Source organism: Asticcacaulis endophyticus, from assembly GCF_014652575.1.
Taxonomy (GTDB): Bacteria; Pseudomonadota; Alphaproteobacteria; order Caulobacterales; family Caulobacteraceae; genus Asticcacaulis; species Asticcacaulis endophyticus.
The window spans coordinates 343,677-401,347 of the sequence record NZ_BMZB01000003.1 but is presented as its reverse complement, the minus strand read 5'-3'; the positions used below and the strand labels follow the sequence as shown (position 1 = coordinate 401,347).

Here is a 57,671-nt window from a genome sequence, read left to right as displayed (position 1 = left end):
TGGCGCCAATCCGGCGTCGACCTTTGAGTTGTTCCCCGGTACAAACATCATCAAATCGCGCACCGTCAATGACGTCTATGGCTTCAACTCATCAGACTACACTAAGCAAAAGACCGATACGCATGTCTATGCTCTGAATGGTAAGTGGAATCTGCCGCACAACCTGACCGTAGTCGGTGACCTATCCTGGCAGAAGAGTGATTTCCAGTCAGACTTTTTTGCAATGCGCACCGATCAGGCCGGCCATGATGTGGTGATCGATTTTAATGCCAAGGATGGTTTACCTGCTTACATCTTTACAGACCCAAATGCCTTGACTGACCCGACGCGTTGGTCGGTGGCTGAGCTTTATGACAATATCAACCGCGATGAGGGCGATGCCTTAACGGTGTCTTTGGACGCCGACTGGAAGCCGGATGACACTGTGCTAAGGAATGTCAGCTTTGGTATTCGCTATGATGACCGTGGTGCCACTCATTCATTCTGGGGGCAGGATGCAGGCCGGTTGAATCGCTCGCTCAGTACGCTGCCAGCGGAATCCTTATTCCAGAACAGCGGTTTCTTTGATGGCGAAGCTGATGTTCCTCAATCTTGGGTCTTGCCGGACGGGCGTTATCTATATGCCAATGCCGATACAATCAGAGCGACTTACCGTGACAGTGGGCAAGTGAGAACAGGCCAAATCGTCACCAGTTCAGGTATCAACCTGACCGAAGATTTCGACGTTCAGGAAGTGACGCAATCGGCCTATATCATGGCCGATATCGAACCCCAAATCTTCGGACGCACGCTTCTTGTCAATGCCGGTCTGCGCTATGTCAAGGTCGATACGGACATGACCTTTGTTGATAGGGGAACGGGCCGGGTGTCATCGGATTCCGCTTCGGTTCGGCGTTTGCTACCCAGCTTTACGCTGCGTTATGACCTGACCGATAGTGTGCGTCTGCGCTATAACTATGGTGAGACCCTGCGTCGTCCGGACTTTGGCGCCCTGAACCCGAACTATACCTTGACCGGTGACCTTTCGAATATCGGTCGCGGGTCGGGTTCACGGGGGAATCCTGAGCTTGCGCCGACCGAGTCGAAGAACCAGGATCTGGCCGTGGAATGGTACTTCGCACCGGACAGCGTTGTGCACCTGACATTTTTCAAGCGCGAAATCGAGGGGCTGGTCATTACCTCACCTCTGCTGGTCACTATTCCAGAAGATGAGACTGGCCTTTCCGAAGATACGACCACCTTCCTTATCAGCCGCCCTGACAATGCGTCCAACGGTGTGCTTGAAGGCATGGAACTGGGCCTGACTTACTTCCCTGATCTTCCGGGTTTGCTGGACGGTTTGGGCGTTCAAGCCAGCGCCACATGGCTGGACTCATCGCAGAATATTCCGCTTTATGACACATCAGGTGCGGCGCCTGTAAAAATTGGTGAAGATCAGTCATCCTTCTTCGGGGTGTCGGAGTTCTCCTATAATGTGACGGCGGCATACGAAAAAGGCCCGATCGGCGGTCGTCTGTCATATGTCTGGCGCGATGACTTCCTGGCCTTCAACGAAGCGCGGCTTTTTGCTAATCCGCTTGGTGTATGGAACCGCCCTGAAAAGAGCCTCGACCTTCAGGTCAATTACGATGTGACCGATAAACTGTCGATCTCGTTCGATGCTATTAACCTGACCAACGAAATCGGTCAGAACTACTATGCGTTTGGTAGCTCAGGCGGCCCTGACACCCATAATCACGTCAGTGGCCTTTGGAGCCGTCAGTTCGCCGTTGGTCTGCGCTGGAGACTTAACTAGCCTTCCCCAGAAAGTATCCTCTGGTCACTGGGCGCTGTTCCCCAAAGGTTCAGCGCCCCTTTTATTTCGGATGGAGGCTTCCAATGTTTGACCGCAGGCAAGCCCTTATGGCCTTATGCGGGGCGGTGGTTCCGGCCAGTGCCATTAGCGCAGCTCCGTCCAGTGAACGTCTGACGGGCAATCTGTCGCCGGTGCATGATCCGTGCATCATCAAGGCCGAGGGCCTCTATCACATATTTTCCACCTCGCGCCTGAACGAAGGGCCGGGGGCGATCCACTGGCGCACCTCTAAGGATCTCATCAACTGGGAGCTTAAAGGGGCCGTGATGACGCAGTTTCCGGCGTGGGTTAAGGATGAATTGCCCGACACCCGCGGCGCGTGGGCGCCGGATATCATCTATACCGAAGGCCGCTACAGGCTTTATTATTCGCTGTCGATGTTCGGCAAGAACACCTCCCGTATTGCGATGTTATCGACACCGACGCTGGATACCACACGACCTGAGTTTGGCTGGCGCGATGACGGTGTTGTGGTGCGTTCTGAGGCCCGCAGTGACCATAATGCCATCGACAGCCACGCCTTTATCGATGACGATGGCCGCCATTGGCTGAGCTGGGGCAGTTTCTGGAGCGGCATAAAGCTGGCCGAACTCGATCCGACTACCGGCAAACTCAAAAAACCCGGTGCCTTGCCGCGCTCACTGGTCAAGCGCGATTCACCGGGGGCGGTCGAAGCGCCGGTGATCTTTAAGCGCGGGGAGTATTATTACCTGTTTGTGTCCTATGACTTCTGCTGCCGGGGTGTCAATTCCACCTACCATACGGTGGTGGGGCGATCGAAATCCGTGACCGGTTCTTATGTAGATGATCGGGGTAAGCCCATGAAAGACGGGGGCGGACGGATTGTGCTCCATGCCGATCTTGATCCGTCGGGACGTTGGAAAGGGCCGGGGCACTGCGATGTCTTCGGCGATGAAGGCCGCGATTATATTGTCTATCACGCCTATGACGGCCAGAATGGCGGGCGTGCGACCTTGCGCATTAATACACTAACCTGGACCGCCGATGGCTGGCCGGTGGCGTCATGATGGATGACCTGAACGACAGCTTTGCCGGAGCGGGCGACATGGGGGCGGACGGCTCACCGGAGCGGCTGCACGGGGCGCTGGCGCACCGGCTGGCGGTCGATATTCTAAAGAATATCCATCCGCCCGGCACGATTTTGCCGTCAGAGATCGAGTCGAGTGGCACGCTTAATATATCGCGTTCGGCCTACCGCGAGGCCATCCGCATTCTGGCCGCTAAGGGCATGGTCGAGAGCCGTCCCAAGGCCGGCACGCGGGTGACGCAGAGGTCGCGCTGGAACATTCTGGACCCTGATGTGCTCGGCTGGATGTTTGAGACGGAACCGTCCGAGGATTTCATCAAAGGCTTGTTTGAACTGCGCCTGATCACCGAACCTGCAGGGGCGGGATTGGCCGCCCTGCGCCGCACTGATGCGCAAATAAAAGACATGGCAGACGGCCTTGAGCGCATGGCCAAATATAGTCTGGCGACCGAGGCGGGGCGCAAGGGTGATATCGATTTTCACCATGCCCTGATTACCGCCACCCATAATGAGGCGCTGGTGTCGCTCAGTACGTCGATAGGGGCGGCGATTACCTGGTCGACGCGCTTTAAGCAACGGCGCAACGCCCTGCCGCGTGACCCTATGCCGGATCATATCAAGGTGTTCGACGCGATTGTGGCGCAGGATGTCGGGCTGGCGCGCTGGTGCATGGAATCGCTGGTTCGTATGGCGCTGGATGATACCCAGCGCAGTATGGATTAGGACGCAGAGTTAAATGAAGAGGAACCCATAATGCTAACCGGACTGAAAACCCTGATGACGGGGGTGGCGCTTGCTACAACCCTGATGGCCGCCCCTGCGCTGACGCAAACGGCGATCAAGGCTGATCTGACGATCGATACCGCCAAATCTGGCAAGGTTATTCCGCCGGAAATCTACGGTCATTTTGCCGAGCATCTGGGGCGCATGGTCTATGAGGGGGTCTGGGTTGGTGAGGATTCCAAAATCCCCAATACGCGCGGTATCCGCAATGACGTGGTGGGGGCGCTTAAGCACCTGAACGTGCCGGTCATTCGTTGGCCGGGTGGCTGTTTTGCCGACCGCTATCACTGGATGGACGGTATCGGCCCGCGTGATAAGCGCCCGGTGACCATCAACACCATCTGGGGTGGGGTCGAAGAATCCAACGCCTTTGGCACCCACGAGTTTATGGACTTTGCCGAACAGATCGGCAGTAAGGTCTATATCGCCGGCAATGTTGGCACGGGCTCCCCTAAGGAAATGTCGCAGTGGCTGGAATATATGACGGCCAGCGATAATTCCCAAATGGCAAAACTGCGTCGCCAGAATGGTCGAGAGGCGCCATGGAAGGTCGAATATTTCGGTGTTGGTAATGAGACCTGGGGCTGTGGCGGGGATATGACGCCGGAACATTCAGCCAATCTGTTCAAGCAGTTTGCCACCTTCTCAGACAATTATCACCCGGATCAGAAAACGCCGGAAACGCGCATGGTCAAGGTCATGTCGGGGGCCAATGTGGCTGACTTCAACTGGACCGAAGTGTCCATGAAGATGAAGAATAACAACACACATGCCTTGTCGCTACACTACTACACCTCGGCGGGTCTGAACTGGCCGCCATCGCGTCCGTCAACCGGCTTTGATGAGGCGGGTTGGGCCGTGGTTTTGAAAGAAGCCTTCTACATGGAGGAGCTGGTTCAGAAACATTCGGCCATTATGGACAAGTACGATCCTGAGAAAAAAGTCGCTCTTTATGTCGATGAATGGGGCACCTGGTATAAGACTGATGATCTGAAAAATCCGGGCTTCCTCTATCAGCAGAACTCACTGCGCGATGGTCTGGTGGCGGCGCTGCATTTCAACATTTTCCACAAATATACCGACCGGGTGAAGATGGCCAATCTGGCCCAGACTGTGAATGTGCTTCAGGCCGTTATCCTGACTGACAAGGACAAGATGATCCTGACGCCGACTTACCACGTCTTTGATCTCTATAAGCCGTTCATGGGCGCGACCCACATTCCGGTGATGCTCAATTCGGCCAAATATACGGTCGGTGATATCTCCCTGCCGGCTGTTGATGTATCTGCGGCCAAAGGTAAGGATGGCAAGATCTGGTTGGCGGTGGTTAATCTCGATCCGAACCGTCCGGCTGAGGTCAATACGTCGACGATGGGCTTTAAGGCTAAATCCGCGGTGGGCCGGGTGTTGACGGGTGACCGGATCGATGCCCACAACACCTTCGACAAGCCCAATACGGTAACCCTGAAATCGTATGAAGCTAAGGCGTCGGGTTCCGGGCTGGTGCTGAAACTGGCGCCGAAATCGGTGACCGTGGTCGAATTTCGTTAAAACGCAAACGCAACAAAAAAGAAGCGGTGCCTCATGCAGGCACCGCTCACACCGGGAGCAATATCATGAAAATCTTTACAGCAGGTCTTGGGTTTCTGGCGGCAGCGTTTATGTCGGTGACGCCCGCTCAGGCCGCTACGCCGCAAATGTCGATCAGTAGTAAATTCGCCGACGGTCAGTGCCTTGAGGCCCGCGCCGACGGATCGCTGATCATCAATAAATGCAACGCGCAAGGGGCACAACTTCTCCGCTATGATGATGCCACAGGCCGTCTGCATCAGGGCGATCAGTGCTTGTCGGCAGCGACGCGCGGCCAGCCGCTGGTGGCCAAGGCGTGCGGCGAAGGCGATGACCAGAAATGGAGCTTTGCGGAAGACGCCACCCTGCGCAGCGATAGTGGCCTGTGCGCGGATATCCTCAATTTCCGTAAGGATGCCGGCACGGCGGTCATCGCCTGGGACTGTACCGCTACCGACAATCAGAAATTCTTTGCAACCAACGTCAAGGTTGCCGCACCAGCCCTTCAGCAGGCGGCGGCGTCCATTCCTCCAATCACCGGCCAGCCGGTTCTGGCGACCTATTACGTACAGGGGCGCTGTTTGAATGTCACCGGGCGCTCCACCGTGACGATCGAGACATGCGAGCGTAAACCGGCTCAGGACTTCCGCTTCCGCAGCGGTGCCAGCGGACAGATCGTGCAGGGCGATAAATGTCTGGCGTCATCGATCAAAGGAGAAGCGCTGGTGGTTAAGGCGTGCGCAAACGTCCCTGAGCAGGACTGGACTCTGACCGCGGAAGGCACCTTGCGCAACCGAGTCGATGTCTGCGGCGATATCTTTGCCTTCCTGACGCGCAACGGCACAGACGTGATCGCCTGGGATTGTACCGCGACCGACAACCAGAAATTCTATCCTGCCATTGCCGCAGAATCAGGATCATTCTCACTGGGTGAGGCGCTGGCTAAACAGCTATCGGGCGGTGACGGTAAGGTCACAACGGTATCGATGGTGGGCGGCTATTCAGCCTACAACCTGACCGGCGCTGGGGGGCGCACGATCTCGGTCGATGCCAAAGGCCATATTACCGGCGGTGAAGGCGGTACCCTGGTTGTCGGGGGTGCGGGTGTATTGACCGTACGCTTTGCAAACGGTCTGGCCGCCCCCGGCATCAAGGCCGAACATGCCGCAGCGACTAATATCCTGCCAAAGGATTGGTCATTCTTTTCCGGGGATACGGCAGGTACGTTGCCGGTAAAATAGTGGAACTATGGGGTATTTGACTTTGGGTGCAGACGTTCACTGGACAGAGTGAAGGCACCGCCTGCGGCTATATCCATTAGTTAGATACGTCGCACGCACCGCAACTTTGTTGACTCGATTATGTAAGACGTAGTCACGTCAGTTACGTTTTATGTTGGAAAGCCTCACACAGCAGCCCAATGTCCGCTAAAGGACACTTGGCGTGCTCGAGCGCGCAATGTCTCCTTTGGGCGCGAGTCGGAACTTTGCGAGACCGTAAGGGGCACTGCGATATACCTCCGTATAAATGGGGTGAATATATATCGCAGTTTATTTCTCGCAAAATGGAATTAATGGAGATGATCTATAGCATGATAAAGATGAGTTGTGCGCCTATTTACCTGTTCGACGCAACCAGCCGAATTCATCGCGCCTTATTGCCTCCAATTGTGCTTTAAGAATTCTGTCTGGGGTTAAGCAAAGTGTTCTAAACTCACGCGCAAATCTCAGCCAATTTTCAGTTTCGGGTACTTTTCCCTGCATTTTTCAATTATTTCAATGATTTAAAAAGTTCGATAATTCGCGCTTTTTTTTGCGGCAGTATATTTCTGGATTTTGTTATCCAGTTGAAATTGTTATGAAATATTTGTTCGACTCCTAATTGCTGTCGCGCCATTTTTCTCGCAGGATTTGAAAATTGGCGCGTTTAAATTTTTCTCATTTACGAAAATTTTGACCGTATGCAGCCTGGATTTGTTAGACGGCCTAGCCTTTGACTCGCAGAATTGGGCGACGCCTGGACGGGAGGGCGGCGCGTATCATCCGCAGCGGGCCAAAAACATTCGTATCGAACAGGTCCAGCCAATGAGACCCCGGCATTGTTGATCAAAACGTCTATTTTGCCCGCCTCGGCCAGAACCCAATCAATGAAGCCGGCCACTGATGCGTCATTGGTGACGTCGAGTACGCCAAACTCAAGGTTTGGGACCAAAGGGGCGAGCGGCGCACGGCGCGCACCCGCAAATACTCGAAACCCCTCTTGGGCCAGGAGGCGCGCGGTGGCTTCACCGATCCCTGACGACGCCCCTGTAATGACGATAACCTTGTCCTTAGACATGTAGATGCTCCTAATTTTAACAATTTTTTGGTGTCACAGGCCCTGTGCGCGGTAAAGCGCCGCCGCTTTCATTGAGCGGTCCGCCTCGGCATCGATGAGGGCGCGGCGGGCGCTCTCAAGTTGGATGGCGGAAGCCTGCCATGCGGTTCTGGGTATCAGGCCTGCCCTGTACTGACGATCCGCCTCGTCGTGACGGTGTGCTGCGGCCTCCAGATCTGCAGATGCCAGTGTAACGCGATGCTCGGCCTGTTCGGTAGCGACCCATTTGGTTCGCACATCTGCAAGCGAGGCGATGGCCGTCAGGCGATAGCCCTCATAGGCCTGAACCTCTCTGGCGGAGGCGGCGTTAATCTGGCCCTTGATGCGGCCAAAATTGAGCAGGGGCCAGTAAACGGTTGCGGCGGTATTCCACACGTCAACTGATGGCCCAACGCTGGTATCCTGACTGCCGAAGAAGGCCCCTATCGACAGATTGGGAAACAGCGCGGCCTGAGCTGAGCGTGTTGATGCGCGGGCCGCTGTAAGGTTGGATTCGGCCATGCGCATATCCGGGCGGTCGCGTAAGATGGCCAATGGCGTGTTGACCGCCTCGGCATGACGCAATGCCGGCACTTTCCCTACGCTCGATAGGGATGCGCGCAGGGCCATCTCATCGTCACCCGTCAGGACGCTGAGCACATTGATATATTGCTCGCAGGCGTCGGTGAGCCGACTGATGCCGGTGTCGGCTGCACGGGCCTCACTATCCGCCGTGTGCCAACTCCCTTCGGTAATTAGCCCTTTTTGCCACTGGTCGCGCAGGCTGGCGGAAATCTCATGTGCCGACGTCGCGGTCACCTGAAGGCTGGCGAGATTTTGCTGGCACTGACGCAAGCCTATATAGGTGGCAATGACTTCGAGACGAACGGCGCCTTTGAAGTCTTCCAGTGAGGCCTCGGCGCTGGCGGCACCCGCTTTGGCGGCCTTGGATCGGGCTTTCAGGCCCCCGAAGAGATCAAGGTCGTAACTGGCGTTCAACTCACCCTGGGCGATATTGATCGTCCGGTTCCCATAGGTCAGGCCGACATCCCCGCGCTGGACCACGCCCGCGGCGGCGATGTCCGGAAATAGCAGTGATCGCACTGTGGTATGGGCCGCACGTGCCTCCTGAAGGCGAGCCGTAGCCATCCTGATGTCATGGCTTTGCTGATCAGCCGTTGCCAGCAAATTCAGGAGGACCTCATCACTGCCTTGCGTCCACCATACCTTATTCACATAGGCGGGGGCCTGAGTTACCGGCCATGTGGCCGGTAACGGAGCCGAAGGTAGATGAGCGGTGGGTGTCGAGCAGGCGCTCAGCAGGCCCAACACAGGCACAAGCATAAGATAATTACGCATTTTTCAGATCACCTTGCGGCTTGCGGACATTAAACCAGAACGAATAGAGGGCGGGTAGGAAGACCAGTGTGAGGACGGTACCCACACCGACTCCGCCGATCAGGACGAAGGCCAGAGCCCCCCAGAACACGGACTGGGTGAGGGGAATGAAGGCCAGCATGGCGGCCGCTGCCGTCAGTATGACCGGTCTGGCCCGTCTGACCGTGGCTTCGACAATCGCGTCATAATCGGTCGCACCGTCCCTTATGTTGTCGCTTATCTGCTGCACAAGGATGAGCGTATTGCGCATCAGTATGCCCGACAGACCGACGAGTGCCAGAATGGCATTGAAGCCAAAGGGCTGGTTGAACAGCAACATGGCAGGCACCGCGCCGACAAGGCCCAGCGGAGCGGTCGCAAACACCATCCACATGGTTGAGAAGGTGCGCACCTGGATCATCAGCACAACCAGCGTCAGAAGGATCATCACCGGGACAACCGCGACAAGGGCGACATTGGCCTTGGCGCTTTCTTCGACGGCACCGCCGGTGTCAATCCGGTAGCCCGCGGGCAGGGCAGCCTTGATGGTGTCAAGCCTTGGCAGCAGTTCGGCGGTGACATCTGGTGGCTGAAGGCCTTCGCGGACATCACCCTGAACACTGACATAGAGGTCGCGGTCATAGCGCTTGATCTGCTGGCTTTCGGTATCAGGCACCTGATGGACGACGGCGCTCAGCGGAATGGCCTGCCCCAGTGTATTGGTGACGGTCATCCCGGCAATATCAGAGGGTGAGCGCCGTTCCCCGGCAGGCGTTTTCAACACAACATCCACCGTGCGTGTACCGTCGCGCATTTGCGTGGCGGGCGCACCGGACACCAGACCCTGTAACTGGGCATCGACAGCCTGACGGGTCAGATTGAGTTGCGCCAGACGGGCATCATCAATGACATAGCGCATGATTGGCGTTTTTTCGCCCCAGTCGAGATGCGGATCTATGATATTGGGGGCCTGCTGAAGGACGTTTCGTACCTCTTCGGCAATCTTCATAATGCCCGCCTGATCAGGGCCGATAACGCGGAACAGCACAGGATAGGGCACGGGCGGGCCGAACAGGAACTGGGTCACCCGCACGCGCGCCTGAGGGTAGCGCCCCTCTTGGGCCCAGTTCTGGATACGGGCCTTAAGTGCGGTACGTGCTTTGACATCCTTTGTCTGAATGACCACCTGTGCGTAGGCCGGGTTAGGCAGTTCGGGATTAAGGGAGAAGAAGAAACGCGGTGCCCCCTGTCCCAGATAGGCGGACACATCGGTCGCTTCGGGTTGTTTCATGACATCGGCTTCGATACGGGCCGTAACGGCCTTGGTGGCCTCAAAGGCGCTACCGACGGGCATCTTGACCTCTACCGTAAGCTCGGTTCGATCGGAATTGGGGAAGAACTGCTTCTTCACCACGATCATGCCGGCACCTGAGAGCAGGAACAGCCCGATCGTAATAGCAATTGTCAGCACCCGATGATCAACGGTCAGCCTGACCAGCTTGCGGAACGCTGTATAGTTTTTGCTGTCGTACATGGAATGATGGCCGGGTTTAGGCTTGATATCCGGCAGCATCACGACCCCCAGATAAGGCGTGAAGGTGACGGCGACGACCCATGAGGCAATCAGGGCAAAGCCCACGACCCAAAAGATATTGCCCGCATATTCCCCGGCCGATGACTGGGCAAAGCCGACCGGAATGAAGCCGAGTATGGTCACCAGCGTCCCCGACAGCATGGGGGCCGCAGTCGTGGTCCAGGCGTAGGTCGCGGCCTTGACGCGGTCGTAGCCTTCTTCCAGCTTTACGACCATCATCTCGATGGCAATGATGGCATCATCGACCAGTAACCCCAGAGAGATGATCAGCGCGCCGAGCGTGATCCGGTCAAAGTCCCGACCGGTGAGCAGCATGATGACGAACACTATAGCGAGCGTCAGCGGCACCGCCGCGGCCACCACGAGGCCGACCCGGAAACCGAGTGCCACCAGAGACACCAGCATCACGACCCCCAGAGCCACCATGAACTTCATCATGAACTCATCGACCGAATGGTGGATCACCTTCGCCTGATCCGATATTTTGGTGAAGCTCAGGCCCAAAGGAAGCTGGGCACGCATGCCTTCTTCTTCCTTTTCGAGCGCCTTGCCCAGAGTCAGGCCATTATAGCGCGGGGCCATAACCAGCCCAAGGACGACCGCGGGCTGACCGGCATGATTGATTTCATAGGTTGCCGGATCTGCGTAGCCTCTGCGAACCTCAGCGAAATCTCCCAGACGCAGGTATTGCCCGCGCACGCTGAGGGTGACGTTTCTGACGTCCTCAAGCGAGGTCAGGCCGGAATCGAGCCGGATCTGTATCCTTGGTCCCGTTATCCCCACCGAACCGGCGGGTGTGACCTCATTGCGTCCCCGCAGCGTCGACATGATGTCCTGCGCATTGACGCCAAGGGTGGCCAGTTTCGCCTGCGGTATTTCAACAAATATGGCCTGAGGGCGTTCCCCCAAAATCCTGACCTTTTGCACGCCCGGAACCTGAAGCAGTTGCTGGCGCAGGGTTTCCGCCTGTTTCACCAGTTCGCGGTTCGTCAGGCCTTTTGCCTGAATGGCATAGAGCGAAAAATAGACGTCGCTGAACTCGTCATCAAAGAACGGGCCGTATACGCCTCCGGGCAGGTTTCGCGCTTCGTCGGACAGTTTTTTGCGTACCTGATAGAATTGTTCAGGCACGGCGGACGGTGGTGTCGAATCCTTAAGGATGACCTTGGCCTGCAAGACACCCGGTTGAGCCGTCGTTTCGACCCGGTCGTAATATTGCAGTTCCTGAAGGCGTTTCTCCAGAATATCGCCGACATTTTCGTCCATCTCTTTGGCCGTGGCGCCGGGCCAGACGGCGGTCACCGTCATGACCTTAACCGTAAAGCGCGGGTCTTCGGCCCGGCCCAGTTTTATGAAGGCGAATGTACCCGCCGCCAGTACCGCAAGAATTAGAAACAGCGTGACGGCGCGTTCACGCACCGCCAGCGCGGAAAGGTTGGGAAAGTTCACAGTTTGCCTCCCCGAATAGCCTGCACGGCCTGACCTTCGTTGAGTAACTGCGCCCCGGCGGCCACCACGACATCCCCCTGATTAAGACCAGAGGCAATTGAGGCGGTTTCCTCATTTAGCCGCGCGACGGTCACGGGTCTGGCGTGAACCTTGCCCTTGGGGTCAATGACCCAGACCTTCGTGCCCTGACCCTTGTCCACCAGCGCCGACAACGGCACATCAAGGGCAGGGGCGGACGTTTTTACGCCTGTTGGGGTGACGCGAACAGTTGACCCCAACGGGGCGTCGGTAAAGGAGGCATCAAGGACATATCGGGCTTCAAACAGGCGTGTAGAGGGATCGGCCGCCATGGATACCTGACGCAGGCGACCGGTATAGACCGCACCAGATGCGCCAAAGACGGTAATCTGTGCAGTTTCGCCTATGTCATGACCGGCTTCCGGCAGGCCCACGACCGCTTCGGGCGCACCGGCTTGGGCAATTTTTATTACCGGTTGTCCGGCGGCGATGACTTGTCCGGCTTCTCCCGGAATTTCCACGACTACGCCGGCGACATCGGCGCGCAATTCTGTGTAGGCTCTTTGGTTTTTAACGGTGGATAACTGGGCTTCGGCTGCCTTTAGGTTGGCATCCGCCGAATCCTTTGCGGCGCGCGCCTGCTCGATCATATCGACAGAGGCCGAGCCACTGGCGGCCAGACTGTTCAGGCGTTCATAGTTCGCATTAGCCCTGACGGCGACGCTTCGGGCCGCAGCGACGGAGGCTGAGGCGGCCGAGACGCCATCGCTGTAATCGGTCGGATCAAGCCGCATCAGGAGTTGTCCAGGGGATACCCGCTCACCCAGATTGACCTTGCGCTCAATGATCTTTCCGCCCACCCGGAACGCCAGATTTTGCTCAACGCGGGCCCTGATCGTACCGGCATAGGCGGTGCCGGTGTCATGCGAAGCGCCAACATGATAGGTCAGGACACGGGCCGCCGTATTGGCTTCAGGGGTCGGCGTCGCATCACAAGCCCCAAGGGCGGCCATCGCGGCCACCATTGAAGCGACCGCCGGGCCTTTGTTTATGATTGATTGAAAGGACATATTGACTTTGATCCAAGGGGTGGCGTATTTAATACTGATGAGTATCGTAAAGCGCCAAAATATAGATACTGTCAAGTATCATTATTATCATGACTGAAATTAGCCCTGCGCGCCGTGGCCGACCGGTCGATCCCGACCTGTACGCAAAAATTGTCAGCGCGGCCTGCACCCTGTTTAGTGAACTGGGTTTTCAGGCGACGACCATGGATAAGGTGGCGCGCGAAGCGAAGATATCAAAGCTTAGCATTTACAAACACTTCGAGAATAAGGACGCCCTGTTCAGCGCGATTATCGCGGGACGGTGCCAGGATTTTGCACCTAAATCGCTGTTCGACGGCGTCGAAGGCACGGCCGAGGATCAGTTGCTGGCGGTTGGCGCCAGCCTTCTGCGTCTTTTGCTCAGCGCGGACGTAAGAAGCGTCGAGGCTATGATAATGTCGGATAACGCCAATCAGGCGCAGTTGAGCCGTCTCTATTTTGAGGCCGGGCCGATGAGGTTCATCACTCAGATAGAGGCACTGCTGCGTCATCTGCACGACCGGCAGGCCTTATCTGTTCCCGATCCAAAACAGTCGGCCCGCCTGTTTGCGGCGCTGTTCCAGGGCTCTGACCTACTTGCCGTGGTTAATTTCGATGTGGAAATTGCCGAGCGCGAAGATGAGATATCGTCATACTGTCAGTCTGCGGTCGCCATTTTTCTCGCGGCGCATCGAATGCGTTAGTAGATTACGTAAGTCGACTAGGTGCGTTGAACTGGTATTGCTTAGAAAAGCAGATCTCCGGAAGTAAATTAGGCAAGAGCTAACTCCTTCTGGAATCGAAATTTTTCAGTTTAGAGACCCCTCCGCTTCTGCACTGCGCGCATGGTGGTATACCTCAGTAGAGATTGCTTGGGTCAGCCGAGTTATCGCGTGGTCAGTCGCTCCACAAGAAAGTCAACAAAAACGCGAACACGCGCGGGCATATGGCTGCCGCCCACAAAGACCGCATGGATCGGCTCGCGGTCTTGGGGGTTGAAATCATCGAGGAGGACAACAAGCTTGCCGGCCGTAATTTCGTTCGCGAGATGGAAGTTTCCGACGCGGGCAATGCCAACGCCTTGCAGAGCTAATTGGACAAGGGTCTCGCCATTGTTGGCTTCGATGGTGCCCGAAACACCTAGAGCGTAATCGTGCCCGTTCTTGCGAAACGGCCAGCCGGGTTCGATACGGGGAAAGTCGAAATTCAGGCAGTTGTGTCCGAGGAGATCCTCGGGCACTAAGGGCGTCCCCCGGCGGGCAAGATAGTCCGGCGAGGCTACGATTGATCGTCCTGTGTCGCCCAGGCGCCGCGCGGTCAAAGGACTATCCGACAGGGGACCAAAGCGGATGGCGACATCGGCGCGGCCACCCAAAACGTCGACCAAGGTATCGCTGAGACTGATATCGAGCCGTATCCCAGGGTATCTGTCTGAAAACTCCCCTAACAACGGCACGATAACCAGACGACCGTGGGCCAAGGCGGCACTAACCCGCAGGCGGCCTCGCGGAACGCCCTGATCGGCTATGGCGTCTTCGACTTCAGTCAGATCAGCAAGGATGCGCGCGGCGCCTCGGGCGTAGGCTTCCCCCTCCGGTGTCAGGGTGATCGACCGTGTCGTGCGCACAATCAAACGCACACCCAGGCGCGTTTCTATACGGGTAATCGCCCGGCTCACGGCAGAGGGGGTAAGTCCCAGCCGTCGCGCCGCTCCAGAGAGGCTTTGCTCACGCACCACGGCGGCAAACGCTTCCATTTCACCTGACCGGTCGGCCATTTCACGTTTCATTTGTGAATCCTACGCACAGAACCTTGTCTTGAAGACTGCCTACACAGCAGATCTCAAAGCATTCATATGCTTAGGGCACATAATCAGGATAATTTCAATGAAGCTCAATCTTCCTCTTCTGGCGCTGGCAACCGGCGCCTTCGGCATCGGTGTTACGGAATTTGCGCCTATGGGCCTCCTGCCGATTATGGCGGCTGATCTGGGCGTATCCATACCTGCAGCGGGCCTGCTCGTTAGCGCCTACGCCATGGGGGTGTTGATAGGTGCACCCATCATGACCCTGACGACAGGACGGGTTCCCCGGCGAACATTGTTGATCGGATTGATGGCTATATTCACGATTGGCAATCTCGTGTCAGCATTGGCGAACGATTATACCCTGCTTCTGACCGCCCGTGTGGTGACCTCGTTTAATCATGGCGCCTTCTTTGGTGTAGGGGCGGTTGTGGCTGCGAGTTTGGTCTCACCAGAGCGGCGAGCTGGGGCGGTCGCGGCCATGTTCATGGGCTTGACGATCGCGACGATCGGTGGCGTGCCTCTCGCCACCTGGGCCGGGGAGGTTATGGGCTGGCGCGCGGCGTTCTGGGGGATCACCGGGCTGGGTATCGTGACCATGATAAGTCTGCGGGTGTCTTTGCCAGAGCTTCCCGCCGATAAGAACGCCGATATGATGACGGAATTGCGAGTCCTGAAAAAGCCAGCGGTGCTTGCAGCCTTGGCCCTGACCGTCGTGGGGGCAAGTGCGATGTTCACGGTCTTCACCTATATTGCCCCGATCCTGCAAAGCGAGACCAAGGCCTCCACCGCTTTCGTGACGGCAATGTTGGTCATCTATGGCCTGGGACTGACGGCAGGCAATTGGCTGGGTGGCCGGTACGCCGACCGCTCGATCGATGCCACCCTGATTGTGACACTCTCGGGCCTTGTCGTGTTGCTGGTTCTTTTCGCCTGGGGTATGCGCTGGCCCGTGCCTGCGGCCGTACTGATATTCTTATGGGGCACGGCGAGCTTTGCATTGGTGCCGCCCTTGCAGACGCGCATCATGAACGTTGCCGCTGACGCGCCCAATCTCGCTTCAGCCATGAATGTCGGTGCCTTTAACCTAGGCAATGCTGCCGGTGCCGCCCTTGGTGGCGCGGTCATCTCTGCCGGGCTAGGGTTCCCTGCGGTATCATTAGCCGGTGCGGTCATGGCCACCGCAGGATTGATCATGGTTCTTTGCCTGCGTACCAAGCCAGCCGTGAAGCTCGCTGAGCCGCAAAAGTGTGTCTAATGCGAGCGCGAGTCGATCAGTAAGGTTAGTTTATGGCTCATGAAATGGGCACGCGACGAAGGGATTTACCTAAATGATAGGATTGTCTCCTTTGGGCGCACTGTGGGAATTTAAAATCGCTCTTGCATGGCTAAGCTCTGTAAGACGCCTCTTCTTGTTGGACCATATGATCGGCCAGATCGGGATATGGATCAGCCTTTAAACCTGCGATGATGCGGGCGCGGTCACCGGCGGGATGGGTCTGGCTGAGTTTAGTAACGCCTTCGATGCTATCGACATGGATGCGAAAGCTGCGGATCAGCGGCAGGAGCTGATCGACCTTGCCCTCAGAAGCGTCGTCGATCGACCACGGCGTGTCAAATCCTGCTTCCATCAGATCTATGCTGCGGCGAAGAATGGCCAGTTGCGCGGCATCATCCGTCACGACCTCAAGCGTGCCACGGACATGGGCCGCCACATAGTTCCAGGTCGGCACACTCGGTTTTTCCACATACCAGCGCGGGGAAATATAGGCATGGGGGCCTGAGAATACCGCCAGTGCCTTATCGCCGGTTTGCAGGCTAAGGGCATGGGCGTTGCGGCCGGCCATGTGGCCAACCATGACGTCACTTCGATCATCGAACTCGAAAATGATCGGCGTGAAGGTGGCGTGCATCTGTGGAGACATCAGCAGCGCAAACGGATGGTCGCTTATAATCTTGACCGGATCAGCGGCGTCATAGGCGGCGGGACGATAAAGCGGCGGGGCGGGGTTGTCGGCCATGTCGAATATCCGATTTGCAGAACAGTAGCCGACATTGGCCGCAATGTGCTGATTTGCCAAGCGGCGGATACCCACATCAGTGGTGCGCTCATGTCACCATAGTCGGCTCTAATCCTTATGGTGACACCACAACACCACTATGGGCGGCTTTCGCATCCCGAAACCTGAGCGGACCGGGGTTAGGCTTTCGCTTTCACGAACGAAGCGAAACGGCACCATGACCGCGAATCTATCCGAAGCGTCTCTGTCCGATACTCATGTCCCGCGCATTTCCGAAGCGCAGGCGCAAAGCGTCGCCCTTAAGTATTATGGCCTTAAGGCGGTGGCGCGCGAACTGACTGGTGAACGCGACCGCAATTTTCACCTTAAGGCACCACAAGGCGAATATGTGCTGAAGATTTCCAGCGCCCTCGAAGATCCGGCGACGACGGCCTTTCAGAACGCCATGCTGCGCCATCTTGAGGGGGCCGGTACGGACGTGCCAATCCCGCGCCTTATCCCGACGGTTGAGGGTGCCGATGAGGCCCTGATCGGCGCAGAGGGTGTCCGCCACATTGTACGGTTGGTGACATACCTTAATGGCACGCCGCTCAGTCATTGGCCGGCGTCGCACGCCATCCGGGTTCAGGTCGCGCAGATTTCGGCGCGCATGGTGCTGGCGCTTGAGGATTTCTCATCGCCCTATATCGACACCGATATGTTATGGAACATTGCCCGCGCTGACCGCATCCAGCCATTGCTGAGCGCGGTTGAGGATCGTGCGGTGCGTGAAGTGTCTGAGGCCGTCTTTGCCCGTTTTGACGATGTGGTGGCGCCGACTTTGGCGGCGTTGCCAACGCAGTTCATCCATAACGACCTAAATCTGCATAACCTGATTGTCGGCGATGGCGGACTGATCAGTGGGGTGATCGACTTTGGTGATGCGGTAAAATCGCACTCCGTATGCGATTTGGCGACGGCCGCCGCCTATCAGCTATTTGATGTCGATGATCCGATTGCCGCCTTGTCTGAGATGGTGGCGGCGTTCCATGCTATTCGCCCGTTAACCGAAGCTGAGATTGAGCTGATCTTTGATCTGGTTAGGGCGCGCTGGGCGATTACGGTGGGCATTGCCCATTGGCGCGCGCGGCGTCATCCGGCCAATGGCGTCTATATCATGCGCAATGCCCCGCGCTCAATCACGGCGCTTATGGCGGTGGCGGAGCTATCGCCGTCAGATGTTGCTGATAAACTAAAAACCGCCTGTCAACGGAGTGCTGCATGACCCAAACCGATCTGATCGCGCGCCGCGAACGTCTTCTGGGGCCTGCTTACAGGCTGTTTTACGACGAGCCGGCCCATTTCGTGCGCGGCGAAGGCGTATGGCTCTATGATGCGGCGGGGGAGGCCTACCTTGATGTCTATAACAATGTCGCCTCACTTGGCCATTGTCATCCACGTGTGGTGGCGGTCATCACGCAGCAAGTGAATACGCTCAATACTCATACCCGCTATCTGCATGAGACGATCCTTGACTGTGCGGAAACCCTGCTGGCGACCTTGCCGGATCATATTGACCGTGTGATGTTTACCTGCTCCGGCAGTGAGGCCAATGATCTGGCAGTGCGGATAGCTGAGGCCTATACCGGACGGACGGGAATCATCGTCACCGAACTGGCTTACCACGGCGTGACCCATGCGGTATCACAGATGTCGCCGTCTCTGGGCGAAGGGGTGGTGCGCGGGCCGCACATATTTACCGTGCCGTCGCCGCTTAGCTTTGCGCCGGAGGATCGCGCCGCAGGATTTGCACAAGCCATGGATGAGGTCATTGCGCGCATGACCAGAGCTGGTTTTCCGCCCGCCTTATTTATCTGCGATACGCTGTTCTCCAGCGACGGCGTAATTTCTGATCCGGCGGGGTTCCTAAAGCCCGCCGTTGAGCGGGTGCAGGCGGCGGGCGGTTTGTTTGTGGCCGATGAGGTTCAGGCAGGGTTTGGTCGAACCGGTGAGGCCATGTGGGGTTTTCAGCGCCACGGCCTCAACCCCGATCTGGTCAGCATGGGCAAGCCGATGGGCAATGGCCATCCGGTCGCGGGTGTGGCCATGCGGGCGGAACTGATCGAACAGTTTGGTAAAAAGTCGCGCTATTTTAACACCTTCGGCGGCAATCCGGTCTCAAGTGCGGCAGCGCTTGCGGTTTTAAATGTCATTGCTGACGAAGGATTGATAACCAATGCCCGTGAGGTCGGTGCGTATCTTAAAGACGGTCTGCACATGCTGAGCGACCACAGCGATCATGTCGGTGAGGTGCGTGGCACCGGCCTGTTTTTCGGCGTGGATATTGTCACAGACGGCAAACCGGATGGAGATCGCGCCCGTCAGATCGTCAATTATTTACGCCAGCACAAGGTGCTGATCAGTGCCACCGGCCCGCACGGTAATGTCCTCAAAATCCGGCCGCCGCTGGTGTTTCGCCCTGAGCATGTTGACCGGCTTTTGGCCGTGCTTAGTGCCGCGGTTTCCAACTCGTGATCATAGGGAGAGGTTGAGCGGTGATAATGAGTCACCATTCGTGACAATTTTTGCAATGCAAACTCACCCAGCATTAGCGCAAGTTCAAATCAACAGTCCAACAGGATGCCGATATGATGACCATGAAATCCCACTTATCACTGATGGCGCTCGCTTTTGCGCTGGGGGCCATGCCCGCCCTTTCTCAAACCCCTGCGCCCAAGCTTAATCCACCCGACAGTCAGGCCGATCTGAAGCCGGTGGTCAACACCGGCGGTGAGGTCATGAATTTCGACTGGCCGATGCTTAAAATCGGCATGGCTGAATATTCTGAGGGCCCAACCGGCGTGACCGTCATCCGCTTTGGCCGTAAGGTTCTGGGCGCGGTCGATGTGCGCGGCGGAGGGCCGGGGACGGTCAATACCGAATATCTCGACCTGTTTTACAATGTCCCCGAAGTGGACTCCGTCGTGTTTTCGGGCGGTTCCTGGTACGGTCTGGAAAGCGTCACGGCGGTCAATACCGCCCTTAAGGACGAGGGCACCCGCTCCGGCCACTGGGACAATATCGGCCTGGCGGTGGGCTCTATCATCTATGACTTCGGCGATCGTCGCCTGAATGAAATCTATCCCGATAAGAAACTGGCGCAGGCGGCGTTTCATGCGGCTGAAACCGGCGTCTTCCGCAACGGTTCGGCCGGCGCCGGACGCAATACCCGCACGGGCTACTACTTCGGCTGTAACTCACCATCGGGTCAGGGGGGCGCGTTCAAGCAGGTTGGTGACATCAAGATCGCGGCCTTCACCGTCGTCAATGCTTTTGGCGTGGTGGCGGATCGTGATGGCAAGGTTCAGGCCTGCTACGGCGGCGAAGGCTGGCCAAAAGACCTTATGGTCAAGGACCTGATGCAGAACCTGCCCGACAGCCAGAAACCGGGCTGGACGGTGCCGGGTGGCCCTAAGCGCAACACCACGGTCAGCCTGATTGTCGTCAATCAGAAGATGGACCCGGCTGAGCTTAAGCGACTGGCGGTGCAGGTTCATACCTCGATGGCGCGCGGGATTCAGCCCTATGCGACCATGGGCGACGGCGATGTCATGTATGCTATATCCACCGCTGAGATCGACGCGCCGGAAGGCATGACCAATCCGCAACTGGGTGGGATCGCCAGCGAAGTGATGTGGGACGCTATTCTAAACTCCGTGCCAGAGCAGCCCACCTTACCCGTGGTGACATCAGCGCCACAGGTGACGGAAAAGGCGATGAAAACCTATGCGGGCGATTACCGCTTCTCCAACATCGTGAGCGTAAAAGTGACCGCAGATGGCGGCAAACTCTACGCCCAAGCCACAGGGGAGCGTAAAGCCTATAATGTACCTAAAGACGCGAAGGTGGAGCTAATCCCCTATAAAGACGGGGTTTTTATGGTCCCAGGCCGCTATCCGACCGTGCTCGATTTTACCACCAAAGGCAAGCTGGTGATGAATCCGGGGCCGTGGCAGCAGACCGCGGCAAGCAAGTAAATGCGCCAAATCCCCTGTGGTGCGTAAGGGGCACCACAGGGGATCGTTTCCGCGCCTGTTCATAAAACGGTCACGAAAACACTGTGGGCGTCGTGGATTTAAGAGGATGCCACACCGTTTTTGATACAGACGATTTTGAAATAGGGGATGAGTGACATGAGTATGACAACACAACGACAATCGGGTTTGAGAACCATGCTGTGGGGTGCATCTCTGATCGCGCTGATCAGCGGGCTTCCGGCCTATGCGCAGGAGGCGGCGCCAGTCTTGGCTCAACCTGCTGCGGCGGATGAAACCACAGAAGTGATCGTGACCGCCCAAAAGCGCCGCCAGCGCGCCATCGACGTGCCGATCGGCATGAATGTCTTAAGCGGTGAGGCGCTCGAAAAACGCGCCATTGATACGGTCAATGACCTGCAGTTTTCTATTCCGGGCCTGACCCTGCGCTATGACGGGCCGGGATCGTCGCAGATCTTCATGCGCGGCGTCTCCAATATTCGCGGCTCGGACGCGCAGGTGTCGATCTATATGGATGACCTGCCTGTGACCATGACCGGCGGCTATCGCCAGCTTGACCTGCGGATGCTCGATATCGAACGCATCGAAGTCCTGAAAGGCCCGCAAGGCACGCTCTACGGTCAGGGCGCTATGGCGGGTACGATCCGCTATGTCACCAAGACCCCCAGCCTGACCGGTGGATTTACCGGTGAGGTCAAGGCCGATTATTCGGTCATCAAGGACGGCGATTCTAACCCTAAACTGAGCGGGGCCGTGACCGTGCCGCTGATCAAGGGCAAGATGGCCCTGCGTCTGGCCGGTCAGATCGAAGAAGGTGGTGGCTGGATCGACCAGCCCGGCCTTGGCATCGAAGACGGTAACAATCAGGATCTCTATAACCTGCGCGCCAAGCTCTATTATAAGCCAAACGACGTCTTTGACCTAACCGCGACGGCCGGCATTTATGAGATGGAGAGCGAGTTCGGGCTTGCCTATGAAAACGAAGACCGCACCCGCCCGACGCCGCTAAGCGATGACTATGACCTGCTGCCGCCGCGCCATGATCATGCCTGGTTCTATAATCTGACGGCCAATTATGATCTGGGTTTTGGCCGCCTGACCTCATCGACCAGCTATTCGCGCCTGAACCGCGACTATACCCTGACCTATATCGCCGGGCCCGGCACCGGCTTTACCTTCCAGAACGAAGGCTTTGACGGCAACAGCGACCGTGCTAAGCAGTTCACGCAGGAGGTGCGTCTGTCATCTTCGGGCGAAGGGCCATGGCAATATACGGTCGGTGCCTTTTATCGTGACGCCGAAGGTAACCTGGATGACGCCGGTATCTCATACTACGCGGGCGGCACCTATCCGTTCACCTACCGCAAATATGATACGTCCGAGTCCATCTCCCTGTTCGGGGATATGTCCTATAAGTTCACCGATAAGCTGACGGTTGGGGCCGGTGTGCGCACCTTCCGCGATAAGGCCACGGCGGTGGGTTTGGCGGGCATAGTCCAAAGCGAAACCTTCAAATCGACCGATCCGCGCGTCTATTTCACCTATGCGCTGGATAAGCGTCTGAATGTCTACGGCAATATTGCCAAGGGCTTCCGCTCGGGCGGGTTCAATGCGGCGGGTCTGCCGGACTATGATCCTGAAAAGATCCTCAACTATGAACTGGGCACCAAGGGCCAGGTGGCTGAGGGCCGGGTGCGCTTTGATCTGGCGGCCTTCTTCAGCCAGTATGATGATGCCCTGCGCACGGGTCAGTTCTTCAACTTCGATGAAAATGGCGGCAGCGTCGTCAGCCTGACTCGCAATGTCGGGGAGATGGAGATCAAGGGCCTTGAAGGCAGCGTCGATTGGTGGATCAGCCCTGACTGGTCGGTGTCGGCTACGGCCGCCTATACCGACAGCGAAGTGACCAAGGTCAATGTCGGCTCAGGGGAGAGCGCCGGCGTCGAAGTCGGTGACCCCAGTGATTATACGCCAAAGCTCAGCTACTCGCTGGCCACGGACTATGAGTTCAACTGGTCTGCGAATGTCGAAGGCTTTGTCCATGCCGACTATAGCTGGCGTGACAAGATTTCGGCCACCGACGGCTCGGTGCTGGTGCCGCGCACCCAGTGGTCGGAGTCGGTCGGCCTGCTCAATGCCCGCGTAGGGGCAAAATGGTCGTCTCTGGCGGTTGAGCTTTATGCCAACAATATCACGGATGAGAACAAGACCCTCGATCCGTACTGGGTGTGGCAGCAATCGTCCCGCTCCAAGCCGCGCACGATCGGCATCACCTTGTCGCATTCGTTCTAAATCTGCTTAATGTATCGCCCGTCTCCTGATTATCAGGCGGCGGGCGAATTGTTTCCGGAGTCCGTATGACCAATATCGCGACACCTAAAGATTTTTTCGGTCACCCCAAGGGCCTGACCTATATCGCCATTACCGAAGCCTGGGAGCGCTTTTCATTCTACGGGATGCAGGCGCTGCTGGTCTTATACATGAACGACCGCCTGTTTCAGCCGGAGGTCATCGGCGGCCTGTGGGGCTTTGACGGATTTCGGGCGGGCTTGGAGGCCATCACCGGGCCATTGTCGATACAGGCCTTGGCCGCGCAGGTGTTTGGCATCTATGTCAGTCTGGTTTATTTCGGGCCTATTGTCGGCGGACTGATCGGTGACCGGCTGCTGGGCCGCACCAAGGCCGTGTTGCTGGGGGCCGTTTTCATGGCTGCCGGGCATTTCCTGATGGCGTTCGAGGCAGCGTTTTTGCTGGCGGTGTCGGCCCTAATCATCGGGGCGGGGCTGCTGAAAGGTAATCTGGCCGCCCAAGTCGGCGCGCTTTATCCCAAGGAAGACCGCCGGCGCGACGGCGGTTACACCATCTATTTTACCGCCATCAATGTCGGGGCGTTTATTGCGCCGCTGATCTGCGGCACCTTGGGTGAGCTTTACGGCTGGCACTACGGCTTTGGGGCCGCGGGTGTCGGCATGATATTGGGGATATTCATCTATCTCAAAGGCGTTCGCCACCTCAACGACCCGCCGCTCAAGCGCGATCAGGGCGAAAAAGTGCGCCTAAATGGCCACGAATGGCAGGTCGTGGCGGCCCTTCTGGTCATGATCCTGATCACCTCGCTGTTCTGGACGGTGCAGTCGCAGATCTGGAACACCTATCCTCTGTGGGTACGCGAACATGTCAATCTCAATATCGGCGGAGGCTTAAGCGTGCCGGTGACGTGGTTTCAGTCGCTAGATTCGCTGGTGGTGCTGGTGCTCGCGCCTATGACCATCGCTTTCTGGAAAGGCATGAGTAAACGCGGGGCTGAGCCCGTCGATCTGACCAAGGTGGCGTTGGGCTGCTCGTTGTTTGGGCTGGCCTGTCTGCTGCTCAGTGGCGGGCAGATGCTGGCCGGGGCCGATAAGGTGTCAATCCTGTTTCCTGTCCTGTTTCATATCGTGGTCGGGCTGGGCTATCTGTTTTCCGCCCCAGTGGCCCTGGCGCTGGTGTCGCGGGTAGCGCCGGCCGCCGTCAATGCCATGATGATCGGGGCCTATTATCTGGGGCTGTTTATCGCGGGCATCACGTCGGGCTGGCTGGGGCGGTTTTATGAGCCCTTGCAACCCATTGGCTTTTGGGCGTTACATGCGGGGATTGGCCTGACCGGTGCGGTGCTGTTTCTGATCCTGCACCGGCCCCTGAGCCATTATTTCGCTAAAATCTGACGGAGTATGGGCATGGAACGCAACGGCGAAGATCGTCAGATATCGGCCTATAACCCGCCGTCGCGTAAGACGATCCCGCCGTTTGAAGCTTTGCGCGCTTTTGATGCGGTGGCGCGGCTGGGTGGGGTGCGCAATGCCGCCCGCTCATTGGGGCGCGATCATGCCGTCATTAGCCGTCACCTTAAAACCCTTGAGCAATGGACCGGGGCCAAGCTGATTGAGCGCACCGCCCGCGGCGTGGTTTTGACCGATGACGGGCGCCGCTATCATGCTGAAATCGCCGCGGCTATGGATGCGATTGCGTCCTCAACCATTGACCTGATGCGACGGGGCTATCACAACCATCTGCATATTTCGTGCGCACCGGGTTTTGCCCTGCACTGGATGTCGCGCAGGGTCGGCATGTTTGAAAAGCTCAACCCCGATGTCGAAATTGAGCTTCGCCCGACCGACCGCAGCCCGGATTTTGGACTGTATGAAAGCGATATTGAAATCCGCTTTGTGCCGTCCTATCGGGCGGTCTCAAAGATTGAGGTCGGGATGCAGTATCAGGAAGTGGCGTCCGTCCCCATCGTCGCGGTCGCCAGTCCCGACTATTTGGCCTCGGCTCCGGCGATTGAGGCCCCCCATGACCTGATTGAACACCGTCTTTTGCATGAGCATGATTTCGATAGCTGGGCACACTGGCTGGCGGCGCATGGCGTGTTCGATGAACTGGATCTGACCGGGCCGCGCCTGTGGCAGGGGCACCTGACGCTCGATGCCGCCCTGCATGGGCGGGGGGTGGCGCTGATGAACTATCTGGTGGCTGAAAGCTTTATCGGCAGCGGGCAATTGATCGAAATCGGCCGCGATCAGCCCGCGTTTCAGCCCTATGCCGAGGGCAAATACCTGATCTTCTCGCGCGCCGACCGCTGGGATACCCCGCTGATCCGGCGCTACCGGCGCTGGTTGATTGACGAATTGCGCAAAGACCATTCCGGGTTGAAAAAGACCGCATGAGTTTGGGGCGCTCTGTGCGGGTGGTGCGCGAAAATTTCTATTAAATTCAATGAATTATCGCCCTTGAAGGGGCTGGTGTTTTTGGCGCACCGCCACCTGTGTGGTACGCACCTTCGTAAAGGGACGGCACGGATGTAGTCGATAAGGGTGACCTGATTATGGAGCCCGCCGTGAGCCAACCTAAACTAACCCCCGCATCTTCTGAACCCCCGCTCGATACCGGCTGGATGGTTGATCTCTATGCCGGTCAGATGATGCCGGACGATCAGGTGCAGGCCCTGCAAACCAGTGAGCGCGCCTTTGCCACGCGCCTGATCAGCCGGGGCGGGGCGGTGCGCGGGTTCAAAACTGCGGTGCGCCAGATTGAGGATTTTCCGATCCGCTCAAACGATCAGGATTACGATCTGTACGACTATGTGTCGCGCAACCGCGTGGCGGGTCTGCTGATCGCCCACAATGATGCGATCATCCATGAGCGGTATGAGTTGGGCTTTGAGGCCGGTTCGCGCTGGCTGTCAATGTCGATGGCCAAGTCGGTGGCCACGACCCTGATCGGGGTGGCGATCCAGGACGGCTATATCGGCTCGGTCGAGGAGCCTCTGACCAAATACCTGCCAGAACTGATCGGCAGCGCCTATGACGGCGTGTCGATTCGTCAACTGATCCAGATGACCTCCGGCGTGAAGTGGGATGATACCCACACCAACCCGGCCTCCGAGCGCCGCCATATGCTTGAGTTGCAATTGTCGCAAGATCACGGTGCAATCATGGCCTATATGGCATCGCTGCCGCGAGTGGCGGAGCCGGGCACCGTCTGGAACTATTCGACCGGAGAAACCCATGTCGTCGGCGCGCTGGTCAAGGCGGCGACCGGTAAATGGCTGGCCGATTATCTGTCGGAAAAAATCTGGTCAAAACTTGGGATGGAATCGGACGCCCTGTGGTGGCTTGAGGCCCCCGGCGGGCTTGAGGTCGCCGGCTCCGGCATGTGCGCGACCTTGCGCGATTATGCCCGCTTTGCCCGCTTCATACTCGAAGACGGCGTCATCGTTGGTGACCGTGTTCTGCCGCAAAACTGGGTGACTGAATCCGGTGCCGCCCGCGATGTCGGCGGTCAGGTTGTCAATTACGGCTATATGTGGTGGTCCGTACCGGATGCCGCCGGATCGTTTGAGGACGGCGCATTTTCAGCCCGCGGCATCTTTGGGCAGTTTCTCTACATCAACCCGAAAAAGAACATCCTGATTGCGGTTTTGTCGTCGCGCTCTAAGCCGCGTCTGTCCGAAGTCATTGTTGATAATGATTTTTTCAACGCCGCCGTCACCGCCATAACTAAGGGGTACTAACGCCATGTTCAATCCGCAAAAAGCTACCGGTGAGTGGCAAACCCTGGATGCGCGCCACCATCTGCATTCATTCACTGATCCAACGCTGATCGAGAGCGAAGGCTCCCGCATCATTGTGCGCGCCGAAGGCTCCACCGTGTGGGATAATGACGGGCGTGAGATTTTGGATTGCATGGCCGGCCTGTGGTGCGTCAATATCGGCTACGGTCGCCGTGAACTGAGCGACGCGGCGGCGGCCCAGATGGCGCTGCTACCCTATTATAACAACCATTTCCAAAGCGCCTCGCCGCCGATGATTGAGCTGGCGGCACGTCTGGCGGGGTTGACGCCCGATACGATCAATCACTTCGCGTTCGCCAATTCTGGGTCGGAGGCCAATGACGCCATTGCCCGTCTGGCGCGTCAGTTCTGGCAGCTTCAGGGGCGGGTCACCAAGCGCACGATCATCAGCCGGACCATGGCCTATCATGGCTCAACTGTCATGGGCTCAGCACTCGGCGGGATGCCGCACATGCACGCCATGGACGGCGGTGTGTCGAATGAGGTGGTGCATATCGCGCACCCCCACTGGTATCTGTACGGTGAGGGACTGTCACGCGACGAGTTTGGCCTCAAGGCCGCCCGTGCGCTGGAGGATAAAATCCTTGAATTGGGTGCGGAAAACGTCTGCGCCTTTATCGGTGAGCCGGTTCAAGGCGCCGGCGGGGTCATTGATCCGCCATCGACCTACTGGCCAGAAATTCAGCGCATCTGTAAGCAGTACGATATTTTGCTGATTGCCGACGAAGTCATCTGCGGATTTGGTCGCACAGGATCATGGTTCGGGTCGCAAACCCTGGGAATCCAGCCTGATTTCATGCCGATGGCCAAGGGCCTGTCGTCTGGGTATCTGCCGGTGGCGGCGGTCGGTATCCATGACCGGGTCTACAATGTGCTGGCTGACGGCGGGCATCTGGCGCACGGCTACACCTATTCCGGCCACCCGGTCGCCTGTGCGGTCGCGCTGGCCAATATCGACATCATCGAAAACGAGGGCTTAGTCGCGCGGGTGCGTGACGATATTGGCCCGTACTTTATGGCCGCGCTCGATAAGCTGGTCGATAGCAGTCCGATCGTCGGTGAGCGGCGCGGGATCGGCATGATGGCCGCTCTGCAACTGGTTAAAAACAAAGACACGCGCGAACTGCCGACCCTGACGGATAATGCCAGCATTTTCTGTCGCGACTATTGCTATAATGAGGGCCTGATCGTGCGCGCCGTGGGACCGTCGATCGTGCTTAGTCCGCCGCTGATCTACACCCATGCCGAGGTTGACCAAACCGTCGACATCCTTGGCCGCGCGCTCGACGCCACTGCCAAAAAATTGGGAGTCTGAACATGTATGACCTGATCAAAATCGCCCCTCTGGCGGCGGATATACTGACCGAAGTGCTGGCCTTTGCGGGCCGCTATAAGGCACAAAAGACCTTCGCGGTTTACAATCCGGCCACGGGTGCCAAAATCGCTGACGTGGCCGATATGACGGCCGCCGATTGCGAAGCTGCGATTGCCGCAGCATCCGCCGCCTTTCCGGCCTGGGCCAGGAAAACAGCCATTGAACGCGCCGCCATCATGCGCCGCTGGCACGGCCTGATCTATGAACGCAAGGACGCGCTGGGTCAGCTTCTGACGCTGGAACAGGGCAAGCCCATCACTGAGGCCACCGGCGAAGTCACGTTCGGCGCCAACTTTATCGAATGGTTTGCCGAAGAGGGTAAGCGGCTTTACGGCGATGTCATCCCGTCGCACGCGCCCGATAAACGCTGTCTGGTCATCAAGCAGCCGGTTGGCGTTGTGGGCGCGATCACGCCGTGGAATTTCCCGTCAGCCATGATCACGCGCAAAGTCGCTCCAGCGCTGGCGGCCGGCTGCACCATTGTCATCAAGCCCGCCGAAGACACGCCTTTGTCGGCCCTGGTTCTGGCCATGTTGGCCGAACAAGCCGGGTTCCCGGACGGTGTCATCAATATCGTCACGGCATCCTCTGCGCCCGAAGTGGCCGGTGTGCTGACCTCCCACCCCGATGTGCGCAAAATCTCCTTCACCGGCTCAACGCGGGTGGGGAAACTGCTGATGCAACAGTGCGCGGGCACGCTCAAAAAGCTGTCGCTGGAACTGGGCGGCAATGCGCCGTTTATCGTGTTTGACGACGCCGATCTGGATGCGGCTGTAGCGGGGGCAATCGCGGCCAAACTGCGTAATGCCGGTCAGACCTGCGTGTCGGCTAACCGGTTTTACGTGCAAAAAAGTGTGGCGGCTGAGTTTGCCAAACGCTTGAAGGCCGCCGTCGAAGCTCTGCCGGTCGGGGATGGTCTGGACGGTAACACCCGCATCGGGCCGCTGATTAATACCGCCGCGATTGATAAGGTTTCCGGTCTGGTCAAGGACGCGCTCGACAAGGGGGCGACGGCTGAACTGGGGGGCGCGCGCCATGACCGCGGCGGCAATTTTTATGCCCCGACGATCCTGACTGGCATCACACCCGATATGGAACTGGCGACGGCTGAGATTTTCGGCCCCGTCGCCCCGCTCTATGAGTTTGAGACCGAGGACGAGGTTATCAAACTGGCCAATGACACGCCTTACGGTCTGGCGGCCTATTTCTGGGCGCGCGATATCGGGCGCATCTTCCGCGTAGCCGAAGCGCTGGAATACGGCATGGTCGGGGCCAATGAGGTCTTGTCGTCCAATCCGGCGACCCCGTTTGGCGGCGTCAAAGAATCCGGCGTGGGCCGCGAAGGCTCCCGTTACGGCCTCGAAGACTTCACCGAAATTAAATATCTGGCTATCGGTTTGTAGGAACCCATCATGAAAAAAACACCGATTAATCCCACCGGCACCGGCTGGGCGCAGACCAACCGTGTCGAAAACGCGCAAACCCTCGTCTTCGTCAGCGGGCAGGGGCCTGTCGATGCGGCGGGCAATGTCCCCGAAGATACGGCTGAGCAGATCCGTCTGGCCTGGGGCAATGTCGAGACCCAGCTTAAGGACGCAGGGCTATCGCTGGCCAACCTGACCAAGGTCACGACCTATCTGACGGACCGCGCCTACATCCCGGAGATGATTTCGGTGCGCAAGGACGTGCTGGGGCTTGAGATCGCGCCGACCATGACGCTGGCGCTGTGCGGGCTTTATGATGAGCGCTGGAAAGTGGAAATCGAAGCGATAGCGGTGGCATGATGAGCAATTCTGACCTGATGCAGCGCCGCCTGAACGCCATCCCCAGAGGCGTTGCCAATGCCAGCGGCGTCTTCGCCGCTCGCGCGCTCAACGCCGAGATCTGGGACGTGGAGGGTAGGCGGTATATTGATTTCGTTGGCGGCATTGCCGTTTTGAACACCGGCCATAACCACCCGCTCATCATCGCGGCGGTCGAAGCCCAGCTTAAGTCCTTTCATCACACCTGTTTTCAGGTCTTGCCCTATAAGCCCTATGTGGCGCTGGCCGAGGCTCTAAACGCGTTGGCGCCGTTCAAAGGCCCGGCCAAGACCATCTTTTTCAACACAGGCGCCGAAGCCGTCGAAAACGCGGTGAAAATCGCGCGGGCTGCGACCGGCCGTTCGGGTGTGATTGCTTTCTCTGGCGCGTTTCATGGCCGCACCCTGATGACCTCGGCCCTGACGGGCAAGGTCACGCCCTATAAGAAGCAGTTCGGCATCATGCCGTCCGAAGTGTGGCATGTGCCGTTTCCGGTTGCCCATTACGGGGTGACGGTTGAGGATAGCCTGAAAGCACTGGACACCCTGTTCCGCGCCGATGTCGAACCGTCGCGTATCGCCGCCATCATCATCGAACCGGTGCAGGGCGAGGGCGGGTTCCACGTCACGCCGCCGGAGTTGCTTAAGGCCTTGCGCGGGCTGTGCGACACCCATGGTATCAAGTTGATTATTGATGAAGTTCAGACTGGCTTTGGGCGGACAGGTAAGATGTTCGCCATTGAACATGCGGGCGTTGAGCCTGACCTGATCACCATGGCCAAATCCATGTCGGGCGGGTTCCCGCTATCGGGGGTTCTGGGCCGCGCCGAAATCATGGACACTGTCGATCCCGGTGGTCTGGGGTCAACCTTTGGCGGATCACCACTATCATGTGCGGCGGCGCTGGCCGTGCAGCAGGTGATCGCCGATGAGGATTTGCTGACCAAATCAGAGGTGTTAGGCGCACGGATGCAGGCACGTTTTGAAGCCTGGGCCGGACGTGAAGACCTGCTGCCGATCGCCAATATCCGGGGCTTAGGGGCGATGATGGCCTTCGATCTGGTTAAGGTGCGCGGCGGTAATGAACCTGACGGTGAAGCCACCAAGCGGGTGACGGCGAAAGCGCTGGAACTGGGTTTGATCCAGATATCGTGCGGGATTTACGGGGAAACCCTGCGCTTTTTGATGCCGCTGACCATTTCAGAAGTGGTGTTTGACGAAGGCATGGCCTTGCTGGAACAGGCATTGGCAGCATGAGTGCGTTCGACTGGAGCGACCCGTTCCTTTTGAACGCGCAGTTGTCCGACGAAGAACGTATGATCCGTGACGCGGCCCATGACTATGCGCAATCGTCATTGGTGCCGCGGGTTTTGCGCGCCTATGCCGAAGAAGACACCGACCGCGCTATTTTCACCGAGATGGGTCAGCGCGGATTGTTAGGCGCGACCTTGCCGGAAGAATTTGGCGGGGCGGGGGCCAGTTATGTCGCCTACGGCCTGATCGCGCGCGAGGTCGAGCGGGTCGATAGCGGCTATCGCTCGATGATGAGCGTGCAGTCGTCGCTGGTCATGTATCCGATCCATGCCTATGGCTCTGAAGCCCAAAAGCAGAAATACCTGCCCAAGCTGGCGTCAGGCGAATGGATCGGCTGCTTTGGCCTGACTGAACCCGACGCAGGGTCTGACCCCGGTTCGATGCGGTCTGTGGCGCGTAAAGTTGACGGCGGTTATGTCCTCAACGGCACCAAGATGTGGATATCGAACTCACCGATCGCTGATGTGTTTGTAGTCTGGGCCAAGCTCGACGGGGTGATCCGCGGCTTTGTGCTGGATAAGGGCTCGCACGGCCTGTCTGCGCCGAAAATCCACGGTAAGCTGTCCTTGCGCGCCTCGATCACCGGCGAGATTGTAATGGACAATGTCGAGGTCGGAGACGACGCGATTTTTCCCGATGCCTCCGGCCTGAAAGGGCCGTTTGGGTGTCTCAATCGGGCGCGTTATGGCATTGCCTGGGGCGTGATGGGGGCGGCGGAAGACTGCTGGCATCGGGCGCGGCAGTATGGCCTTGACCGGGTGCAGTTCGGGAGGCCTTTGGCGCAGACGCAACTGTTCCAGAAGAAGCTGGCCGACATGCAGACCGAGATCACCTTGGGGCTGCAAGCGGCCTTGCGCGTCGGGCAACTGTTTGACGCCGGACAAATGCAGCCGGAGATGATTAGCCTGATCAAGCGCAACAACTGCGGCAAGGCGCTCGATATTGCCCGCCATGCGCGCGACATGCACGGCGGCAACGGCATCCACGAAGAATACCACGTCATGCGCCACGCCCAGAACCTGGAGAGCGTCAATACCTATGAGGGCACCCACGATGTCCATGCCCTCATCCTGGGTCGGGCGCAGACGGGCCTGCAGGCCTTCTATTAATCGGATGCTTTTGATGGCCAGCCAAGACCTCCCCCCCTCCGGCTTCGCCGGTTTCCCCCCGCCCAAGGCAGGGGGATATGATACTATTTCTACCTCCCCAGTTTACTGGGGAGGGGGACCATCGCGCGCAGCGAAGATGGTGGTGGGGGCCTTACTTTGAAACCGCTTTCTGGTATCAAGGTCTTAGAACTGGCGCGGATACTGGCGGGGCCGTGGGCCGGTCAGGTGCTGGCGGATCTGGGCGCCGAGGTCATCAAGGTCGAGCGCCCCGGTGAGGGCGATGACACCCGTGGCTGGGGCCCGCCGTTTGTGCACGATACTGACGGCAGCGTCTGGGGTGCCGCCTATTTCCATGCCACCAATCGCGGAAAAACTTCGGTCTGTCTGGATATGGCCACACCCGAAGGACAGGCCCGCATCCGCCAGTTAGTAGCACAGGCCGATGTGCTGATTGAGAACTTCAAGGTCGGTGGATTAAAGAAATATGGACTCGATTACAATAGCCTCAAAGCCATAAATCCGCGTCTGGTTTATGTGTCGATCACCGGCTTTGGGCAGGACGGGCCCTATGCCCACCGCGCGGGCTATGACTACATCATTCAGGGTATGTCGGGCCTGATGGATATTACCGGGGAGCCGCACCGTGAGCCGCAAAAGGTAGGCGTCGCTGTAGTCGATCTGTTCACCGGCGTCTATGCCTCAACGGCCATTCTGGCGGCGCTGCGTCAGCGCGATATGACCGGTGAAGGCAGCCATATTGATCGGGTGGCATCGCGCGTGCAGCTTGAAGCCGCTAAAATGCACACTTAGCATACGCCACATGTCCCAGACGGAAAACTTCAGACCGGTTAGACGCGATAAAAGCGTATAGGTGTTGAAGATTAAACGGCCTATTACCCAACAAAAAGCGCCCCGTAACGGTACGGAGCGCTTTCTTAATTATAGCGAACAGTTCTTCGTTAAACGCGCTGTGATAATGGCACAAAATCACGTTGTGCTGAACCTGTATAGAGTTGACGCGGCCGGCCGATCTTTTGCGATGGGTCCTCAATCATCTCTTTCCATTGAGCGATCCAGCCCACGGTGCGGGCCAGGGCAAACAGCACGGTGAACATGGTTGTCGGGAAGCCCATGGCCGACAGGGTGATACCTGAATAGAAGTCGATATTCGGGTAAAGCTTGCGTGACACGAAATACTCATCCGAGAGCGCGATGCGTTCCAGTTCGCGGGCAACCTGAAGCAGTGGATCGTTCGGATCACCGACAGCGCTCAAGACTTCATGACAGGTCGTCTGCATCACCTTGGCGCGTGGATCGTAGTTCTTATAGACGCGGTGACCAAAGCCCATCAGCTTGTACTTACGGTCTTTGACGCCCTGGATGAACTCAGGGATCTTATCGACCGTGCCAATTTCCTTGAGCATGTTGAGCGCTTCTTCGTTAGCACCACCATGAGACGGTCCCCACAGGCAGGCGATGCCAGCGGCAATGCAGGCAAACGGGTTTGCACCCGAAGACCCTGCTAGACGTACCGTAGAGGTCGAAGCGTTCTGTTCATGATCAGCATGGAGGATGAAGATGCGATCCATAGCCTTGGCTAGAATCGGGTTCACTTCATAATCTTCGGCCGGCACGGCAAAGCACATGCGCAGGAAGTTTTCTGAATAGGACAGGTCGTTCTTTGGATAAACAAAGGGTTGACCGACGCTGTACTTATAGGCACGGGCCGCAATCGTCGGCATTTTCGCGATCAGGCGATGTGCTGAAATTTCGCGCTGCTTTTCATCCTGAATATCAAGGCTGTCGTGGTAAAATGCCGACAGGGCACCAACGGCACCCGTCATGATCGCCATAGGGTGAGCGTCTCTGCGGAAGCCGGAGAAGAAGCGGTCGAATTGCTCATGCAACATGGTGTGACGGGTGATGGTCGTCTCAAACTCTTCAAACGCCGAAGCTGATGGCAGTTCGCCGTGCAGCAACAGGTAGCAGGTTTCTATAAAGTTTGATTTTTCAGCCAGTTGATCAATCGGATAACCGCGGTGCAGCAATATACCCTTATCGCCATCGATAAAGGTGATCTTGGACTCGCAGGAAGCCGTGGAGGTAAAGCCCGGATCGTAGGTAAAGGCGTCAGATTCAGCGTACAGTTTACGAATGTCGATCACATCAGGGCCCAGCGTGCCCTTTTGTACCGGCAAATCTATGACCTTATCGCCGACGGTAATTTTAGCGGGATTGGTAGTTTGGGTCATGAATTGCTTCACCTCTTATTGTTTATGTGCATCGCAACCTAAATGCGGTGTCCTCATATATAAACATGCGATCTATTTGAAAAGACCATCCTTAAGTCGTGCGAGGCCTTCGCTTTTGCCAAGGGCGGCCAAAATGCGCGAAATGTCGGGGGCAGGGTGTCCGCCGGACAGTATTCCCCGCAGCGCAGGGCCGATCTTTCCGAACCCAACTCCTTCATTTTCAACGAAATTTTTCAAAGTTACATCAAGTGAACCGACGGACCAGTCACTTAAAGACAACAAATTTTCGTGAAGACGTGAAAGACGATCGAATGTTTCTTCGGTCAAAAGTTTTTTCGTTTTTTCATCGATCTGAAACGGACGTTTCGCTAAAGCGAAGGCCAGAAGATCGGCAAAATCAGTGATTTTAACCGCCCGCTCTACGATCAGAGGCAGGGTGCGCTCAATGATTTCCGCTGAACGGGCATCGATAGCTACACCGCGTGAGATCAGGTCATCGTGAACCAGTATCAAAAGACGCTTCGGCTCACACTCCCTTATCCAATGGGCATTGACATGATTGAGTTTATCGAAGTCCAGACGGGCAGGGGCTTTATTGATGTCCTTAATGTCGAACCAGTCAATCATCTGTTGATCGTTGAAAATTTCATCGTCTCCGTGAGACCACCCCAACCGCGCCAAATAATTGCGCATGGCTTCGGGCAGGTAACCAAGGCCCTGATAATCTCCAACGGCCTGAGCACCATGGCGCTTGCTGAGTTTGGCGCCGTCTGGACCATGGATCAGCGGGATATGCGCAAAGACTGGTACATTCCATCCTGCGGCCTTGTAGATAAGGGCCTGACGCGCGGCATTATTCAGATGGTCGTCGCCTCTGATGACGTGGGTGACTCCCATATCATGGTCGTCCACCACAACGGCAAGATTGTAAGTCGGAGTTCCATCTGATCTCAGCAGGATCAGGTCGTCCATGTCTTTGGTGTTAAAGCTGACTTTCCCCTGCACGGCATCGTTGATGACAAGTGGCTCGTCAAGCGGGCCCTTGAAGCGGATGACGTGGGGTGTCGCGAGTTGTTCTGCGGTTGGCACACGGTCCCGCCACGGCGAGCGTAGGGCTTGGCCTGATGCGCGTGCGGTTTCACGCGCGGCTTCGGTTTCTTCAGGTGTCATGAAGCAGGCATAGGCGTGGCCAGATTGGTACAGGGACTGGACCACTTGCTTATGCTGCGGTTCACGAGAGGACTGAAAAACGATCTCTTCGTCTGTATTGAGCCCTAGCCAGTTCAAGCCCTCAAAAATGGCTTCCACAGCCTCTGGCGTCGAACGCTCACGATCGGTATCTTCGATTCGTATCAGAAAGCGCCCCCCTTTGGCTTTTGCATAAAGCCAGTTAAACAGGGCTGTGCGCGCTCCGCCGATATGCAGATAACCCGTGGGTGAAGGGGCAAAGCGGGTCACAACGTCGGGGGATAAGGTATCGGACATGATCTTGAACTTGAACTGAGCGGAAGGGTGTGCGTCCTTATAACCACCTTACGAACCACCACCAGTCTTTTTGAGACGTATATCAGCTAAAATGACAATCTATTTGAAACAGATATGGTCGTGGATGTCGTTAAATCTGCCTAAAAAGATACTATCCTCTTTGGTTGAGGCTTTAGCATTACAAAGAGGCCGGTTCTTTTTGTGGTTACCCGTCGCCCTGGGGGCGGGATGTGCGACCTATCTTCATCTGAAATTTGAGCCTTCATGGTGGAGTGTCTGGGTACTGGCGGGGATTGCATCTGCAATCTTTTGGTTCATTAGAAAACTGAATATATCGGCGTATATAACTAATTTTACTTTGATTTTTGTGGTATTTTTAGCCGGAATAATTTTGTGTAAAACTAGGACGGAAAATGTCGCTGCACCTGTCATAGATGCTTCAAAAAACCAATACAATGTAACCGCTTATGTCGTAGATGTGGTTTCAAGCGACAGTGAGGCCCCCAGACTTTTGCTGGCCCCGATACGAATAGACGGGGTGCAGGCAGCAGACACGCCGCTTCGCATTAGGGTTACCTTGCGACAATGGCCCGCCGATATAAATATCAAACCGGGGCAGGCCGTGCGCGGTTTTATGATTCTAAATCCACCGTCACGCCCCTTTATGCCGGGCGGATATGATTTCGCTCGTGCGGCGTGGTTCGATGGTTTAGGGGCAGTGGGGTTCGTTCCCGGTAAGCTACGCATCGCAGATCAGACTAGACCGCGGCTGAGGTTGTCACTCATGATGGGGCTTAATCGGCTACGCTGGACTATAACCCGTAATCTTGTAGAGGATCTAAAAGACAAATTTCCGGACGGACAGGCGTTAGGTGGCTTTGCTGCGGCTTTGGTAACGGGCCATCAAGCCTACCTTTCGCCGCGTATGGTACAGGACATGCGCGACTCCGGATTGGCGCATATTCTTTCTATATCTGGCCTGCATATGGCGATTGTCGGAGGATTTATCTTTTTCGCCAGCCGAGCCCTTTTGGCTTTGTCGCCAGCACTGACGCTGAAGTATCCGATCAAAAAGTGGGCGGCGTGGTTAGCCATTATAGGGGTGCTGGCCTATCTGGCTCTGTCAGGTACACCGGCACCAGCTATCCGGGCCGCCGTAGTCGCCATCATCGTTTTCATGGCGGTTATTGTTGATCGTCGGGCCTTGAGTCTGAGGTCTTTAGCTATAGCGGCCGTAATCGTTCTGGCGCTGATGCCAGAGGCGGTTATTGAGCCGGGGTTTCAGATGTCCTTTGCAGCGACCGCCGCCCTTTTGGCTCTGGCGGAGGCACAAAAGCCGCTCATAAAGGAAATTAGCGTGCCATGGGCCGTGCGGGCAGTTCAGAACATGGGCCGCGCTATCTGGTTATCGCTCATGGCATCACTGGTTGCGGGTGCGGCCACGACCCCGTTTTCATTGCATTATTTCAACCGCATTAGCGTTTACGGGATGATATCGAACCTGCTTTCATCCCCCATATCCAGTTTCATGCTGATGCCGGCGTTGGCTCTATGGACCGTTTTGCAGGCCACCCCGCTGGCAGCTCCGTTTATGTATATAGCGGGTGCTGGGCTTATGTTGACCGATAAGATATCGGCGTGGACGGCATCCCTGGATGGTGCCGTCAGGATCATGCCCAGTGCGCCGGATTATGTTCTTTTGATTTCATTTGCAGGCATACTGTGGCTTTGCCTGATACGAGGGCGTGTGCGCTGGGTGGGTTTAATCGCGGCCATCAGTATAATTGTGTGGCCACGAACACATCCGCCGGATGTATGGATTGATCCTCAAGGCGCCAATGCCGCCATAAGTGATAGAACTGTGGCTTACGTTTTACGGCCGAAGGTTAAACAGTATGGTTATGAACACTGGCTGCGCCATTATGGCCTGAAAGATGACAGGGAAACCGGACTGCCACACAACTACGATTGTAAGGGACTGTTATGTGTTCCCAAACCCCAAGCTGTTCATAAAATTGGCTTCTGGTTTGGGAATAAGCCTCCTAAAGTGGAAGTTATAATCAGGCTGTGCCAGTCTAGTGAATTGGTCATTTCACGCGCTGAGATCGCCGAATGGCCGCAAATTTGCGCGAAAATCAATCGAATTGACCGGGATGATATTGCATCACTTGGGGCCTTGGAACTCAGCAGGCAGGGCAATCAATGGCTGATAAAAGGCAGCGAAGTGAGCCGTGGAGATCGCCCATGGGTTCGTTAATGGTACTTACGTAATAGACCAACCAGGCGGCCCTGAACGGCCACTTCATCGGTATTATATATGCGGGTTTTGTAGGCAGGATTTGCAGCTTCCAATGCAATCGAAGCGCCTTTTTTCCGTAGACGCTTTAAGGTTGCGGTATCGCCGTCAACAAGCGCCACGACAATTTCGCCAGATTGCGCAGTATCGGTTTTTTTGATAATGACGTAATCACCGTTTAAGATACCGGCATTGATCATGGAGTCGCCTTCAATCTCCAGAATATAATGCTCACCGGCCCCCAGCATCGCTTCTGGTATGCGTAATCGATCACGCTCCTGCCCCATGGCTTCAATAGGTACACCGGCAGCTATTTTACCCAATAAGGGCAATTCGCGGCCATCTTCCATAACAGGTTTCGCCGCGGGTTGAGGTTTTGAACCTTCGACCACATGAGGCACAAAGTTTTGTCGTCCCTTCGGCGGTGCGGCGGTTGTTGCCTGATCAGGGAGCTTAATGACCTCAAGCGCTCTGGCCCGATGCGCCAGCCTGCGAATGAAACCGCGTTCTTCAAGCGCTGTTATCAGACGGTGGATACCCGACTTTGAAGCCAGATCCAACGCTTCTTTCATTTCATCAAAGGAAGGTGAAACACCACTTTCCTTGATGCGTTCATGGATGAACATTAAAAGTTCGCGTTGTTTGGTCGTCAGCATATACCACCTGTGGGTTCTGTGTTCACCCAGATCCGCAATGGCTTCGGCGTGAACAAGTCATGAACTTATATCAGATGTTCTGTAAGTGTTCCAGGTTAATGTCAAGCTAATGATAAAAGTTTTTTTGCGGCCTGTGTAACATCAGCCTGACGCATCAAACTTTCCCCTACCAACATGGCGCAAGCGCCTGTGGCTTCAAGGCGGATGACATCGTCGACAGTAAAAATACCGCTTTCAGCAACCAGTATATGATCCGGTGACACCATCCGGGATAAGCTCTCAGTGGTTGATATATCGATCTCAAAATTTCTTAAGTTTCTATTATTTACACCGATAAGGTTGGACTTAAGTTTAAGGGCGCGGCTCATCTCATTGGCATCATGAACTTCAACCAGGGCATCCATTTTATAGTGTTGCGCAGCCGCTATTAGATCGCTTGCCAAGGCGTCATCCACCATCGCCATGATGACTAAAATAGCGTCGGCTCCGTAGCCGCGCGATTCCGCGACCTGCCAGGTATCGACGAGAAATTCTTTGCGTATACAGGGCAGGGTTACTGCATTTCTTGCGGCCACAAAGTGTGATTCGTCGCCCATGAAGCTAGGGCCGTCAGTCAAAATCGATAAGCATGAGGCACCGCCAGCAGCGTAGGCGCGCGCCAGTTCTGGGGGATTGAAATCTTCACGGATCAAGCCTTTTGACGGGCTGGCTTTTTTGATCTCAGCAATAAGGCTCAGGCTGCCTGGACGCTTATCAGTCTTTAGGGCGGTGGCGAAACCGCGCGTAGAGCCTATGTCACGGATACGAGATTCGATATCGCTGTCGGAAGTCTCCCGGCGCCGCTGCGCCACCTCTTCACGTTTATATGCTGCGATTTTCTCAAGAATATCAGTCATGTAAAACTTCAGTATTCGTAATGGTGACTAGTCTATCAAGTGCAACTTTGGCCTTACCGGAATCGAGAACTGATGCGGCAAGCTCTACGCCGTCTCTTAAGGTTTCAACCTTATCGGCGACAAGAAACGCGGCTGCGGCATTGAGGCGCACTATATCGCGATAAGGGCCTTTAGCTCCGTTTAAAAGATCAGACAGGGCCGCCGCATTTACGTCGGGTGTGCCGCCTGTGATATCCGCCAAAGAAGCGCGCGGTAGGCCAACGGCTTCCGGTGTGATAGTGAACAGCCTCACCTGACCGTCGCGCCATTCAGCAACCTCGGTCTCGCCGGTTGTAGTCAGTTCATCAAGGCCCGCTCCATGTACAGACCAGGCTCTTTCGGCCCCCAGCATGCCCAGCGCTTTGGCGATGGGCTCAACGAATCGAGGTGCGGGAACGCCGACCACCTGACGTTTGGCACCTGCCGGATTGGTTAAGGGGCCCAACAAATTGAAAATGGTGCGAAAGCCAAGTTGTTGCCTTATCGGGGCAACATGTTTCATGGCACCGTGGTGGGCAGGGGCAAACAGGAAACATATTCCGGCTTCGTCGAGGGCCTGCTTTTGCTGCTCGATCGATGCATCAATATTGACACCTAGTGCTGCCAATACGTCTGCGGTGCCGGATTTAGACGTGACGGCGCGGTTGCCGTGCTTAGCTATCTTTAGGCCGCCGCCTGCGGCGACAAAGCCGACAGCGGTAGATATGTTGAGCGTATGTAGGCCGTCGCCACCCGTGCCGCAAACATCGATGACATCATAATTGTGCTCTAACCGTTTAGCCGCCGCCCGCATAGCGCGGGCACAGGCCGCGATTTCACCGACAGTCTCGCCGCGCAAGCGTATCGCCGTAACGGCCGCGGCGATTTGGGCCGGGGTCGGTTCTCCGCGCAGGCACGCGGAAAAGAAGGTCTCGGCATCGGCTTCTGATAAGGTCGCGCCATCTGCCAGTTTTGACAATAAAGGCTTAAAACTGTCAGACATAGAGATTGCTGCTGGGGATGCCTGCCATATCGAGGAAGTTGGCCAAAATCTGATGGCCGCCTTCGGTGGCTATGGATTCCGGGTGAAACTGAACGCCGTGGATAGGGCGCGTTTTATGTTGAACGCCCATGATTTCTCCGTCTTCGGTCCAGGCGGTCACTTCCAGTTCCGTGGGTAATGTCTCACGCTTGACCGCGAGAGAATGGTAACGTGTCGCTGTAAACGGATTGGGCAGGTCTTTGAAAAGACCTATATTTTTGTGATGTATTTGACTGGTCTTGCCATGCATCAGAGCTTTGGCGCGAATGACATCTCCGCCGAATGCTTGGCCGATCGCCTGATGGCCGAGACATACGCCTAGTATCGGAAGGTCTTCAGGGGCGGCGCGAAGAAGCGGCAAGCATATACCGGCTTGATCTGGTGCGCAGGGGCCGGGGGACAGCAATATCGCCTTTGGGCCCATGGCCAGAGCGTCCTGAACACTCAAGGCATCATTTCGGAATACCTTGGTTTCGGCGCCGAGTTCAGCCAGGTAGTGAACAAGGTTGTAGGTAAAGCTGTCGTAATTATCGATAACCAGGATCATTCAGAAGGCTCCGGGCAAAATGTCGTCATCTACATAGGGCTTAAGGTCGATTGCGCCAAGTGATAACCGATACAGTTCAGTCATTTCATGTTTAAATATCAGGAATTATTTCTGATTCGGATACATCATGCCTGACAATATGACCCTGACGGATAATGTTGTGGACGCCAGACTGAAGCGGGCACGTAGACTCTTGTCCCCACAGCCCCAAAAGCCAGCTTCCTTAAAATCAGCGTTACTGTCTTCAATCGCTTTTGCTGCGACGGCGCTTATGCTGGCGGCCGCTATTATCATGGGGCCGGGGTGGGAGCGTACGCGCAGTTCGGTGTCGAATGAGGCTCCGCCGACCGAAGATGATCAAGCGAATCTAACTCCCAAAGCCATGGTGGTTCAGGTACCCGCAGGTGGCTTTGAACTATCAGCCAGTCCCTTACCCATTGAAGGTGTCAATGAGGCTGTGCCGTTGAGCGAAGACGAACTGGCGGCTGGCGAAAGTAAAAAATAATTTTCAGGCTTAGCGTCTAAACATAATGCCAGGCTTCGGCGGCGGCACGAATTAGCGCTCCCGCCTTGTGAACCGTTTCATTATATTCGTTTATGGGGACGCTGTCGGCGACTACGCCCGCACCGGCCTGAACATAGACTTTCTGGTCTTTGAACAAGGCCGTACGCAACACTATGCAGATATCGGTCGCACCTGAGCTTGAGATATAGCCCACACCGCCTGCATAGGCGACGCCGCGCTTGACGTCTTCCAGTTCGTCGATGATCTCCATGGCACGCACCTTTGGCGCACCGGACAGAGTACCCGCGGGCAGGGCGGCAAGCAGGGCATCAACCGGATCTATGTCATCCGGCGTATCGCCTTCGACGTTAGATACAATGTGCATGACATGGCTGTAGCGCTCGATGACAAATTTTTCAGTAACACGAACTGTGGCCGGTTTAGCCACCCGGCCGACATCATTGCGGCCCAAATCAAGCAACATCAAATGCTCAGCGATCTCTTTAGGGTCGTTGAGAAGTTCTTGCTCTAAGGCATTGTCTTCCTCAACGGTTTTACCGCGTGGCCGTGTACCTGCTATCGGACGGATCGTCAGCTTTCCATCACGGATACGCACCAGTATTTCCGGGCTTGATCCGGCCATCTGGAAGTTACCGAAATTGAGGTAAAACAGGTATGGCGAAGGGTTCTGCCGGCGCAGAGATCTATAGAAAGCGAACGGATCGACGTCAAACGTTGCTTCGAAACGATGGCTTGGGACTACCTGAAAAATATCACCGGCGGCGATGTATTCCTTAGATGCCTCAACCATTTCGCAGTATCGCTCTGGCGACGTCGGCGATGCTAAGGGGGGCTGGACGCGGGCTTGCGGTTTATCGCGACTGGGCAGGGCTACGCGCAGGTCGGTTTCGACCTGATCGATACGGGCTACGGCATCGGCATAGGCTTGCGACGCGTTTTTATCGCCTGGCCAAACCGGGCTGGCGATAAGGATTTCGTTGGAGACATTGTCAAACACGCAGATGACCGACGGACGCACCATGACCGCATCCGGCAAACCCAGCGGGTCAGGATTTGCTTTCCCTAGCGGCTCAGTCAAACGGATCAGGTCATAACCGAATACCCCAAATAGTCCTGACACCATGGGCGGCAGGTCAGCCGGAATATCCATACGGTTGGCCTTGACCAGAGCGCGCAGAGACTCAAGGGTGGGCAAGGCTTCTGGCGTGTATTCATTTTTGGCTATGGCATCGCCTACGGCCAACTCAGCCTTATCTCCAAAACAGCGCCACACCAGATCCGGCTTAAGCGTTATGATGGAATAGCGCCCTTTCAGGGTGCCGCCTTCAACGGACTCAAACAGAAAAGCGAATTCACTATCTTTGGCCAGCTTGAGATAAGCCGAAACCGGCGTCTCCAGATCGTCTACCAAACGGCGGCAAACGACATGGGGCTGACCGGCATCGTAATCTTCCCGAAAGGCGTCCTCTAAACTCAAAGCGCTCATCTTATTTCTTTTCAGTGGACGCAGGCGTATCGGTCTTGGCGGGCGGGGTTACGCCCAAAGCCTTAATCGCCGTTTGCGGATAGGTCTTGGTTTTCAGCAGGGCGCGCGTCGATGAACGCGACATGTCTTCGACATCGCGGAAGGTTGCCTGTGTCAGACCGCGTTGCGCCAGAACCGAATTAACATTCGCCGAATTGGCTTCCGGGGCGGTTACGGTATCGACGCGTCCCAGGACATAGGCGAATTCGCTGGCCTGAGCGTTGAACGTGTCACCCTTTTTCGCCGAAAATACGCGGGCGGCAATTTGGGGGCCTACCTTTTGCTGTCCGGTCTGGCGATCAAGTCCTTTGAGAGTCTCAACCGGTGCCTTAACTGAAGCGGCTACAGCTTTGAAATCCTCGCCTTTACGCAGGCGTTCGCTCAACGTATCAGCCTTAATGCGGATAGCATCCATCATTTTCTGCTGCATATAGGCCTGAACCATTTGCGGCTTGACCTGATCTAGTGCGGGCACTTCAGACGGTACGACTTCATTTACGCGCACGGCAAAATATTCGCCGTTGCCGAGTTCCTGGACTTCGGATTCACCACCTTTGGGCTGATCGAAGGCTACTTTGATGACCGGTGCGAACTGGGCATAGTTTTGACCATTTACGGCCTGACCTTCTGCGGTCATAGGCGGCAGGTTGACTATGCTCAGATTGAGCTTTTTGGCTGCCGTTTCGATGCTGTCGCCTGCGCCGCGGGCCTTTTCAAAAGCTTCGACACGTTCATAGACAATTTCGGTGGCCTTTTCCTGACGGTATTCTTCGGTCAATTGAGGCTTGACCGCATCAAAGCTTGGGACAGATCCCGCCGTGATGCTGATGACCTTGATCACAGCATAGCCGAGATCGCCCTGAATGGGGGCGGACACGGCGCCGCTGGCAAGCGAGAAGGCGGCGTCAGCTATCTTTTTGTCAGGGATCGCGGTCTTGGGTTTGTTATCATAGTTCACGACTTCGCCGTCTGCAGCTTTTGCGGCGGCCTCAGAGGATTGTCCGGCCTTCAGTGCCGCTACAGCCGTCGCGGCTGCCTTGGCATCCTTGGCGGAAATTTGCACGAGTGTGCGGGTTTCAGCTTGCGATAGTGTGTCGCGTTTAAATTCGTAGCGTTTTTTTAGCTCAGCTTCATCGATCGTAATCGAGGCCAACAGATCTTTGGGCGCAAAAGTCACCAGCGAAAACTGACGGAACTCAGGACGACGCAGACGCTCCTTGTTTTCGTTATAAAACGCTGTCAATTGCGCATCATTGGGCTGGGCAGGCTGTTCAACATTGGCAGGTGACAGGATAAACAGGCTGACGTCGCGGCTTTCCATGCCAAAGGAAGCGGCGAGGGCCCCATAAACGCGCGGCAGTTTGAGGCCCGCAGCGGCGGCGTTACCAAAGTGATTGGCGGCAATATCGTCGCGGATCAACTGCTCGAACTTGGTCTCGGTCAGGCCCTGCTGGCCCAGAAACTGGGTATACTTATCCTTATCAAACCGATTGGTGATCGAATCGAAAAACATTGGATATTTGCTGATCTGGTCAACGACCATCTTGGCTGATGGTTTAATGCCCGCCTTTTCGAGGTAAGACGACAGCGATTCCATGCTGGCCATCTCTTCGAGAATACGCACATGCAGGCCTTCGTTCACCGCCTCTTCATTGGTGACGGCCTTGCCGGATTGTTCCTGAGCGCCTTTTTTGTAGTTATCAAAGGCCTTTGAGAAATCTTGTGCGCTGACTTCGCGCGACCCGGCCTTGATGACACTATTGCCGCTTGCGGCCGACAGGACATCCAACTGACTGCCTCCGACCACGACAAAGCTGAGCGCCAGAATGCCCATCAGGATTTTAAATGTCCAGGTCTTGGTGAAAGCGCGAAACCCGTTGATCATGAAAGCCCAGACCTTAGTAAAATTGACGGCTTCCTTACGCACTCAGGCGCTTGGTATTTATCCGAAAGCCAGTTGGGCGTGATATAAAGGAGGAAGTGCGGCAGATTCAAGACAGTTTTTACCATACCGTCTCACGAATGCCCTTAATACAAGAGTGATACAGGAATTTGTAACAATAGGAATTTATTTGTTTTCCGGTTTTTAATCGTTTTTGGCTTTAATTGCTGCACCTGCTAATTTAAAGAATTTTTATGACCTCACATACCCTGATCGCCGGCAACTGGAAGATGAACGGGCTTTTATCGTCATTAGACGAAGCTCGCGCCATTGCCGAGGGCAGCTCTGACAGCGTTGTCAAAATTGCTGTATTTCCTCCATTTACCTTATTACATGCTATGTCCGAGGCTCTTGGGCCCGATAGTCACATTTTACTTGGGGGGCAAGACTGCCACCACGAAGATAATGGGGCCTATACTGGTGATGTCTCTGCCGCTCAATTGCTTGATGCAGGCGCACGTATGGTGCTGCTGGGGCACTCGGAGCGTCGGCACGGGCATAAAGAAGCTTGTGAACTGGTAGCATTAAAAGCCCGCGCGGCAGTGAAGGCCGGTCTTGAACCGCTTATTTGTGTTGGTGAGACGCTGGAGCAACGCAAAGAAGGGCTTACACATGCGGTTTTGTCAAAGCAACTGCGTGACAGCTTGCCCGACGACCTGATCGGTAAGGCGTTTCATGTATCCTATGAGCCCGTCTGGGCCATTGGTACAGGGATGATTGCGACGGATGATCAAATTATTGATGCTTTTGCCCTGATACGCCGGGTAATTTCTGAGCGTTTTGGTGATGAATTCAAACCCCATCTTCTGTACGGCGGATCGGTCAAGCCGGACAATGCCGCAGAGGTGTTGAGGCTTGAGGGTGTCGGCGGCGCTTTGGTTGGCGGCGCATCGCTTAAGGCCGCGGATTTCCTTAAGATAATCCACAGCGCGCCTTTAGTTCACGAACTGAAGTCATAAAACTGTTGCCGGATCGGTTTCGGCTCTGGAAAAATCAGTGTGGCAGTGCTAATGGGGCGCAAAGATTGCGCGCTCACGCATGTGGCGGACTGCGCCCAAGGATTAAAACGGCTCATGTTATTTGGTATTTTGCTCACCGTTCAGATCATTATCTGTCTCGCGCTGGTTGGTCTGGTGCTGATTCAGCGTTCCGAAGGCGGCGCGTTGGGTATGGGGGGCAGCCCGTCGGGGTTCATGTCGGCGCGCGGTGCAGGCAATTTCCTGACGCGAGCAACATCCATTCTGGCCATCCTGTTTTTTGCCAATTCGATTGGCTTAACCATTGTTGGCAATATGTCCCAGCGCGGATCATCGGTTGTGGATCAGGTTGGTGAGGGCAATATCAATCTGGATGCTGCCAATCTTCCTGCCGCCGCGCCTGCGGCACCTTCCGGTGCAACGGCATCGTCGGCAGTTGCGCCGTCTTTGACCGAATTGCCGCGTCCGAGTGCGCAGGTGATTACGCCGTCTGCGCCGCAGCCAGCCTCCAAGCCCGTCGCATCGGCAACACCACCATCAACTCGATCGGCAACTCAATCTTCGGCGGCATCCGGTGCCGCTCCGGCAAATGAACCGATCGCAACGCAGCCTGCGCAGTAGTTAAATACGAAACACAGGTTGCTAATTTAACTATTTGAAGTGGCTCATTATTTATATTTTGAGCCGCTTTTTCTTTGTAGTGATTTCTATATCCCAAGGCTATCGTCATGACAGATACACCCACAGGTGCCCGTTTTATTTTTATAACCGGCGGGGTGGTGTCTTCGCTGGGCAAGGGTTTGGCATCAGCGGCTCTTGGGGCCCTGCTGCAGGCGCGGGGATATAAGGTTCGCCTGAGAAAGCTGGACCCCTATCTGAACGTCGATCCGGGCACCATGAGCCCGTACCAGCATGGCGAAGTGTTTGTGACCGATGATGGCGCTGAGACCGATCTCGATCTGGGCCATTATGAACGCTTTACCGGTGTAAATGCGCGCAAAACCGATAACATAACGACCGGGCGTATCTATTCCAATATCATCGAAAAAGAGCGTCGTGGGGACTATCTGGGCGCTACGGTGCAGGTCATTCCGCACGTCACAGACCAAATCAAAGCTTTTGTCCTGTCTGATCAGGGCGATGCTGATTTTATTCTGGTCGAAATCGGCGGCACCGTCGGTGATATTGAAGGTTTGCCGTTCTTTGAAGCCATCCGTCAGTTAGGGCAGGAACTGCCGCGCCGACAATGCTGTTTCGTGCATCTGACCCTGCTGCCGTGGGTGAAGACGGCTGGTGAAATGAAAACCAAGCCGACCCAGCACTCAGTCAAGGAACTGCGCTCTATTGGGATCGCGCCCGATATATTACTGTGCCGCTGTGAGCAGGAAATCCCGAAAGAAGAACGCCGCAAAATCGGGCAGTTCTGTAACGTGCGCGAATCAGCCGTTATTCAGGCGCTCGATTCGGAAAATATCTATGCGGTGCCCATCGATTATCACCATGAGGGCTTTGATAGCGAGGTTCTGTCGGTTTTTGGTATCGACAATGCCCCGGAACCGGATTTGTCGCTCTGGAAAGACATTTCACAGCGTTATTCCTATCCTGACGGTGAGGTAAATATTGCGGTTGTCGGTAAATATACAGTCTTAAAAGATGCCTATAAGTCATTGATAGAAGCACTTTATCATGGCGGCATGGCCAATAATGTGCGCGTCAGGATCGACTGGGTTGAAGCCGAGACGTTTGAAAAGGACACTGATTCGATACGCCAGCGTCTGGAAAGCGTACATGCGATTCTCGTACCCGGTGGCTTTGGTGAACGCGGGGCGGCAGGCAAGATCGAAGCCGTACGTTTCGCGCGCGAAAGCAAGATACCCTATTTCGGTATTTGCTTTGGGATGCAGATGGCCGTGATCGAGGCCGCCCGTAATCAGGCTGGTATCGGGGCGGCTTCATCCACGGAGTTCGGTGAAACTCAGGAACCGGTTGTCGGTCTGATGACAGAATGGCTGAATGGCAATGAGTTGTCCAAGCGCGCGGCTGGTGGCAATTTGGGGGGAACCATGCGATTGGGGGCCTTTGACGCCAGCCTGGCAACGGGTTCGCTGGTGGCGCGAATTTACGGCAACACAAACATATCTGAGCGCCACCGCCACCGCTACGAAGTCAACCGGGATTACATTCCACAGTTAGAGGCCTGTGGCCTTAGATTTTCGGGTATGTCGCCGGATGGCCTGTTGCCAGAGATTGTTGAGCGCGATGATCATCCGTGGTTTGTGGGCGTTCAATACCACCCTGAACTAAAAAGCCGGCCATTTGCGCCGCACCCGCTCTTCAAAAGCTTTATAGACGCGGCCAAGGTTAGAAGCCGTTTGGTCTGATCAGGAGATAATTATGCGCCAACTCGTATCATCAGGTTCACCTTTTGAAGGCGAAATCGGTTTTTCGCGTGCCGTACGTTCGGGAAACCGCATCGAAGTTTCCGGAACTGCTCCCATTCGTGATGGTAAAACGGCCGGGATTGGCGATGCGTATGAGCAAACCAAGGCCTGTTTAGAAATCATCGTAAAGGCGGTTGAGGCCGCCGGTGGCAAGCCGTCCGATATTATCCGTACCCGCATTTTCCTGACCGACATGTCGGTTTGGAAGCAGGCGGCAAAGGCGCATGGCGAAATCTTTGGTGATATCCGTCCGGCCTCATCATTTATTGGCACTAACGCTCTGATTAATCCGGAGTGGCTGGTGGAGATTGAGGCTTCGGCTGAAATCGTCGAATAAGCATTCACCAACTCGTAATAAAAAAGGCGGGCTTCGGTTGAAGCCCGCCTTTTTGTTTGTGTTGAGACTTAAGCTTAGAACTTAAATCCGGTACGCAGGCTTATGGAGTAGTTTTCATAAGCGTCATACTTCTCGGCTTCGGCCTCAAGTGCCAGATAGCCATATTCGTTACTGGCAGCGAGCCGGAAGCCAACCACAGGGCTGCCGCCTTCGACATCACCGCCATTCAGCGTGAATGGATTTCCAGTGCCGAACCGTGCCGTTGTGTCGGCAATTTCGACTGATACGTTTTGGCGATAACCCACCCAGATTTCAGGCTGGATCAGGGCTTTTCTATTGGCGCGGCCAAAGAAGACGAGGGCGCTGGCGCTGGCCATGTGGCTGTCACGCGAATCAACCGTCAGATCAAAGCTGGACCCGCCGCCGGTTTCGGTGCGTTCATCTTCGTTTAGAGCGTAAAAGTCGACGGCGACTTGCGGACGCATGGATATCGGCCCCAATGAGGTTTCATAGGATGCCCCAATGTTGCCGGAGTAGCTGATGCCGCTCCAGTCGGCTTCAGCGACCATGACTTTCTGGGCGCTGATCAACTCACGCTTTGAGTCAAAGGTTGCGCGCCCAATACCGGCGCTGGCCCAGGCCTTGAAGTTTTCGTTATATAAACGCCAGTAGCCGCCAACGCTAATGTCAGAAGTTGATGAGGTTTCGTTCGCTGCCGCAAAGGTATCTTCGGGCGTAGTGGTCGTATAGGCGACATAAACGCCGACCGCCTGATTGCCCATTAAGCCGCGTTCGGCACCACCGGCAAAGGCAAAGCCGGTTGATGTGAAGCCTGTGGTTTCGGCCCGTTCACGCTCCATATGGAAGCCGTATTCCTGAAGCCAGTATTGCGTCTCACCATCCGACGGCAGGAAGGATTGCCGCGCCAGAGAGTGGGTGAGGGCTTCGTGACCCTTCGACAGGGTCAGCAGGGCTTCACCCGAATAGTCGGGCAGGAAGGCGGAATAGACTTCATTGAAGCTGTTAGGGTTGGTTTGAGCCAGCAAGGCCAGTTGAGTGGCCGCATCCGTCTGAGCCGCCGTCAGAACCGCGTCCAATGCGCTATATTCATTGACGGATAGTCCGGATTCGCTTTGGGTCTTGAGCCTGAAATCGGCATAGAGGTTAGTGTTGGCCGTGCCCGTCGATAAGGTGGCGTTATAAAGCCAGGGCACGTTTTGACTCAGCGTTGCCACATCAAGGTTGGCTATGCTGATGTTGTTGCCGGTCATCACCGTAAACTGTGTCGGTGTCTTGATGATCTCAGTCAGGGATAACAGCACCTTAGCGCCGCTGTCGATGGTGGTTGTACCGGTATTAATCAGCAAGGGTGTCGTAGCGGTGTCGGGATTAAGTACCAGATAAAGCTCCGATTTCGCCCCAAGATGCAGGGACGATAGATTTACTTGCGATCCGCCAGTAAGACCCAGTCGGGCTTCGGCCACATCAAGTGCGACGGTTCCGCTGCCAGTGATTTTTCCAAGAACAATGGCTTTCTTGTCGAGTAGCATGGTGTTGCTACCAGCCCCGAAGTCGATATTGCCAAGGACCTGACCGCCATTAATCGTGACCGAATCGTTTCCGGCACCCAGCAGGATATCGCCTTGGATGAAGGGGGCGGCGACCGTGTCGTCATCGGGCTTGGTATCGGTTTGAACCAAGGTGAGGCCCGCCGAGTTGGTACGGGTATCAATAGCTATGCCACGATTGACGGCTGTATCAGCCACACCGTCATTGTTTTCGTCGGCGGGGACAGTGACTGAGGTAATGAAACCTGTGTTTGTAAAGCTGGTCAGGGTATTTGAGGTGTCACGGACACCGATTGCGCTGGCGGTTGTACCAGCGCCGGTAGCCGAAATAGTGCCGCTGTTGGTAAAGGCGGGTACGGTGGCACCTGCGGCGATGTCGACCACAATCGCGCTGTTGTTATTCAGCGTCGTTGTTGTGGCCCGCATGGTGCCTGAGTTGACGAAGTTGGCGACATTGGCCCCGCTCAGCAGGGAAATACCTGTTGCATTACCTTTTGTGCCGACAGCCGTGATATTGCCTTGAATCGACAGGCCGTTTTGCAGGGTCACATTATGCCCGAGGCCGCCAATTTGAATGGCGGTCGCATTGACGTCTTTATATAGGCCCGCGGCGTTGACATTGCCTTTGACGACCAGACCGTAGCTGTCGGTTGCTTTGGCGGTGACGACGCTGTTGAGCGTAATGTCCTGAGTGGCCGAGCCAATAAGCAGGGCAGGCGCGCCGCCATATTGCGTCAGGTTGGCCGTCGTCTGATTGGCGTCAAGCGTACCATCGCCATCAATGTCGGTATTGGTGGTGTCGGCAGTTACGGTCGAGTTTAGCAGGAGGCCCTTAGACAGGTTACCTGAAATGCTGACCAGCGGGCCGGATTGATAAAGGTCGTCCGGATCAAGCAAGGCCAGTTGGGCATCGCTCAAGGTGGAGGTGAACCGATAACCGGTGCCCGCCATGGTGCCGTCGAGAATCACAGAGCCGCTGACGTTGCCGCTCAGATTTAAAGCCGAAGCGTTTCGGCCAAGTGCATTGACTGTGCCGCTGACATAGACATTGCCGGTGACATTATTTTCAATCGAGATGCCTTTAGTGTCGGTACCTGCCGCGGCTATGGCGCCATCAAAGCTGAAATTACCAACTTGAGGAGCTTCCAGACGGATGCCGTAGGATTGATTCCCCTCAATAGTAATCGTTGAACCACTGGTGACTTCGATCTTACCGGTAAAAGGTGTGGTTCCGGTAAGGCGGATGCCGTACCGTCCGGTGCCGGTCGCAAATTCTCCGTCGACAAAATCATCATCGTCGGTTGTCGAATCGGCTGGCGTATAATTGTCCGTGACCGTGATATTCGACTTTACCGAGACTTCGCCGGTCGTGCCGCCGTTGATAAGAATGCCGGTCGAATTGTCTGCGGAGGCAGACATGTTGATAGCACCTTCGGTCGTAACTTTATTATTAGAATTTAGGGTGATGGCTGTGCCGCTGGCCAGCTTAATCGAGCCTGCGGCAGCGATTTTCACGTCATCAGCCGCACCGCTATTGGCGGTAGAGGTGGCAATGGGCGTTGTGCGCTCAGTGGTTATGCTGGTCTCGGCTGACGCCGTATGAGCGGATATGCCCGCGGCCAGAATCAGGCCGATGGCTGTGGCGTTGCGAAGGTGTGATTTACGCATCTGGCTACTTTCAGAAGTGTCGGAAACAGAGCCATGGGCCCGGTGGAGGTCTGATTATTTTATGAAAACTGGGGAATACGCTTTACCTGGCGGAGGCAGCCCACATGTCGATACCGTTACATTGTGTTGGTGATGCCTCAAAAACCGAATTTGTGGCGAACATTGGCACGAATGTGGGCTTTTATATGTCAGTTGGGAAAAATTGCAAATCCGTTGCGACGGGAAGCGTCTAAACGAAAAAAAAACCGCGAGGCTTTGTGCCTGCGGTTTGTGATGCATAGGATATTAAAAGAGATGCGGAGCCACTTAAAATCTTAAGTGGCGCGAGTGACGGGACTCGAACCCGCGACCCTCGGCGTGACAGGCCGATACTCTAACCAACTGAGCTACACCCGCATCCCTAATGTCCTGCGTAAACTTAAATTTCAGAAGCGGTTGCCACCTATGTTAAATAAGTGGCGCGAGTGACGGGACTCGAACCCGCGACCCTCGGCGTGACAGGCCGATACTCTAACCAACTGAGCTACACCCGCATTCTGAAATTTTAGTTTCTCGATAAGACAGTGTGGCCGAGATTTTAAGGTCTGGCAACCCTGCCCTGTCAGGAGGTGCGCTAGATAGTTCGGGCGAGGGGGCGGTGTCAAGCGCCGAGTTTCTGAAAAGCTCTAAATTTTGAAATGGCTGTGGAAGGTTGATGGTAAAATGCGATTAATTCTCAATAGCTTTTAAAAATAACGCAAAAATCAAAAAACACGCAATTTCATCCTTTTGAGTGTTTGCCGCGGTGCGAAGGTTGGTCTAATACGCTTCTTGATTCCAGCCGTCCTTAAGGTGTAACAGCACTTTTAGATAAAGGACTCATTTGAGGTTTCCGATGAACGCGCTTTTGCTGCAATATCTTCCGGTCATCATTTTCATGGGTATCGCTGCCGTTTTAGGGCTTGGCTTTATCGTTGCGGCGCTGGTTCTGGCGCCCAAGGCGCCTGATACCGAAAAGCTGTCGGCCTATGAATGTGGATTTAATGCCTTTGATAGTGCGCGTCAGAAATTTGATGTGCGGTTTTATCTGGTGTCAATTCTGTTCATTATTTTTGACTTGGAAGTCGCGTTTCTGTTTCCATGGGCTGTGTCGATGTTTGATTTGCCGCAAGCTGGTATGGAGTTTGCCTTCTGGTCGATGATGTCTTTTCTGACCATTCTTACTGTTGGCTTTATTTATGAGTGGAAAAAAGGAGCCCTGGAATGGGAGTAGACCTTTCCAACACAGGCCTGATTTCAACGTCGGGGCAGCCTTTGTCCTCTGGGCAACCTTTGGCAGCGGGTATGGCGGCGCGGTCGCGCGTTGAAGGCTATAATCCAGACATCCACGATAAGTTTTTCGAGCAGGTCTCGGCTGAACTGAGCGAAAAAGGTTTTCTGGTCGCTGCGGCCGATGATGTCATCACCTGGGCGCGTACCGGTTCTCTGATGTGGATGACATTTGGCCTAGCCTGTTGCGCGGTTGAAATGATGCAGGCCTCCATGCCGCGTTATGACATGGAGCGCTTCGGGATGGCGCCGCGCGCATCACCACGCCAATCCGACCTTATGATCGTAGCGGGCACCTTGACCAACAAGATGGCGCCGGCTTTGCGTAAAGTGTACGACCAGATGCCTGATCCGCGCTATGTTCTATCTATGGGTAGTTGTGCCAATGGTGGTGGATACTACCATTATAGCTACTCAGTGGTTCGTGGTTGCGACAGGGTTGTGCCGGTGGATGTCTATGTGCCGGGTTGTCCGCCATCGGCAGAGGCTCTGCTGTACGGCCTCCTGCAATTGCAGAAGAAGATTCGCCGTAACGGCACGATCGCACGATAAGGGGAGGGGAGTTTATGTCATTAGAAAAACTGAATGCACTCGCCGAACGTGCCAAGACCGATTTCAAGGACGGCATTCTGGATGTCGCGTTCGCTTATGGTGAACTGACGCTGACGGTTGAACGTGAGCGCATTATTGAGATCATGACTAAGCTGAAAGACGGCGAACATTACCGTTTTCATCAGCTTATTGATCTAACGGGCGTGGATTACCCTAAGCGCGATCTTCGCTTTGATGTCGTGTACCACCTTTTGTCGCTGACGAAGAACTTGCGTATTCGCGTCAAGGTGATGACGGATGAGACTGTGCCGGTGGCATCATTGCGCGAAGTATATCCTAACGCTGATTGGTATGAGCGCGAAGCCTTTGATATGTACGGAATTTTGTTCGCTAATCATCCGGATTTACGCCGTTTGCTGACGGATTACGGTTTTGAAGGTCATCCGCTTCGTAAGGATTTCCCGATGACCGGGCATGTCGAGGTGCGTTACGACGAAGCGCAAAAACGCGTTGTTTATGAACCTGTAAAACTGGTTCAGGAGTTTCGTAAATTTGACTTTATGTCTCCGTGGGAGGGCGCGTCCTATGTCCTGCCGGGCGATGAAAAGGCCAGTAGCTAAATAAGCAGCTAAATAACCTGAAACGGGGGGCGTTATGGGTAGGTTTAAATCGGTTCGGTCGGCAGTAAAGTTTTTCGCCGTCAGTTTGTCGGCGGCATATCTGTTTACCATCGGCATGAAATTGACCGGCTGGTTTACGCGCTCGCCGGACATACCGGATGAGGGCATGGCGACGACGGGGATGTCGATCATCGTCGGTGTGGCGATATTGATTTTTGGAGCTGCGGTGCGGCGCTTTACGGCAGCGGAAACGCAGGCCGCACTTTTGGGGGCTTCAGCCGTGCTTCTGGCAACGCCAGTGGTGCAGTTGGTGACGACGCATAGTTTTGATTTGTCGATGCTGGTGGTTTCCGGTTTTGGCATCATTACTCTGGTGGCGGGCCTGCTCGTGGCATTGACGCGCAGACCGACCCTGGATGAGTAAATTTCGCGGAAACGCCGGTTCAGACGGGCTGTTTTCGGGTAGTGGGATAGAAGGATGTGATCATGGCGGATGATGTGAAGCCACAGAGCGATCTCAAGAGCGAGCTTACGCGTCAGAATTTTGACGATCGCAAGTTCACGATCAATTTCGGTCCCCAGCATCCGGCGGCACACGGCGTTTTACGTCTGGTGCTTGATCTTGACGGTGAAATCGTTGAGCGCGTCGACCCGCACATTGGTCTGCTGCATCGCGGCACCGAAAAGCTGATGGAATATCGCACCTATCTGCAAAACATTCCGTATTTTGACCGTCTTGATTATGTCGCCCCGATGAATCAGGAGCATGCGTTTTGCCTTGCGATTGAAAAGCTTCTGGGCGTCGACGTGCCTAAGCGTGCGCAGTTAATCCGTGTGCTGTTCTCGGAAATTGGCCGTGTTCTGAACCACCTTTTGAACATTACTACTCAGGCCATGGACGTCGGTGCACTGACCCCGCCGTTGTGGGGTTTTGAAGAACGCGAAAAGCTGATGGTGTTCTATGAACGCGCCTGTGGGGCACGTTTGCACGCCAACTACTTCCGTCCGGGCGGCGTCCATCAGGATCTTACATCTGAACTGATCGACGATATTGAGCAATGGTGTAAGGAGTTCCCGCGCGCTCTGAACGATATTGAATCGCTCGTGACCGAGAACCGTATCTTCAAGCAACGCAACGTCGATATCGGCGTGGTCTCTGTGCAGGAAGCGTTCGACTGGGGTTTTTCGGGCGTCATGATCCGGGGTTCGGGCGTCGAATGGGATCTGCGTAAGTCGCAACCCTATGAATGCTATGACGAACTCGATTTTGATATTGTCATTGGCAAAAACGGCGACTGCTGGGATCGTTATCTGTGCCGCGTTGAAGAAATGCGGGTTTCGGTTAGCCTGATGCAGCAGTGCATTGAAAAACTTCGGGTAACGCCGGGTGATGTCCTGTCCACTGACCATAAGATTACACCGCCGCGCCGCGCGGAAATGAAAAACTCGATGGAAGCGCTGATCCATCACTTCAAGCTCTATACCGAAGGCTTTAAAACCCCAGAAGGTGAAGTCTATGCCTGCGTCGAAGCGCCCAAGGGTGAGTTCGGGGTTTATCTGGTGTCGGACGGCACCAACAAGCCTTATAAATGTAAAATTCGCGCACCGGGCTTTGCCCATCTTCAGGCCATGGACTGGATGAACCGTGGCCACATGCTGGCGGACGTGTCAGCCATTCTGGGGTCGCTGGATATCGTGTTCGGTGAGGTTGACCGCTGATGAATATCTGGTTGGCTTTCGCGCTGTCATTTGGCTTTCTGGCGGTTGCAGTGTACCTGCGCTACCTGCTGGCCAAGGCGGCCTGGTCGTATCACCCTGATGGCGCAAAAGGATATCTCAAGGATATTCTGCTTGAGACCATCGTGTCATATGCACCGATGCTCGCGATCATTTTCTCCGTTCGCCTCTACATCGAATTTAATCCGCAAGATGCCGGATCACCTCTGGTTATGGGGTCTATCGCTGTGGCTGTGGTATCCATGCTTCTGGCCAAGCGTCTGCCGTTTGTAAAGGCTGCCAGCCAGCGCATGATGAAGGCGCGTTCCGACCGTTGGGAGGCTGCGGCTAAGCAATGATCTGTTTTTTCTTTAATAGTGAGAGAGAGGCCTGATGTCTGTTCGCCGCCTCGCCAAAGAGCAGCCCGAAAGTTTTACCTTCAAGCCAGAAACGCTTGAAAAGGCTAACTGGTGGATTGCCAAATACCCTGATAACCGTCGTCAATCGGCGGTCATTCCTATTTTGTGGTTGGTCCAAAAGCAGGAAGGCTGGGTTAGTGAGCCCGCTATTTCCGCGATCGCCAAGATGCTGGG

Annotated in this window: 48 protein-coding genes and 2 tRNA genes (2 of these 50 cut by a window edge); 33 read left to right on the top strand and 17 right to left on the bottom strand. The window is 55.7% G+C overall.

Annotation, left to right across the window (positions count from 1 at the left end; genetic code table 11):
• The 5 genes from IE102_RS12980 to IE102_RS12960 all read left to right on the top strand — a co-directional run.
• A protein-coding gene (locus IE102_RS12980; RefSeq protein ID WP_229807746.1) for a TonB-dependent receptor crosses the window boundary here: on the top strand, positions 1–1,795 show its 3' portion. The gene continues 1,064 nt to the left of window position 1, outside the view; only the last 1,795 of its 2,859 coding nucleotides appear in the window; the start codon falls outside the window, past its left edge; it ends in the stop codon at positions 1,793–1,795.
• A gap of 83 nt (positions 1,796–1,878) precedes the next feature.
• The gene (locus IE102_RS12975; RefSeq protein WP_189487325.1) at positions 1,879–2,883 is read left to right on the top strand and encodes an arabinan endo-1,5-alpha-L-arabinosidase; all 1,005 of its coding nucleotides are present in this window, start codon (positions 1,879–1,881) and stop codon (positions 2,881–2,883) included.
• On the top strand, positions 2,880–3,626 hold the full coding sequence (locus tag IE102_RS12970; protein ID WP_189487324.1) for a FadR/GntR family transcriptional regulator: 747 nt from the start codon (positions 2,880–2,882) through the stop codon (positions 3,624–3,626). The genes IE102_RS12975 and IE102_RS12970 overlap by 4 nt, the downstream gene beginning before the upstream one ends.
• A gap of 30 nt (positions 3,627–3,656) precedes the next feature.
• Positions 3,657–5,237 carry an alpha-N-arabinofuranosidase gene (locus IE102_RS12965; RefSeq protein ID WP_189487322.1) on the top strand — a complete coding sequence of 527 codons (1,581 nt, stop codon included), beginning with the start codon at positions 3,657–3,659 and terminating at the stop codon, positions 5,235–5,237.
• A 65-nt stretch (positions 5,238–5,302) separates the two neighbouring features.
• Positions 5,303–6,496, top strand: a complete 1,194-nt coding sequence (locus IE102_RS12960) for a ricin-type beta-trefoil lectin domain protein (RefSeq protein WP_189487320.1) — start codon at positions 5,303–5,305, stop codon at positions 6,494–6,496.
• Between the two features lie 700 nt (positions 6,497–7,196).
• On the opposite strand, the gene IE102_RS12955 is transcribed toward IE102_RS12960, so the two are convergent.
• From IE102_RS12955 to IE102_RS12940, 4 genes are read right to left on the bottom strand one after another with little or no spacing between them, the layout of a single operon-like run.
• Complete coding sequence (locus IE102_RS12955; RefSeq protein ID WP_229807745.1) at positions 7,197–7,592, bottom strand: SDR family NAD(P)-dependent oxidoreductase; 396 nt, start codon at positions 7,590–7,592, stop codon at positions 7,197–7,199.
• Positions 7,593–7,625: 33 nt separating this feature from the next.
• Positions 7,626–8,969 carry a TolC family protein gene (locus IE102_RS12950; RefSeq protein ID WP_189487318.1) on the bottom strand — a complete coding sequence of 448 codons (1,344 nt, stop codon included), beginning with the start codon at positions 8,967–8,969 and terminating at the stop codon, positions 7,626–7,628.
• Positions 8,962–12,030, bottom strand: a complete 3,069-nt coding sequence (locus IE102_RS12945) for an efflux RND transporter permease subunit (RefSeq protein ID WP_189487316.1) — start codon at positions 12,028–12,030, stop codon at positions 8,962–8,964. Before IE102_RS12945 ends, IE102_RS12950 begins: the two co-directional genes overlap by 8 nt.
• Positions 12,027–13,118: an efflux RND transporter periplasmic adaptor subunit gene (locus IE102_RS12940; protein ID WP_189487314.1), complete on the bottom strand. Its 1,092-nt coding sequence runs from the start codon at positions 13,116–13,118 to the stop codon at positions 12,027–12,029. The genes IE102_RS12945 and IE102_RS12940 overlap by 4 nt, the downstream gene beginning before the upstream one ends.
• Before the next feature lie 89 nt (positions 13,119–13,207).
• On the opposite strand from IE102_RS12940, the gene IE102_RS12935 reads away from it, so the two are divergent.
• Entirely contained in the window at positions 13,208–13,840 is a 633-nt protein-coding gene (locus IE102_RS12935) for a TetR/AcrR family transcriptional regulator (protein WP_189487312.1), read from the top strand.
• Positions 13,841–14,022: 182 nt separating this feature from the next.
• Here IE102_RS12935 and IE102_RS12930 read toward each other — a convergent pair whose 3' ends face one another.
• Positions 14,023–14,925, bottom strand: coding sequence for a LysR family transcriptional regulator (locus tag IE102_RS12930; RefSeq protein WP_189487310.1), 903 nt, complete (start codon positions 14,923–14,925; stop codon positions 14,023–14,025).
• A 97-nt stretch (positions 14,926–15,022) separates the two neighbouring features.
• Between IE102_RS12930 and IE102_RS12925 the strand changes: the two genes are divergently transcribed.
• The gene (locus IE102_RS12925) at positions 15,023–16,198 is read left to right on the top strand and encodes an MFS transporter (protein ID WP_189487309.1); all 1,176 of its coding nucleotides are present in this window, start codon (positions 15,023–15,025) and stop codon (positions 16,196–16,198) included.
• A 130-nt stretch (positions 16,199–16,328) separates the two neighbouring features.
• Here the strand turns inward: IE102_RS12925 and IE102_RS12920 are convergent, their stop codons facing one another.
• Positions 16,329–16,961 carry an FMN-binding negative transcriptional regulator gene (locus tag IE102_RS12920; RefSeq protein WP_189487307.1) on the bottom strand — a complete coding sequence of 211 codons (633 nt, stop codon included), beginning with the start codon at positions 16,959–16,961 and terminating at the stop codon, positions 16,329–16,331.
• Between the two features lie 217 nt (positions 16,962–17,178).
• On the opposite strand from IE102_RS12920, the gene IE102_RS12915 reads away from it, so the two are divergent.
• The 13 genes from IE102_RS12915 (at position 17,179) to IE102_RS12855 (ending at position 33,516) form a co-directional block, all read left to right on the top strand.
• Positions 17,179–18,225 (top strand): phosphotransferase, encoded by a 1,047-nt coding sequence (locus IE102_RS12915; protein WP_189487306.1) that lies wholly within the window; start codon positions 17,179–17,181, stop codon positions 18,223–18,225.
• Positions 18,222–19,475 carry an aspartate aminotransferase family protein gene (locus IE102_RS12910; protein WP_189487303.1) on the top strand — a complete coding sequence of 418 codons (1,254 nt, stop codon included), beginning with the start codon at positions 18,222–18,224 and terminating at the stop codon, positions 19,473–19,475. Before IE102_RS12915 ends, IE102_RS12910 begins: the two co-directional genes overlap by 4 nt.
• A gap of 113 nt (positions 19,476–19,588) precedes the next feature.
• Complete coding sequence (locus tag IE102_RS12905; RefSeq protein ID WP_189487301.1) at positions 19,589–20,977, top strand: P1 family peptidase; 1,389 nt, start codon at positions 19,589–19,591, stop codon at positions 20,975–20,977.
• Between the two features lie 156 nt (positions 20,978–21,133).
• Positions 21,134–23,287, top strand: a complete 2,154-nt coding sequence (locus tag IE102_RS12900; RefSeq protein ID WP_189487299.1) for a TonB-dependent receptor — start codon at positions 21,134–21,136, stop codon at positions 23,285–23,287.
• A 65-nt stretch (positions 23,288–23,352) separates the two neighbouring features.
• Positions 23,353–24,699 (top strand): peptide MFS transporter, encoded by a 1,347-nt coding sequence (locus IE102_RS12895; RefSeq protein ID WP_189487297.1) that lies wholly within the window; start codon positions 23,353–23,355, stop codon positions 24,697–24,699.
• A 12-nt stretch (positions 24,700–24,711) separates the two neighbouring features.
• Positions 24,712–25,701 (top strand): LysR substrate-binding domain-containing protein, encoded by a 990-nt coding sequence (locus IE102_RS12890; RefSeq protein WP_189487295.1) that lies wholly within the window; start codon positions 24,712–24,714, stop codon positions 25,699–25,701.
• A gap of 170 nt (positions 25,702–25,871) precedes the next feature.
• A complete protein-coding gene (locus IE102_RS12885) occupies positions 25,872–27,047 on the top strand; it encodes a serine hydrolase domain-containing protein (RefSeq protein WP_229807744.1) in 1,176 nt (391 codons plus the stop codon).
• Between the two features lie 4 nt (positions 27,048–27,051).
• Positions 27,052–28,422: an aminotransferase gene (locus IE102_RS12880; RefSeq protein WP_189487291.1), complete on the top strand. Its 1,371-nt coding sequence runs from the start codon at positions 27,052–27,054 to the stop codon at positions 28,420–28,422.
• 2 nt (positions 28,423–28,424) lie between these two features.
• Positions 28,425–29,885 carry an NAD-dependent succinate-semialdehyde dehydrogenase gene (locus IE102_RS12875; protein WP_189487290.1) on the top strand — a complete coding sequence of 487 codons (1,461 nt, stop codon included), beginning with the start codon at positions 28,425–28,427 and terminating at the stop codon, positions 29,883–29,885.
• Between the two features lie 9 nt (positions 29,886–29,894).
• On the top strand, positions 29,895–30,266 hold the full coding sequence (locus IE102_RS12870; protein ID WP_189487288.1) for a RidA family protein: 372 nt from the start codon (positions 29,895–29,897) through the stop codon (positions 30,264–30,266).
• Positions 30,263–31,540, top strand: a complete 1,278-nt coding sequence (gene gabT, locus IE102_RS12865) for a 4-aminobutyrate--2-oxoglutarate transaminase (protein ID WP_189487286.1) — start codon at positions 30,263–30,265, stop codon at positions 31,538–31,540. Before IE102_RS12870 ends, gabT begins: the two co-directional genes overlap by 4 nt.
• Positions 31,537–32,706, top strand: a complete 1,170-nt coding sequence (locus IE102_RS12860; RefSeq protein ID WP_189487284.1) for an acyl-CoA dehydrogenase — start codon at positions 31,537–31,539, stop codon at positions 32,704–32,706. Before gabT ends, IE102_RS12860 begins: the two co-directional genes overlap by 4 nt.
• Before the next feature lie 156 nt (positions 32,707–32,862).
• Positions 32,863–33,516 carry a CaiB/BaiF CoA transferase family protein gene (locus tag IE102_RS12855; RefSeq protein ID WP_229807743.1) on the top strand — a complete coding sequence of 218 codons (654 nt, stop codon included), beginning with the start codon at positions 32,863–32,865 and terminating at the stop codon, positions 33,514–33,516.
• 149 nt (positions 33,517–33,665) lie between these two features.
• Here the strand turns inward: IE102_RS12855 and gltA are convergent, their stop codons facing one another.
• Both gltA and gltX read right to left on the bottom strand, forming a co-directional pair.
• Entirely contained in the window at positions 33,666–34,958 is a 1,293-nt protein-coding gene (gene gltA / locus IE102_RS12850; RefSeq protein ID WP_189487282.1) for a citrate synthase, read from the bottom strand.
• Positions 34,959–35,030: 72 nt separating this feature from the next.
• Positions 35,031–36,443 carry a glutamate--tRNA ligase gene (gene gltX, locus IE102_RS12845; protein ID WP_189487280.1) on the bottom strand — a complete coding sequence of 471 codons (1,413 nt, stop codon included), beginning with the start codon at positions 36,441–36,443 and terminating at the stop codon, positions 35,031–35,033.
• A 124-nt stretch (positions 36,444–36,567) separates the two neighbouring features.
• Here gltX and IE102_RS12840 point away from each other — a divergent pair, with 124 nt between their 5' ends.
• Positions 36,568–38,700 (top strand): ComEC/Rec2 family competence protein, encoded by a 2,133-nt coding sequence (locus tag IE102_RS12840; RefSeq protein ID WP_189487277.1) that lies wholly within the window; start codon positions 36,568–36,570, stop codon positions 38,698–38,700.
• Here IE102_RS12840 and lexA read toward each other — a convergent pair.
• The 4 genes from lexA to IE102_RS12820 all read right to left on the bottom strand — a co-directional run bounded on the left by lexA (position 38,697) and on the right by IE102_RS12820 (position 41,898).
• Positions 38,697–39,395 carry a transcriptional repressor LexA gene (gene lexA / locus IE102_RS12835; protein ID WP_189487275.1) on the bottom strand — a complete coding sequence of 233 codons (699 nt, stop codon included), beginning with the start codon at positions 39,393–39,395 and terminating at the stop codon, positions 38,697–38,699. The genes IE102_RS12840 and lexA overlap by 4 nt on opposite strands.
• Positions 39,396–39,496: 101 nt before the next feature.
• Positions 39,497–40,291, bottom strand: coding sequence for an indole-3-glycerol phosphate synthase TrpC (gene trpC, locus IE102_RS12830; RefSeq protein WP_189487273.1), 795 nt, complete (start codon positions 40,289–40,291; stop codon positions 39,497–39,499).
• Complete coding sequence (gene trpD / locus IE102_RS12825; RefSeq protein WP_189487271.1) at positions 40,284–41,312, bottom strand: anthranilate phosphoribosyltransferase; 1,029 nt, start codon at positions 41,310–41,312, stop codon at positions 40,284–40,286. Before trpD ends, trpC begins: the two co-directional genes overlap by 8 nt.
• Complete coding sequence (locus IE102_RS12820) at positions 41,305–41,898, bottom strand: anthranilate synthase component II (RefSeq protein ID WP_189487269.1); 594 nt, start codon at positions 41,896–41,898, stop codon at positions 41,305–41,307. Before IE102_RS12820 ends, trpD begins: the two co-directional genes overlap by 8 nt.
• 127 nt (positions 41,899–42,025) lie before the next feature.
• On the opposite strand from IE102_RS12820, the gene IE102_RS12815 reads away from it, so the two are divergent.
• Entirely contained in the window at positions 42,026–42,403 is a 378-nt protein-coding gene (locus IE102_RS12815) for a hypothetical protein (RefSeq protein WP_189487267.1), read from the top strand.
• A gap of 16 nt (positions 42,404–42,419) precedes the next feature.
• Here the strand turns inward: IE102_RS12815 and trpE are convergent, their stop codons facing one another.
• Complete coding sequence (gene trpE, locus IE102_RS12810) at positions 42,420–43,910, bottom strand: anthranilate synthase component I (protein WP_189487265.1); 1,491 nt, start codon at positions 43,908–43,910, stop codon at positions 42,420–42,422.
• A gap of 1 nt (position 43,911) precedes the next feature.
• Positions 43,912–45,876 carry a peptidylprolyl isomerase gene (locus IE102_RS12805; RefSeq protein ID WP_229807742.1) on the bottom strand — a complete coding sequence of 655 codons (1,965 nt, stop codon included), beginning with the start codon at positions 45,874–45,876 and terminating at the stop codon, positions 43,912–43,914.
• Positions 45,877–46,085: 209 nt separating this feature from the next.
• On the opposite strand from IE102_RS12805, the gene tpiA reads away from it, so the two are divergent.
• The 4 genes from tpiA (at position 46,086) to IE102_RS12785 (ending at position 49,646) form a co-directional block, all read left to right on the top strand.
• Positions 46,086–46,850, top strand: a complete 765-nt coding sequence (gene tpiA / locus IE102_RS12800; protein ID WP_189487262.1) for a triose-phosphate isomerase — start codon at positions 46,086–46,088, stop codon at positions 46,848–46,850.
• Positions 46,851–46,964: 114 nt separating this feature from the next.
• Positions 46,965–47,489, top strand: a complete 525-nt coding sequence (gene secG, locus IE102_RS12795) for a preprotein translocase subunit SecG (RefSeq protein ID WP_189487260.1) — start codon at positions 46,965–46,967, stop codon at positions 47,487–47,489.
• Between the two features lie 107 nt (positions 47,490–47,596).
• The gene (gene pyrG, locus IE102_RS12790; RefSeq protein ID WP_189487258.1) at positions 47,597–49,249 is read left to right on the top strand and encodes a CTP synthase; all 1,653 of its coding nucleotides are present in this window, start codon (positions 47,597–47,599) and stop codon (positions 49,247–49,249) included.
• 13 nt (positions 49,250–49,262) lie between these two features.
• A complete protein-coding gene (locus tag IE102_RS12785; RefSeq protein ID WP_189487256.1) occupies positions 49,263–49,646 on the top strand; it encodes a RidA family protein in 384 nt (127 codons plus the stop codon).
• Positions 49,647–49,720: 74 nt separating this feature from the next.
• On the opposite strand, the gene IE102_RS12780 is transcribed toward IE102_RS12785, so the two are convergent.
• The 3 genes from IE102_RS12780 to IE102_RS12770 form a co-directional block, all read right to left on the bottom strand.
• Positions 49,721–52,882, bottom strand: coding sequence for an autotransporter outer membrane beta-barrel domain-containing protein (locus tag IE102_RS12780; RefSeq protein ID WP_189487254.1), 3,162 nt, complete (start codon positions 52,880–52,882; stop codon positions 49,721–49,723).
• 319 nt (positions 52,883–53,201) lie between these two features.
• Positions 53,202–53,278 (bottom strand) — tRNA-Asp (locus tag IE102_RS12775).
• A 60-nt stretch (positions 53,279–53,338) separates the two neighbouring features.
• A tRNA-Asp gene (locus tag IE102_RS12770) sits at positions 53,339–53,415 on the bottom strand.
• A 341-nt stretch (positions 53,416–53,756) separates the two neighbouring features.
• Between IE102_RS12770 and IE102_RS12765 the strand changes: the two genes are divergently transcribed.
• From IE102_RS12765 to nuoE, 7 genes are all read left to right on the top strand, one after another.
• Positions 53,757–54,134, top strand: coding sequence for an NADH-quinone oxidoreductase subunit A (locus tag IE102_RS12765; RefSeq protein WP_189487252.1), 378 nt, complete (start codon positions 53,757–53,759; stop codon positions 54,132–54,134).
• A 71-nt stretch (positions 54,135–54,205) separates the two neighbouring features.
• Positions 54,206–54,742 (top strand): NuoB/complex I 20 kDa subunit family protein, encoded by a 537-nt coding sequence (locus tag IE102_RS12760; protein ID WP_229807757.1) that lies wholly within the window; start codon positions 54,206–54,208, stop codon positions 54,740–54,742.
• A 14-nt stretch (positions 54,743–54,756) separates the two neighbouring features.
• The gene (locus IE102_RS12755) at positions 54,757–55,362 is read left to right on the top strand and encodes an NADH-quinone oxidoreductase subunit C (protein ID WP_189487250.1); all 606 of its coding nucleotides are present in this window, start codon (positions 54,757–54,759) and stop codon (positions 55,360–55,362) included.
• A gap of 34 nt (positions 55,363–55,396) precedes the next feature.
• Positions 55,397–55,786 carry a hypothetical protein gene (locus IE102_RS12750; RefSeq protein ID WP_189487248.1) on the top strand — a complete coding sequence of 130 codons (390 nt, stop codon included), beginning with the start codon at positions 55,397–55,399 and terminating at the stop codon, positions 55,784–55,786.
• Between the two features lie 62 nt (positions 55,787–55,848).
• On the top strand, positions 55,849–57,081 hold the full coding sequence (locus IE102_RS12745; RefSeq protein ID WP_189487246.1) for an NADH-quinone oxidoreductase subunit D: 1,233 nt from the start codon (positions 55,849–55,851) through the stop codon (positions 57,079–57,081).
• Positions 57,081–57,437, top strand: coding sequence for a hypothetical protein (locus IE102_RS12740; protein WP_189487244.1), 357 nt, complete (start codon positions 57,081–57,083; stop codon positions 57,435–57,437). Before IE102_RS12745 ends, IE102_RS12740 begins: the two co-directional genes overlap by 1 nt.
• Before the next feature lie 34 nt (positions 57,438–57,471).
• Positions 57,472–57,671 carry the beginning of an NADH-quinone oxidoreductase subunit NuoE gene (gene nuoE, locus IE102_RS12735; protein WP_189487242.1) on the top strand. 466 nt of this gene lie beyond the right edge of the window, so 200 of the gene's 666 nt are visible here — the first part of the coding sequence; it begins with the start codon at positions 57,472–57,474; its stop codon lies off the right edge, out of view.

Bases quoted from the DNA above. Each gene is read 5' to 3' on its own strand.
- IE102_RS12975 (WP_189487325.1), top strand. From the start codon at position 1,879: ATGTTTGACCGCAGGCAAGCCCTTATGGCCTTATGCGGGGCGGTGGTT.
- IE102_RS12970 (WP_189487324.1), top strand. From the start codon at position 2,880: ATGATGGATGACCTGAACGACAGCTTTGCCGGAGCGGGCGACATGGGG.
- IE102_RS12965 (WP_189487322.1), top strand. From the start codon at position 3,657: ATGCTAACCGGACTGAAAACCCTGATGACGGGGGTGGCGCTTGCTACA.
- IE102_RS12960 (WP_189487320.1), top strand. From the start codon at position 5,303: ATGAAAATCTTTACAGCAGGTCTTGGGTTTCTGGCGGCAGCGTTTATG.
- IE102_RS12955 (WP_229807745.1), bottom strand. From the start codon at position 7,592: ATGTCTAAGGACAAGGTTATCGTCATTACAGGGGCGTCGTCAGGGATC.
- IE102_RS12950 (WP_189487318.1), bottom strand. From the start codon at position 8,969: ATGCGTAATTATCTTATGCTTGTGCCTGTGTTGGGCCTGCTGAGCGCC.
- IE102_RS12940 (WP_189487314.1), bottom strand. From the start codon at position 13,118: ATGTCCTTTCAATCAATCATAAACAAAGGCCCGGCGGTCGCTTCAATG.
- IE102_RS12935 (WP_189487312.1), top strand. From the start codon at position 13,208: ATGACTGAAATTAGCCCTGCGCGCCGTGGCCGACCGGTCGATCCCGAC.
- IE102_RS12930 (WP_189487310.1), bottom strand. From the start codon at position 14,925: ATGAAACGTGAAATGGCCGACCGGTCAGGTGAAATGGAAGCGTTTGCC.
- IE102_RS12925 (WP_189487309.1), top strand. From the start codon at position 15,023: ATGAAGCTCAATCTTCCTCTTCTGGCGCTGGCAACCGGCGCCTTCGGC.
- IE102_RS12920 (WP_189487307.1), bottom strand. From the start codon at position 16,961: ATGGCCGACAACCCCGCCCCGCCGCTTTATCGTCCCGCCGCCTATGAC.
- IE102_RS12915 (WP_189487306.1), top strand. From the start codon at position 17,179: ATGACCGCGAATCTATCCGAAGCGTCTCTGTCCGATACTCATGTCCCG.
- IE102_RS12910 (WP_189487303.1), top strand. From the start codon at position 18,222: ATGACCCAAACCGATCTGATCGCGCGCCGCGAACGTCTTCTGGGGCCT.
- IE102_RS12905 (WP_189487301.1), top strand. From the start codon at position 19,589: ATGATGACCATGAAATCCCACTTATCACTGATGGCGCTCGCTTTTGCG.
- IE102_RS12900 (WP_189487299.1), top strand. From the start codon at position 21,134: ATGAGTATGACAACACAACGACAATCGGGTTTGAGAACCATGCTGTGG.
- IE102_RS12895 (WP_189487297.1), top strand. From the start codon at position 23,353: ATGACCAATATCGCGACACCTAAAGATTTTTTCGGTCACCCCAAGGGC.
- IE102_RS12890 (WP_189487295.1), top strand. From the start codon at position 24,712: ATGGAACGCAACGGCGAAGATCGTCAGATATCGGCCTATAACCCGCCG.
- IE102_RS12880 (WP_189487291.1), top strand. From the start codon at position 27,052: ATGTTCAATCCGCAAAAAGCTACCGGTGAGTGGCAAACCCTGGATGCG.
- IE102_RS12875 (WP_189487290.1), top strand. From the start codon at position 28,425: ATGTATGACCTGATCAAAATCGCCCCTCTGGCGGCGGATATACTGACC.
- IE102_RS12870 (WP_189487288.1), top strand. From the start codon at position 29,895: ATGAAAAAAACACCGATTAATCCCACCGGCACCGGCTGGGCGCAGACC.
- gabT (WP_189487286.1), top strand. From the start codon at position 30,263: ATGATGAGCAATTCTGACCTGATGCAGCGCCGCCTGAACGCCATCCCC.
- IE102_RS12860 (WP_189487284.1), top strand. From the start codon at position 31,537: ATGAGTGCGTTCGACTGGAGCGACCCGTTCCTTTTGAACGCGCAGTTG.
- gltA (WP_189487282.1), bottom strand. From the start codon at position 34,958: ATGACCCAAACTACCAATCCCGCTAAAATTACCGTCGGCGATAAGGTC.
- gltX (WP_189487280.1), bottom strand. From the start codon at position 36,443: ATGTCCGATACCTTATCCCCCGACGTTGTGACCCGCTTTGCCCCTTCA.
- IE102_RS12840 (WP_189487277.1), top strand. From the start codon at position 36,568: ATGTCGTTAAATCTGCCTAAAAAGATACTATCCTCTTTGGTTGAGGCT.
- lexA (WP_189487275.1), bottom strand. From the start codon at position 39,395: ATGCTGACGACCAAACAACGCGAACTTTTAATGTTCATCCATGAACGC.
- trpC (WP_189487273.1), bottom strand. From the start codon at position 40,291: ATGACTGATATTCTTGAGAAAATCGCAGCATATAAACGTGAAGAGGTG.
- trpD (WP_189487271.1), bottom strand. From the start codon at position 41,312: ATGTCTGACAGTTTTAAGCCTTTATTGTCAAAACTGGCAGATGGCGCG.
- IE102_RS12820 (WP_189487269.1), bottom strand. From the start codon at position 41,898: ATGATCCTGGTTATCGATAATTACGACAGCTTTACCTACAACCTTGTT.
- IE102_RS12815 (WP_189487267.1), top strand. From the start codon at position 42,026: ATGCCTGACAATATGACCCTGACGGATAATGTTGTGGACGCCAGACTG.
- trpE (WP_189487265.1), bottom strand. From the start codon at position 43,910: ATGAGCGCTTTGAGTTTAGAGGACGCCTTTCGGGAAGATTACGATGCC.
- tpiA (WP_189487262.1), top strand. From the start codon at position 46,086: ATGACCTCACATACCCTGATCGCCGGCAACTGGAAGATGAACGGGCTT.
- secG (WP_189487260.1), top strand. From the start codon at position 46,965: ATGTTATTTGGTATTTTGCTCACCGTTCAGATCATTATCTGTCTCGCG.
- pyrG (WP_189487258.1), top strand. From the start codon at position 47,597: ATGACAGATACACCCACAGGTGCCCGTTTTATTTTTATAACCGGCGGG.
- IE102_RS12785 (WP_189487256.1), top strand. From the start codon at position 49,263: ATGCGCCAACTCGTATCATCAGGTTCACCTTTTGAAGGCGAAATCGGT.
- IE102_RS12780 (WP_189487254.1), bottom strand. From the start codon at position 52,882: ATGCGTAAATCACACCTTCGCAACGCCACAGCCATCGGCCTGATTCTG.
- IE102_RS12765 (WP_189487252.1), top strand. From the start codon at position 53,757: ATGAACGCGCTTTTGCTGCAATATCTTCCGGTCATCATTTTCATGGGT.
- IE102_RS12760 (WP_229807757.1), top strand. From the start codon at position 54,206: ATGGCGGCGCGGTCGCGCGTTGAAGGCTATAATCCAGACATCCACGAT.
- IE102_RS12755 (WP_189487250.1), top strand. From the start codon at position 54,757: ATGTCATTAGAAAAACTGAATGCACTCGCCGAACGTGCCAAGACCGAT.
- IE102_RS12750 (WP_189487248.1), top strand. From the start codon at position 55,397: ATGGGTAGGTTTAAATCGGTTCGGTCGGCAGTAAAGTTTTTCGCCGTC.
- IE102_RS12745 (WP_189487246.1), top strand. From the start codon at position 55,849: ATGGCGGATGATGTGAAGCCACAGAGCGATCTCAAGAGCGAGCTTACG.
- IE102_RS12740 (WP_189487244.1), top strand. From the start codon at position 57,081: ATGAATATCTGGTTGGCTTTCGCGCTGTCATTTGGCTTTCTGGCGGTT.